General features: G+C 73.2%; 59 protein-coding genes. 30 read left to right on the plus strand and 29 right to left on the minus strand.

The window, feature by feature from the left end; all coding sequences use genetic code 11:
* Nucleotides 1–315: 315 nt before the first annotated feature.
* Nucleotides 316–2,307: an FUSC family protein gene (locus AC07A6_RS13105; RefSeq protein ID WP_478777140.1), complete on the minus strand. Its 1,992-nt coding sequence runs from the start codon at nucleotides 2,305–2,307 to the stop codon at nucleotides 316–318.
* Between the two features lie 71 nt (nucleotides 2,308–2,378).
* Nucleotides 2,379–3,206 (minus strand): hypothetical protein, encoded by an 828-nt coding sequence (locus tag AC07A6_RS13110; protein ID WP_478777141.1) that lies wholly within the window; start codon nucleotides 3,204–3,206, stop codon nucleotides 2,379–2,381.
* A gap of 164 nt (nucleotides 3,207–3,370) precedes the next feature.
* Here AC07A6_RS13110 and AC07A6_RS13115 point away from each other — a divergent pair, with 164 nt between their 5' ends.
* Nucleotides 3,371–3,784, plus strand: coding sequence for a hypothetical protein (locus tag AC07A6_RS13115; RefSeq protein ID WP_362467049.1), 414 nt, complete (start codon nucleotides 3,371–3,373; stop codon nucleotides 3,782–3,784).
* 80 nt (nucleotides 3,785–3,864) lie between these two features.
* On the opposite strand, the gene AC07A6_RS13120 is transcribed toward AC07A6_RS13115, so the two are convergent.
* From AC07A6_RS13120 to AC07A6_RS13150, 7 genes are all read right to left on the minus strand, one after another.
* On the minus strand, nucleotides 3,865–4,083 hold the full coding sequence (locus tag AC07A6_RS13120; protein ID WP_362467048.1) for a hypothetical protein: 219 nt from the start codon (nucleotides 4,081–4,083) through the stop codon (nucleotides 3,865–3,867).
* Nucleotides 4,084–4,140: 57 nt separating this feature from the next.
* Nucleotides 4,141–4,497 (minus strand): hypothetical protein, encoded by a 357-nt coding sequence (locus AC07A6_RS13125; RefSeq protein ID WP_362467047.1) that lies wholly within the window; start codon nucleotides 4,495–4,497, stop codon nucleotides 4,141–4,143.
* A 72-nt stretch (nucleotides 4,498–4,569) separates the two neighbouring features.
* Entirely contained in the window at nucleotides 4,570–5,172 is a 603-nt protein-coding gene (locus tag AC07A6_RS13130) for a class F sortase (RefSeq protein ID WP_478777142.1), read from the minus strand.
* A 209-nt stretch (nucleotides 5,173–5,381) separates the two neighbouring features.
* Nucleotides 5,382–6,392 (minus strand): PucR family transcriptional regulator, encoded by a 1,011-nt coding sequence (locus tag AC07A6_RS13135; protein WP_478777214.1) that lies wholly within the window; start codon nucleotides 6,390–6,392, stop codon nucleotides 5,382–5,384.
* Between the two features lie 164 nt (nucleotides 6,393–6,556).
* Nucleotides 6,557–6,802: a hypothetical protein gene (locus AC07A6_RS13140; RefSeq protein WP_362467045.1), complete on the minus strand. Its 246-nt coding sequence runs from the start codon at nucleotides 6,800–6,802 to the stop codon at nucleotides 6,557–6,559.
* Nucleotides 6,803–6,850: 48 nt separating this feature from the next.
* Nucleotides 6,851–7,612 (minus strand): CbtA family protein, encoded by a 762-nt coding sequence (locus tag AC07A6_RS13145; RefSeq protein ID WP_478777143.1) that lies wholly within the window; start codon nucleotides 7,610–7,612, stop codon nucleotides 6,851–6,853.
* 42 nt (nucleotides 7,613–7,654) lie between these two features.
* Nucleotides 7,655–7,870, minus strand: coding sequence for a CbtB domain-containing protein (locus tag AC07A6_RS13150; protein ID WP_125813272.1), 216 nt, complete (start codon nucleotides 7,868–7,870; stop codon nucleotides 7,655–7,657).
* 244 nt (nucleotides 7,871–8,114) lie between these two features.
* On the opposite strand from AC07A6_RS13150, the gene AC07A6_RS13155 reads away from it, so the two are divergent.
* Nucleotides 8,115–8,558, plus strand: a complete 444-nt coding sequence (locus AC07A6_RS13155; protein ID WP_478777144.1) for a histidine phosphatase family protein — start codon at nucleotides 8,115–8,117, stop codon at nucleotides 8,556–8,558.
* An 80-nt stretch (nucleotides 8,559–8,638) separates the two neighbouring features.
* Here AC07A6_RS13155 and pucL read toward each other — a convergent pair whose 3' ends face one another.
* Entirely contained in the window at nucleotides 8,639–9,556 is a 918-nt protein-coding gene (pucL, locus tag AC07A6_RS13160; protein ID WP_362467041.1) for a factor-independent urate hydroxylase, read from the minus strand.
* Nucleotides 9,557–9,826: 270 nt separating this feature from the next.
* Complete coding sequence (locus AC07A6_RS13165; protein WP_478777145.1) at nucleotides 9,827–11,188, minus strand: aminotransferase class III-fold pyridoxal phosphate-dependent enzyme; 1,362 nt, start codon at nucleotides 11,186–11,188, stop codon at nucleotides 9,827–9,829.
* Nucleotides 11,189–11,646: 458 nt separating this feature from the next.
* On the opposite strand from AC07A6_RS13165, the gene AC07A6_RS13170 reads away from it, so the two are divergent.
* On the plus strand, nucleotides 11,647–12,075 hold the full coding sequence (locus AC07A6_RS13170) for an ATP-binding protein (protein ID WP_362467039.1): 429 nt from the start codon (nucleotides 11,647–11,649) through the stop codon (nucleotides 12,073–12,075).
* Nucleotides 12,076–12,180: 105 nt separating this feature from the next.
* On the opposite strand, the gene AC07A6_RS13175 is transcribed toward AC07A6_RS13170, so the two are convergent.
* A complete protein-coding gene (locus AC07A6_RS13175) occupies nucleotides 12,181–12,978 on the minus strand; it encodes a SigB/SigF/SigG family RNA polymerase sigma factor (protein WP_478777146.1) in 798 nt (265 codons plus the stop codon).
* 234 nt (nucleotides 12,979–13,212) lie between these two features.
* Between AC07A6_RS13175 and AC07A6_RS13180 the strand changes: the two genes are divergently transcribed.
* Nucleotides 13,213–13,605: a TOBE domain-containing protein gene (locus AC07A6_RS13180; protein WP_007265105.1), complete on the plus strand. Its 393-nt coding sequence runs from the start codon at nucleotides 13,213–13,215 to the stop codon at nucleotides 13,603–13,605.
* A gap of 52 nt (nucleotides 13,606–13,657) precedes the next feature.
* Here AC07A6_RS13180 and AC07A6_RS13185 read toward each other — a convergent pair whose 3' ends face one another.
* Nucleotides 13,658–14,290, minus strand: coding sequence for a hypothetical protein (locus tag AC07A6_RS13185; protein ID WP_478777147.1), 633 nt, complete (start codon nucleotides 14,288–14,290; stop codon nucleotides 13,658–13,660).
* A 29-nt stretch (nucleotides 14,291–14,319) separates the two neighbouring features.
* A complete protein-coding gene (locus tag AC07A6_RS13190; RefSeq protein ID WP_362467035.1) occupies nucleotides 14,320–14,952 on the minus strand; it encodes a TetR/AcrR family transcriptional regulator in 633 nt (210 codons plus the stop codon).
* Nucleotides 14,953–15,048: 96 nt separating this feature from the next.
* Between AC07A6_RS13190 and AC07A6_RS13195 the strand changes: the two genes are divergently transcribed.
* Nucleotides 15,049–16,092, plus strand: coding sequence for an aldo/keto reductase (locus AC07A6_RS13195; RefSeq protein ID WP_478777148.1), 1,044 nt, complete (start codon nucleotides 15,049–15,051; stop codon nucleotides 16,090–16,092).
* Nucleotides 16,093–16,223: 131 nt separating this feature from the next.
* The gene (locus tag AC07A6_RS13200) at nucleotides 16,224–17,441 is read left to right on the plus strand and encodes an FAD-dependent monooxygenase (RefSeq protein ID WP_478777149.1); all 1,218 of its coding nucleotides are present in this window, start codon (nucleotides 16,224–16,226) and stop codon (nucleotides 17,439–17,441) included.
* A 68-nt stretch (nucleotides 17,442–17,509) separates the two neighbouring features.
* Here the strand turns inward: AC07A6_RS13200 and AC07A6_RS13205 are convergent, their stop codons facing one another.
* Nucleotides 17,510–18,490, minus strand: a complete 981-nt coding sequence (locus AC07A6_RS13205) for a LuxR C-terminal-related transcriptional regulator (protein WP_478777150.1) — start codon at nucleotides 18,488–18,490, stop codon at nucleotides 17,510–17,512.
* A gap of 213 nt (nucleotides 18,491–18,703) precedes the next feature.
* Between AC07A6_RS13205 and AC07A6_RS13210 the strand changes: the two genes are divergently transcribed.
* Complete coding sequence (locus AC07A6_RS13210) at nucleotides 18,704–19,330, plus strand: hypothetical protein (RefSeq protein ID WP_478777151.1); 627 nt, start codon at nucleotides 18,704–18,706, stop codon at nucleotides 19,328–19,330.
* Nucleotides 19,331–19,511: 181 nt separating this feature from the next.
* On the opposite strand, the gene AC07A6_RS13215 is transcribed toward AC07A6_RS13210, so the two are convergent.
* Nucleotides 19,512–20,150, minus strand: a complete 639-nt coding sequence (locus AC07A6_RS13215) for a TetR/AcrR family transcriptional regulator (RefSeq protein WP_478777152.1) — start codon at nucleotides 20,148–20,150, stop codon at nucleotides 19,512–19,514.
* A gap of 120 nt (nucleotides 20,151–20,270) precedes the next feature.
* On the opposite strand from AC07A6_RS13215, the gene AC07A6_RS13220 reads away from it, so the two are divergent.
* Nucleotides 20,271–21,218, plus strand: a complete 948-nt coding sequence (locus AC07A6_RS13220) for an alpha/beta fold hydrolase (RefSeq protein ID WP_478777153.1) — start codon at nucleotides 20,271–20,273, stop codon at nucleotides 21,216–21,218.
* Here the strand turns inward: AC07A6_RS13220 and AC07A6_RS13225 are convergent.
* Nucleotides 21,199–22,158 carry a GlxA family transcriptional regulator gene (locus tag AC07A6_RS13225; RefSeq protein ID WP_362467028.1) on the minus strand — a complete coding sequence of 320 codons (960 nt, stop codon included), beginning with the start codon at nucleotides 22,156–22,158 and terminating at the stop codon, nucleotides 21,199–21,201. The two genes, AC07A6_RS13220 and AC07A6_RS13225, sit on opposite strands and share 20 nt — an antisense overlap.
* 105 nt (nucleotides 22,159–22,263) lie before the next feature.
* On the opposite strand from AC07A6_RS13225, the gene AC07A6_RS13230 reads away from it, so the two are divergent.
* Nucleotides 22,264–22,857 (plus strand): MBL fold metallo-hydrolase, encoded by a 594-nt coding sequence (locus tag AC07A6_RS13230; protein WP_362467027.1) that lies wholly within the window; start codon nucleotides 22,264–22,266, stop codon nucleotides 22,855–22,857.
* A 21-nt stretch (nucleotides 22,858–22,878) separates the two neighbouring features.
* Here the strand turns inward: AC07A6_RS13230 and AC07A6_RS13235 are convergent, their stop codons facing one another.
* From AC07A6_RS13235 to AC07A6_RS13250, 4 genes are all read right to left on the minus strand, one after another.
* Nucleotides 22,879–23,136 carry a hypothetical protein gene (locus AC07A6_RS13235; RefSeq protein WP_478777154.1) on the minus strand — a complete coding sequence of 86 codons (258 nt, stop codon included), beginning with the start codon at nucleotides 23,134–23,136 and terminating at the stop codon, nucleotides 22,879–22,881.
* Nucleotides 23,136–23,546, minus strand: a complete 411-nt coding sequence (locus AC07A6_RS13240; protein WP_125813259.1) for a VOC family protein — start codon at nucleotides 23,544–23,546, stop codon at nucleotides 23,136–23,138. Before AC07A6_RS13240 ends, AC07A6_RS13235 begins: the two co-directional genes overlap by 1 nt.
* A gap of 78 nt (nucleotides 23,547–23,624) precedes the next feature.
* Complete coding sequence (locus tag AC07A6_RS13245) at nucleotides 23,625–24,104, minus strand: hypothetical protein (protein WP_478777155.1); 480 nt, start codon at nucleotides 24,102–24,104, stop codon at nucleotides 23,625–23,627.
* Nucleotides 24,092–24,613, minus strand: a complete 522-nt coding sequence (locus AC07A6_RS13250; RefSeq protein WP_478777156.1) for an RNA polymerase sigma factor — start codon at nucleotides 24,611–24,613, stop codon at nucleotides 24,092–24,094. The genes AC07A6_RS13245 and AC07A6_RS13250 overlap by 13 nt, the downstream gene beginning before the upstream one ends.
* Before the next feature lie 183 nt (nucleotides 24,614–24,796).
* Here AC07A6_RS13250 and AC07A6_RS13255 point away from each other — a divergent pair, with 183 nt between their 5' ends.
* The gene (locus tag AC07A6_RS13255) at nucleotides 24,797–25,660 is read left to right on the plus strand and encodes a hypothetical protein (protein WP_478777157.1); all 864 of its coding nucleotides are present in this window, start codon (nucleotides 24,797–24,799) and stop codon (nucleotides 25,658–25,660) included.
* On the opposite strand, the gene AC07A6_RS13260 is transcribed toward AC07A6_RS13255, so the two are convergent.
* Nucleotides 25,639–26,724: an alkene reductase gene (locus AC07A6_RS13260; protein ID WP_478777158.1), complete on the minus strand. Its 1,086-nt coding sequence runs from the start codon at nucleotides 26,722–26,724 to the stop codon at nucleotides 25,639–25,641. The two genes, AC07A6_RS13255 and AC07A6_RS13260, sit on opposite strands and share 22 nt — an antisense overlap.
* A gap of 87 nt (nucleotides 26,725–26,811) precedes the next feature.
* On the opposite strand from AC07A6_RS13260, the gene AC07A6_RS13265 reads away from it, so the two are divergent.
* Together AC07A6_RS13265 and AC07A6_RS13270 are read left to right on the plus strand one after the other, a co-directional pair.
* Nucleotides 26,812–27,711 carry a LysR family transcriptional regulator gene (locus AC07A6_RS13265; protein ID WP_386271907.1) on the plus strand — a complete coding sequence of 300 codons (900 nt, stop codon included), beginning with the start codon at nucleotides 26,812–26,814 and terminating at the stop codon, nucleotides 27,709–27,711.
* Nucleotides 27,712–27,802: 91 nt separating this feature from the next.
* Nucleotides 27,803–27,997, plus strand: a complete 195-nt coding sequence (locus AC07A6_RS13270) for an antitoxin (RefSeq protein WP_362467020.1) — start codon at nucleotides 27,803–27,805, stop codon at nucleotides 27,995–27,997.
* Here AC07A6_RS13270 and AC07A6_RS13275 read toward each other — a convergent pair.
* Nucleotides 27,988–28,812, minus strand: coding sequence for an alpha/beta fold hydrolase (locus tag AC07A6_RS13275; protein ID WP_478777159.1), 825 nt, complete (start codon nucleotides 28,810–28,812; stop codon nucleotides 27,988–27,990). The two genes, AC07A6_RS13270 and AC07A6_RS13275, sit on opposite strands and share 10 nt — an antisense overlap.
* A complete protein-coding gene (locus AC07A6_RS13280) occupies nucleotides 28,809–29,270 on the minus strand; it encodes a pyridoxamine 5'-phosphate oxidase family protein (protein ID WP_478777160.1) in 462 nt (153 codons plus the stop codon). The genes AC07A6_RS13275 and AC07A6_RS13280 overlap by 4 nt, the downstream gene beginning before the upstream one ends.
* Before the next feature lie 162 nt (nucleotides 29,271–29,432).
* Between AC07A6_RS13280 and AC07A6_RS13285 the strand changes: the two genes are divergently transcribed.
* The 6 genes from AC07A6_RS13285 to AC07A6_RS13310 all read left to right on the plus strand — a co-directional run bounded on the left by AC07A6_RS13285 (nucleotide 29,433) and on the right by AC07A6_RS13310 (nucleotide 35,886).
* Nucleotides 29,433–30,302, plus strand: coding sequence for an AraC family transcriptional regulator (locus AC07A6_RS13285; RefSeq protein ID WP_478777161.1), 870 nt, complete (start codon nucleotides 29,433–29,435; stop codon nucleotides 30,300–30,302).
* 157 nt (nucleotides 30,303–30,459) lie between these two features.
* Complete coding sequence (locus AC07A6_RS13290; RefSeq protein ID WP_478777162.1) at nucleotides 30,460–30,648, plus strand: hypothetical protein; 189 nt, start codon at nucleotides 30,460–30,462, stop codon at nucleotides 30,646–30,648.
* 264 nt (nucleotides 30,649–30,912) lie between these two features.
* A complete protein-coding gene (locus AC07A6_RS13295; protein WP_478777163.1) occupies nucleotides 30,913–33,342 on the plus strand; it encodes a hypothetical protein in 2,430 nt (809 codons plus the stop codon).
* Nucleotides 33,343–33,381: 39 nt separating this feature from the next.
* The gene (locus tag AC07A6_RS13300) at nucleotides 33,382–33,717 is read left to right on the plus strand and encodes a hypothetical protein (protein WP_478777164.1); all 336 of its coding nucleotides are present in this window, start codon (nucleotides 33,382–33,384) and stop codon (nucleotides 33,715–33,717) included.
* Nucleotides 33,704–34,597: a hypothetical protein gene (locus AC07A6_RS13305; RefSeq protein ID WP_478777165.1), complete on the plus strand. Its 894-nt coding sequence runs from the start codon at nucleotides 33,704–33,706 to the stop codon at nucleotides 34,595–34,597. The genes AC07A6_RS13300 and AC07A6_RS13305 overlap by 14 nt, the downstream gene beginning before the upstream one ends.
* Nucleotides 34,598–34,647: 50 nt before the next feature.
* Nucleotides 34,648–35,886 (plus strand): MFS transporter, encoded by a 1,239-nt coding sequence (locus tag AC07A6_RS13310; RefSeq protein WP_478777166.1) that lies wholly within the window; start codon nucleotides 34,648–34,650, stop codon nucleotides 35,884–35,886.
* 7 nt (nucleotides 35,887–35,893) lie between these two features.
* On the opposite strand, the gene AC07A6_RS13315 is transcribed toward AC07A6_RS13310, so the two are convergent.
* Nucleotides 35,894–36,727, minus strand: coding sequence for a GNAT family N-acetyltransferase (locus AC07A6_RS13315; RefSeq protein WP_478777167.1), 834 nt, complete (start codon nucleotides 36,725–36,727; stop codon nucleotides 35,894–35,896).
* Between the two features lie 5 nt (nucleotides 36,728–36,732).
* On the opposite strand from AC07A6_RS13315, the gene AC07A6_RS13320 reads away from it, so the two are divergent.
* On the plus strand, nucleotides 36,733–37,383 hold the full coding sequence (locus tag AC07A6_RS13320; RefSeq protein ID WP_478777168.1) for a flavin reductase family protein: 651 nt from the start codon (nucleotides 36,733–36,735) through the stop codon (nucleotides 37,381–37,383).
* 17 nt (nucleotides 37,384–37,400) lie between these two features.
* On the opposite strand, the gene AC07A6_RS13325 is transcribed toward AC07A6_RS13320, so the two are convergent.
* Entirely contained in the window at nucleotides 37,401–38,396 is a 996-nt protein-coding gene (locus tag AC07A6_RS13325) for a LuxR C-terminal-related transcriptional regulator (protein ID WP_478777169.1), read from the minus strand.
* Between the two features lie 126 nt (nucleotides 38,397–38,522).
* On the opposite strand from AC07A6_RS13325, the gene AC07A6_RS13330 reads away from it, so the two are divergent.
* From AC07A6_RS13330 to AC07A6_RS13350, 5 genes are all read left to right on the plus strand, one after another.
* Nucleotides 38,523–38,822 carry a hypothetical protein gene (locus AC07A6_RS13330; RefSeq protein WP_478777170.1) on the plus strand — a complete coding sequence of 100 codons (300 nt, stop codon included), beginning with the start codon at nucleotides 38,523–38,525 and terminating at the stop codon, nucleotides 38,820–38,822.
* An 89-nt stretch (nucleotides 38,823–38,911) separates the two neighbouring features.
* Nucleotides 38,912–39,964 carry a PucR family transcriptional regulator gene (locus tag AC07A6_RS13335; protein ID WP_478777171.1) on the plus strand — a complete coding sequence of 351 codons (1,053 nt, stop codon included), beginning with the start codon at nucleotides 38,912–38,914 and terminating at the stop codon, nucleotides 39,962–39,964.
* Nucleotides 39,965–40,093: 129 nt separating this feature from the next.
* Nucleotides 40,094–40,633: a hypothetical protein gene (locus AC07A6_RS13340; RefSeq protein WP_362467015.1), complete on the plus strand. Its 540-nt coding sequence runs from the start codon at nucleotides 40,094–40,096 to the stop codon at nucleotides 40,631–40,633.
* Between the two features lie 25 nt (nucleotides 40,634–40,658).
* Nucleotides 40,659–42,182 (plus strand): flotillin family protein, encoded by a 1,524-nt coding sequence (locus tag AC07A6_RS13345; RefSeq protein WP_478777172.1) that lies wholly within the window; start codon nucleotides 40,659–40,661, stop codon nucleotides 42,180–42,182.
* A gap of 573 nt (nucleotides 42,183–42,755) precedes the next feature.
* Nucleotides 42,756–43,751, plus strand: coding sequence for a helix-turn-helix transcriptional regulator (locus tag AC07A6_RS13350; protein WP_362467013.1), 996 nt, complete (start codon nucleotides 42,756–42,758; stop codon nucleotides 43,749–43,751).
* Between the two features lie 38 nt (nucleotides 43,752–43,789).
* On the opposite strand, the gene AC07A6_RS13355 is transcribed toward AC07A6_RS13350, so the two are convergent.
* From AC07A6_RS13355 to AC07A6_RS13365, 3 genes are all read right to left on the minus strand, one after another.
* Entirely contained in the window at nucleotides 43,790–43,942 is a 153-nt protein-coding gene (locus AC07A6_RS13355) for a hypothetical protein (RefSeq protein WP_362467012.1), read from the minus strand.
* A gap of 125 nt (nucleotides 43,943–44,067) precedes the next feature.
* A complete protein-coding gene (locus AC07A6_RS13360; protein ID WP_362467011.1) occupies nucleotides 44,068–44,430 on the minus strand; it encodes a hypothetical protein in 363 nt (120 codons plus the stop codon).
* A gap of 22 nt (nucleotides 44,431–44,452) precedes the next feature.
* Nucleotides 44,453–44,974: a YbhB/YbcL family Raf kinase inhibitor-like protein gene (locus tag AC07A6_RS13365; protein ID WP_478777173.1), complete on the minus strand. Its 522-nt coding sequence runs from the start codon at nucleotides 44,972–44,974 to the stop codon at nucleotides 44,453–44,455.
* 458 nt (nucleotides 44,975–45,432) lie between these two features.
* On the opposite strand from AC07A6_RS13365, the gene leuC reads away from it, so the two are divergent.
* The 6 genes from leuC (at nucleotide 45,433) to AC07A6_RS13395 (ending at nucleotide 50,963) form a co-directional block, all read left to right on the plus strand.
* Nucleotides 45,433–46,830 (plus strand): 3-isopropylmalate dehydratase large subunit, encoded by a 1,398-nt coding sequence (gene leuC / locus AC07A6_RS13370; protein WP_478777174.1) that lies wholly within the window; start codon nucleotides 45,433–45,435, stop codon nucleotides 46,828–46,830.
* A 59-nt stretch (nucleotides 46,831–46,889) separates the two neighbouring features.
* Nucleotides 46,890–47,531 (plus strand): 3-isopropylmalate dehydratase small subunit, encoded by a 642-nt coding sequence (gene leuD, locus AC07A6_RS13375; RefSeq protein WP_478777175.1) that lies wholly within the window; start codon nucleotides 46,890–46,892, stop codon nucleotides 47,529–47,531.
* Nucleotides 47,528–48,172, plus strand: a complete 645-nt coding sequence (locus AC07A6_RS13380) for an L-threonylcarbamoyladenylate synthase (protein ID WP_362467007.1) — start codon at nucleotides 47,528–47,530, stop codon at nucleotides 48,170–48,172. Before leuD ends, AC07A6_RS13380 begins: the two co-directional genes overlap by 4 nt.
* Nucleotides 48,169–49,422, plus strand: a complete 1,254-nt coding sequence (locus tag AC07A6_RS13385; RefSeq protein ID WP_362467006.1) for a hypothetical protein — start codon at nucleotides 48,169–48,171, stop codon at nucleotides 49,420–49,422. Before AC07A6_RS13380 ends, AC07A6_RS13385 begins: the two co-directional genes overlap by 4 nt.
* 154 nt (nucleotides 49,423–49,576) lie before the next feature.
* Nucleotides 49,577–50,095 carry a YbhB/YbcL family Raf kinase inhibitor-like protein gene (locus AC07A6_RS13390; RefSeq protein ID WP_362467053.1) on the plus strand — a complete coding sequence of 173 codons (519 nt, stop codon included), beginning with the start codon at nucleotides 49,577–49,579 and terminating at the stop codon, nucleotides 50,093–50,095.
* A gap of 85 nt (nucleotides 50,096–50,180) precedes the next feature.
* The gene (locus AC07A6_RS13395) at nucleotides 50,181–50,963 is read left to right on the plus strand and encodes an L-threonylcarbamoyladenylate synthase (protein WP_478777176.1); all 783 of its coding nucleotides are present in this window, start codon (nucleotides 50,181–50,183) and stop codon (nucleotides 50,961–50,963) included.
* Nucleotides 50,964–51,032 lie beyond the last annotated feature (69 nt).

Below are 51,032 nucleotides of genomic sequence, written 5' to 3' on the forward strand. Positions count from 1 at the left end.
GCGCCTCAAACGCCGGCGAGGCTGGAATGTGCTGCGCACATCCAGCCCGCGCGGCGTTTGAGCGCACCGGGCGCGCAGCGCCCGGTCCCTCACAGCCTCGCCGGCGTTTGAGGCGCGGGGTCAGGGGCAGCGCCCCTGGGAACGGTGGAAGGGCGGGTAGGGGACCCTCGCCCCGCGCAGCGGCCCACCCACCGGCACCCGACCCACCGGCACCAGCCACGCGAACCGGCCCCGCCCCACACCCGACGGCCGGAGGCTGTCGCAGCGGCGCGAAGCCGGAGAGGCGCCCCGGCGCCGAGCCGCGCGAGCGTCGCGTCAAAAACAGGAGATGGCTCGGGCCGCCGCCAGTTCGTGGTGGACCGGGGACAGGACGCCGGCCTCGTCGGACTCCGGCGGGGCCTCCACCCGCACCGGCATCCGGTCGCTGCGAACCCGCTCGGCGAGCTCGCGGAGCTGCCGCGCGATCCGGTCGACCTCGCCCGCCGCGGGCGGATCGGCGCCGTGGTTGACGCGGACCCGGGCGGCGGTGGTGGCGTCCACGATGCGTTCCACGGCCACCACCAGCGGCCACCACGCCGCCGCCCGGTCCCCCGTCGGCGGCGGCTCGGTCAGGGCCCGCTGGAACTCGCTGCGCACCCCCGACAGGTCGCGGTAGATCCGGCGCCTGGCCTGGAGCCGGGACTGCCGGGCGGCGCGCAGCTCGGCGTCGTCCGCGACGGGGGCGAAGGCCCGCTCCACGTAGCGGGCGGCGTCGTCGACGGCGTCGGCGAGCCGGTCCCCGATGCGGGTGTGCCAGCTCTCGGGCCACAGCAGGTAGCCGGCGACCAGGACGATCGCGCAGCCGATCAGGCTGTCGAGGAGCCGGGGCAGGATGAGGTCGAAGCCCTCGTGGTTGAGCTGGTCCGACAGCAGCAGGATCACGGGGGTGATGGCCGCGGTCTGGAAGGCGTACCCCTTGGCGGAGAACACCGGGATCAGCGCGCCGAGCACCACCATGACCGGTACGTCCCACCAGCCGCGCGGCACCTCGGCGAGGACGGCGGCGGCGAGGACCAGCCCGGCCGCCGTGCCGAGGGCGCGCAGGACCGCGCGGGAGAAGACCGAGCCGAAGTCCGGCTTGAGGACGAAGGTGACGGTCAGGGCCACCCAGTAGGAGCGCTCCACCTCGATCAGGGAGACGAGGGACTGGGCGAGGCCGATGCACAGGGCCAGCCGCAGCCCGTACCGCCAGGAGGCCTCGGACAGCATCATGTCGCGTACCCCGCGCCGGGCCCGGACGCGCAGTGCGGCCGGCCGGCCGAGGCGGTCGTCGACGTTGTACGGGTCCGGTTCGGCGAGGTGCACGATGGCCGCCGCGTGCCGCAGCGCGGAGTCGATGGCCCGTTCGGACGGGGTGTGCGGGGCGGGCAGGCTGAGGACGGGGGTCCCGGTGCGGCCCTCCTCGACGGCCGCGGCCAGCTCCCGTACGGCCGCGGGGATCCCGGCGGGCAGCGGGCGGCCCCGCAGGTGGGCGGCGGGCGCGGCCTCCGCGATCGGGATCAGCACGTTCAGCTGGGCGAGCATCCGCACCAGGGAGGGGCTGCGCCCGTGGACCCGGGCCCGGCGGCCGAGGACGAGGTCGTAGGCCTGGTTGAGGGCCTGGGTGACCTGCTGGCGGCGTTCGTCGTAGACGGCCTGGGGTCCGCCGCACGCTTCCAGGGCGTCGGCCAGTGCCCGGTAGGTGGCGGCGACGGCGGCCCGTTCGGGCTGCCGGCCGCGCAGGGGCCAGGCCAGCAGGGTCAGCACGAGCACGAACAGCCCGCCGGCGGTGAGCAGCAGCGGCGCGGTCCACCAGGGCCGGGGCATCGGCAGGCCGGCTCCGACGACGGCGTTGAGCAGGAGCAGCAGCCCGGACACGGAGGCGACCGTGCCGATCGAGGAGACCATCCCGGAGACGAGGGCGACGAGGGTGAGGACGGCGACGGCGAGCCAGCCCTGCCCGTAGACGAGGGTGCCCACGGCGACGCCGACGGCGCCGAAGGCCTGCGGGACGGCGATGTTCAGGACCCGCATCCGGTAGGCGTCGGCGGTGTCGCCGAACACTCCGGCGAGGGCGCCCATGGAGACGAGGGCGCCGTACTCGGGCTCGTCGAGGGCGAAGCCGACGGCGAGCGGGACGGCCATCGCGATCCCGGCGCGGGCGGCCGCCGCCCAGGGGATCGGCGCGCTGCTGGGCCGCAGTCCCGCGAGCAGCCAGGCGGGGGGAGCCAGGGGGTGGGTCCGGGATCGCCCGGACGGTATGTGCTCGGTGCGTCGTTCGGTGGTCATTCCGCTTCCGTGTCGCCGCTCGCGAATCGGTCGTTCTGGGGAGTTCTGCGGAGGATGGGTACCTTCCGAGCTTATGGGGTGCGGCGGAGCCGGCCCACCAGCCATGCGGCGAACGCGGTGGCCAGGCCGAGGGCGAGCACCACCCAGGCGGTGGTCCGAAGGAAGGCGGTGAGCGCGTCGTACACGGCCGCGGCGGCGGGCCGGTCGACGTCGGACGGCAGGTCGTCGAGCGTGATGCGGCGGCACACGCCCACCGCGGCCCACAGCAGGACGGCGCCGACCGCGAGCCCGGCTCCGGTGGCGAGGACGGCCCGCCGGCGCCGGACGGCGACGGCCACGGCCGCCACCGCGAGGAGCACGGTCAGTACGGGAAGCCAGACTCCGGCGATCTGGAGCACGTGGAACCCCTCCCGGAGGTCGCCGAGGTTGTCGTATTCCATGACCTTCACGGAGAGGTGGGTCTCCGGGATGCGGTCGGCGAAGGGCACGCCGTCCGCCATCAGTTCCTCCTTGACCTGCGCGATCACGGGCGCGAGGTCCACGGTGACGGCGTCCCCGTGGCCGGTGTTCAGGGCGTCGAGGAAGGCGGTGTGCGCGGCGCGGTTGGCCGTCTCCCAGGCCGTCCGGTAGGCGGGGGTGCCGGCGAAGGAGCGCAGGGCGTCGCCGAGGAGGGCGTCCACGGCGCCCTGGAAGGGGCCCGCGTCGATCTGCCCGGAGAGTGCCCGGGTGGCCTGGGTGACGACCACTTCCCGCACGGCCGGGTCCTCGGCGAGGGGGGCCATGGCCGCGGTGTAGTGGTCGGCGTCGCCGAGCCGGCGGTCGGCCCAGTACGCGACCGCGCTCGCGGGCACGAGCAGGGCCACGAGCACGATGAGGGCCGCCGACAGGTAGGTGCGCACGTCACCAGGGAAAGCCGGGTGCCGTGCGGGGCGCCACCCCTGCTGCTGCGTCCGGGGGCCCCGGTTCCCTCCGGGAGTGCGGTCCGGACCGCCCGGACGAGTGATCCACTTGCCGCTCCCGGGTGCCGGGTGTGCCCTTGAGGGTGGAAGAGAGGAGCCCCGCCATGGCACATGCGGCACCCACCGTCCCCCGGCGGCACCGCCCGATGACGTCGGCGGACGCGGACCGGCACACCGATCGGAACCGCCTGATCCGTGCGCTGCTCATGGGCCTCGTCTACGGGGTCTGGGCGGCCTTCATCAAGCGCCAGATGGGCCCGGTCGACGCGGGCAACGTGTTCTACGGGATCCTGTGCGGCGTGATCTTCGCGGCCTGCATGTTCGCCCTGGCGCGGGTGGGCCCGAAGCTGAAGCGGGAGCTGCACGCCGCCGCGTACGGGGTCTTCGCCGGCATCGCCGCCGGTTACCTCCACAGCCTGACCAACCAGTCCGTGCTCCGCGCCACCACCGTCGGCCTGTTCGTGGGCCTGGGCGTCGGGATCGGGGCCTTCTACCGCTACTACACGCGGGAGGACTGAGCGCCGCGCACGGGTCCGGCGCCGGTCCCCGCACCCACTGCGAGGGTGCGGGGACCGGCGCCGTCGTGTGCCGTCCGGCGTTACGCCGCCGAACCGGCGGGCTGGTCCTGCTGCGGCTGCTCGCCCGCGGCACCGGACTCGGGCTCGCGCCCGGCGCCGGCGGGCTGCGGGACGGTCCGGTCGGCGGGGGTCCGGTCCGCGCGCGGGCGGTCCTGGCCCTCCTTGCGGGCCGGCGGGGAGAAGCGGGCGGCCTCGGCGCGGAGCATGGCGTTCAGGGCGGCGTACGGGTCGATGGGCATGGCGGAACCTCACGGTGCTTCGGGGGTGTGGGGGGTTGCGTACGCTGCTCGGCCCGCTCAGCAGCGCAGGACCACACTCCGTACCGTCAGCCGGGGCAGGACCGGTGAGGCCGTTCCGTACGAGGCCGGGCGGGCGGGCTCGTACACGTGTTTCACGTGAAACATCCGCTGCGGCAGCCGCCGCGCGACCGGTGCGGCGCGCACGGCCGTCCGCAGGGCCGAGCGGCCGACGGGATCCCCGGCCGGCTCCGACTGTCCCTCGGCGGGGTCGGCCGGTGCCGAGGAGCCGGGACGCGGCTCCGCGCCGGCGGTGGCCGTCGCCGCCGGACCGGCGCCGAACAGGCACAGCAGAGCGACGCAGGCCACCGTCAGGGCCCGCGCCAGCGCCGTCCGCGCGTACCGCGCACCGTTCATGGGGCCTGCATGCCCCGACACGCCGGGCAACTTTCCGCCGGCCCCCGAGAAGCCCCCGACCGGGGGACGAAGTCACCCCCCAAGGCTGACTCGGCCGGTGCGCCGCGGCCCCGTCAGCCGGGCCAGGACGGAGGTCTCGCCGCTGACCAGCCGCAGCCGGGCGAGGCCGGTGTCCCCGGCCGGCGCGGTGACCGCGTGGGGGGAGACCCGCTCGACGGTGAACACGGCCGTACGGTGGTCGGCGCGGGGGATCTCGATGACCCGGCCCCGCCGCAGCCCGGCGAGCGGGAGCCCGTCGCCGGTGACCACGGCGGTGCCGGCGGAGCCCGGAGCCGGACCGTCGGTGTCCCAGCCGGCCGCGCCCCCGCCGTCCTGCGGTCCCCCGGCCAGCGGGAGGTCCACGCCCAGGCTGGGGATGCGCAGCCGCAGCGGCCGTGCGGCCCGCATCGGCGGGACGGCCACCGTCCGGCGGTCCGCGGCGGGGCCGTGCACCCCGGACTGCTCCAGCCCGCGGACGAGACGGCGGTGCCCGGAGAGGCCCAGGGCCCGGGAGGGCAGCGCGTCGGTGACGCTCGCGGCGGCGGGCTCCGCGCCCGAGCTGCCGCGCAACAGGCCGATACCGGTGCAGAGCAGAGTGGTCGTCAGCGCGACGGCGGCCCACTGGGCGCGGGACATGGCGTTCCTCCTGTCCGGCTCGGGCGGCCGGTTCCTGGGAGCAGTGGACCGCTCCCCGCCCGCCCGCACATCGCCGCCCGTACCGCAAATGACGGCGCGTCACGTCCCTTCCGTGCTCCGGCGTCCCTGTCGTCCCAGCTGGCGGCGGGTGCGCGGGCCGTACGCGCCCGTTCGGGCCGCTACCCCCGAACGGGTGAGGAGGCGACGGCCTAGAGCGGCCGGGCCGGCCAGTCCAGCAGGCGGGCGCCGATCACGGCCGTCTGGAGGGTGTAGCGCTGCACGGGGTCCCCCGGGTCGGTCCCGGTCAGCCGGTGGATCCGCTCCAGCCGGTAGGTCAGCGCCCGCACGCTCAGGTTCAGCCGCCGGGCCGCCTCCGCGGCCACGCACCCCGAGTCGAAGTACGCGGTCAGGGTGTCCAGCAGGGGAGCCGCCCCGCCGCGTCCGGCCCGCAGCGGCCCGAGCGCGGCCAGCACCAGCTCGGCCATCGCCGCCCGGTCGCGGGTCAGTACCGGGAAGACCAGCAGGTCGGCGGCGCGCAGCAGCGGGCCCGCGAGTCCGAGCCGGTCCGCGAGGCCGAGTGCGTCCAGGGCCTCCGCGTACGAGGCCGCGGCCCCGGCCGCGCCGGGGTGCGGGCGGCCGAGGGCGACGAGCCCCCGGCCTTCGGACTCCGCGTGCGCCAGGCGTGCGAAGCGGACCGGTATGTCCTCCCGCCCGCCCGGTGCCACGCAGACCAGCCGGCCCTCCTTGGTGGCGATCAGGAAGTCCCGGTCCCCGAAGCAGCCGGCCAGGGCCGACCGGAGCCGGTGCTGCTCCGGGCCCCCGTCCTCGTACGGCACGGGGCCGCGCGCGACGGCCACGGCGTGCGCCCGCACCGGGTCCAGTCCGTAGCGGGCGGCGCGTTCGCCGAGGCGGCCGGGGTCGCCCCCGCCGAGCAGCAGGTCGTCGACGAACTCCCGGCGGGCGGCGGCCTCCCGGTGCGCGGCCGGCCCGTGGGCCCGCTCGTACCCCTCGGCGAAGGCGTCCACGGCCTGCTCCACGACCGCCAGCAGGTGGTCGGGGGCTAGGTGGCCGCCGATGGCGGTGCGGGTGGCGGCGAGGTGCGCGCCGATCAGGCTCCGCAGCCCGTAACCGGCCCCGGCGGCCCGCTCGCCGAGCGTGCGGCGGGCGTCGAGTTCCTCGCGTGCGGGGGGCCGGCCGGTGGCCGCCGCGTCCGCGAGCATGCGTACGTACCCGTCCAGATACTCCTCGGGTATGTCCCGCCCTGAACCCACACCAGCTCCCCGGTCCGCTCCGCTCGAAAAAGGACCGCCATTCTCCCCCGGACCAAGATCAACTTGATCGGGAGGGCGTCGTTCCGGTCGGCGGGGCGGGAGTTGAGGAGGGATCAGACCACCACGAGCGCCACCGCCGCCGCCCCCATGAGGGCGGCGGCGAGGTGCATCGCGGGGTGGCCGTAGTCCCCGAACCAGAGCTGCCGGGCCAGCCCGCCGAGGGCGGCCAGGGCGCTGATGACGCCGATCTGGGCGAGGAGGGTGGCGGCGGTGAAGGGGGCCAGGACCAGCAGTACCGAGTTCAGCCAGAACGGCGCGGCACCGGTCCAGCCCCGCCATTCCCGGATCGCGTACTGCATCGCCGGATCCCACCTCCACACCCGTCACACGCGCAACAGGTGTCGCGCTCAACTCGTCGGCTGTACAGCCTCCTTGGGTGTGGCGGCCGGGGCAAGAGCGCGTTCGGCTAGAAAACCGAAGGCCAGGCCGAAAGTCGTCCACAGCGCTGTCTGGATGGCCAGCGACGCGAGACGGAACTGCCAGATCAGCGCGGCCGGGAAGTCGGCGGGCACCTCGTTGATCCCGGGCAGCAGCGCGTACGAGACGCCCACCGCGGCCGCGAAGGCCAGCGCGGCGACGACCGAGGCGTTCCAGTTGCCCAGGCGCGGCGCGAGCCGCCGCCCCAGGATCAGCGCGCCCGCCGCCAGCAGCGCGCTCAGGGCGATCATCAGCAGGTAGAGGGCGGTCCGCCGGGCGGCCGTGTCGGGGTCCCCGACGGCCGGCGGGTTGGCGGGGTACTTGAAGAACGGCACCAGGGTCACGGTGACGAACAGGGCGCCGGTGACCAGGGCCGCCGTGGACCGGGCGCCGAAGCGGCCGATCCGGCCCAGGGCGAAGCAGTAGACGAGCGCGGCGATGCCGCCGAGGGCGGCCCCGTACAGCAGGACGCCGGTGCCGAGGCCGGCCGTGGCCTGGAGGGCCCGGCTGACCGGGGCTTCCTCGGCGCCGTGGTCATGGCCGGCCGCGAGTCGGCCGGCCTCCTCGATGGCGATCGCCGCGTCCACCTTGGACTCGCCGAGGAGGTACGCGACGAGGAAGGCGGCGACACCCGCGAGCAGGCCGGCCAGCATGCCCCGCACCAGCAGGACACGGGGGGAGACGGTGTTCACGCATGAACCCCTTGGGTGATCGTGAGGGAGATCGGAAAGGGGTCAGTGGCAGGGGAAACCGAGCAGGTGGCGGCCGTCGTGCAGCCATTCGTGGACGGTCTCGCCCTGGAACACGGCGGTGGCGCCCTGCTCGATGCCGACGAAGTACAGCAGGACGAGGGCCAGGACCGCGGCGAAGGCGGCCCAGGGCGCCAGCGCGGAGAGGGAGATGGGGGCGACGGCGGCGGGCGCCGAAGCGGACACGGCGGTGTGGGCCATTGCAGAACCTCCAGGGGGAACACGCGTCCCGGTCAGTGGTGCTCTGTGTTCGAAGGCGGCGGGTCTGACTTCCCTCCCAGGGCGCTGCGGGAGGGTTCACAGTGGCGCGACCGTGCCGGATTCTCACCGGTGCTTCCGTCAGGCCTTCGTCATGTCGTCCGAGACCGTACCGCGCTCGTGGCTTGAACACCACGGCGCGTGGCCGACGTTCCGCGCCCCCGGGCGTGCGCTCTACGCTCCCCGCATGCCAACCGTACGCGTACACCTCGCCACGCTCCCGCTCGACGACGCCGCCCGCCAGGGACGGTTCGGGTACGGGGAACCGTGCCCCGGCCACCCGGGTCTCGCCGGGCCGGCCATGGGCGACTGGGCGGGCCGCACCCTCGAAGAGGTGGCCGCCGAGGACCCGGAGGGCATCCGGCGCTGGCTCACGGACCCGGGCTACGCGCCCCCGGGCGGCGGGGAGCCGGTGGCGGCGCTGATCACCCGTACGGGCGAGTACCTGGCGGGCCTGGGCCCGGGCCGGCACCACGCGGTGGTCGCGCAGGCCGTCGTACGGGCGGCGGTGGTGGCCGCGCTGGAGCTGCCGGCCGCGGTGTTCTGGCGGCTGGACGTCCGGCCGGACACCGTGACCTCCCTCAGCGGACGCGCGGGCCGCTGGAACCTCCTCGTCGGGCAGCCCCGGTAGCGCCCGGCGGGAGAACGCCAACGGCCCGGACCCCGCGACGCGGTCCGGGCCGTTGCCGGCGGAAGGCGGAAGGGGCCGTCCTAGGCGACGATCCAGTCGGAGGTCGCGATGACCGGCTGCACGCCGTCACGGTGGACGGTGCCCTCGATCAGGCCGTACATGCGGTCCGCGGCGAAGTACACCTCGTTGTCGTTCTTGAGGCCGAAGGGCTCCAGGTCGACGAGGAAGTGGTGCTTGTTGGGCAGGTTGAGGCGCACCTCGTTGACCTTGGGGCAGTTGTCCAGCACCCGCTCGGCCATCTGGTTCAGGGTCTGCTGGAGCGAGTAGGAGTACGTCTCCGCGAACGCCTCCAGCATGTGCTTGCGGACCTTCTTGTACGACTGGTCCCAGTCGTGGCCGGCGTCGTCGGCGGCCAGCGCCGAGTGCGCCCAGCGGGAGGTGACCTTGGTCGCCAGGATGCGGTCGTACGCCTCCTGGAGGGTCGTGTACTTGTCCTTGATGAAGCCGTGGAACTCGGAGTTGGTCGAGTTCATCACCGTCAGGTCCTTCAGGCCCGAGATGACCTGGAGACCGGTGGTCTCGCTGTAGGTGATCTGCGCGGTGCGCACCTCCTGGCCCTTGCGGACGAAGGAGTGCTGCTCCTTGCGGGTCGGGACGGGGATCCGCTCCCAGGCGAACTCCTCGATGCGGATCTGCGCTTCGCGGATCGGGGACTGCGAGGAGACGAAGTGCTTGGCGAGGAGGATGCCGAAGGCCTCGGGGGAGGCGATGCCGTGCTCCTTGCCGAAGGCGTACACCGTGTTCTTGGTGGTGTCGGTCGGCAGGCAGTTGGCGTTGTCGCCGGTGAGGTGGACGTCGCGGAACTCGCCGCGCAGGGCCACGGAGACGTTCAGGTCGCGGATCTCGGCCCAGGAGCCGTCGCTGCCCTTGCGGGTCACCACGACGATGCGGTTCTCGGCCTTGCCGTACTGGTTCTGGCCCAGGACGTGCTTGCTCATGCTGTCTTCCTTCGGGTACTCGGGAACACGGAGTCCGTTGTTCTGGATCCCGTACGCCCGGCGTCCAGCGCCCGCCCTCCTGGAGGACGTCCCGCTCCCCGCCGTTCGGCCCCGCAGGACCGCCCCGGGACTGACGTGCATCCCGGTCCGTAGGTGCTGATTCGTACTGAAGTACTGACGGGATTGCACCATGTGTACGGCGGGTTAACCACCGCACGGAACATCCGAACACCAGCACCCACGGATTGGGCGACCGCACAAGCTCGCAGGTCAGGACATGTGCGCATCCGTGACCGACAGGGCCTCGTCGAGGATCGCCAGTCCCTTGGCCACGTCGTCGGCCGAGATGTTGCAGGGCGGGGCGACGTGGATGCGGTTCCCGGCGAGGAGCGGCCACAGGCCGCCCTTTTTCAGGGCCGCGCCGAAGGCGCCCATCGGGGCGTTGTCGGCGCCCGAGGCGTTGTACGGGACCAGCGGCTCGCGGGTCTCCGCGTCCTTCACCAGCTCCAGGGCCCAGAAGGTGCCCATCCCGCGGACCTCGCCGACGGAGGGGTGGCGCTCCGCGATCTCGCGCAGGCCGGGGCCCAGCAGCTCGGCGCCGGTGCGCGCGGACTGCTCGACGATGCCCTCCTCCGCCATGGTGTTGACCGTGGCGACGGCGGCGGCGCAGGCCAGCACGTGTCCCGAGTACGTCAGACCGCCCGGGTAGGGCCGGCGGGCGAAGGTCTCGGCGATGGCGGCGGAGATGGCGACGCCGCCGAGCGGCACGTAACCGCTGGTGATGCCCTTGGCGAAGCAGAGGAGGTCGGGGGTGACGTCCCAGTGGTCGGCGGCGAACCACCTGCCGGTGCGCCCGAAGCCGACCATGACCTCGTCCAGGATGAAGACGATGCCGTAGCGGTCGCAGAGCTCGCGCACGCCCTTGAGGTAGCCGGCCGGGGGCACGAGCACGCCGGGGGCGCCGCCGACGGTCTCCAGGATGATCGCGGCGATGGACTGCGGGCCCTCGAAGACGATCGTGTCCTCCAGGTGGCGCAGCGCCCGCTCGCACTCCTCCTGCTCGGTGGTCGCGTGGAAGGGCGAGCGGTAGAGGAACGGGCCCCAGAAGTGGACGACGCCGGCCGTCGCGCCGTCGTTGCCGAAGCGGCGGGCGTCACCGGTGAGGTTGATCGCGGTGGTGGTCGCCCCGTGGTACGAGCGGTACGCGGACATCACCTTGGGCCGGCCGGTGTGCAGCCGGGCCATGCGTACGGCGTTCTCCACGGCCTCGGCGCCGGCGTTGGTGAAGAAGATCTTGTCGAGGTCGCCGGGGGTGCGCTCCGCGATCAGGCGCGCCGCCTCGGAGCGGACGTCGACGGCGAAGCCGGGCGCGAGGGTGCAGAGCCTGGTCGCCTGCTCGGCGATGGCTGCGGCCACCTTGGGGTGCTGGTAGCCGATGTTGGTGTAGACGAGCGCGCTGGAGAAGTCGAGGTAGCGGTTGCCGTCGTAGTCCCAGAAGTAGGAGCCCTCGGCACCGGCCACGGCGAGCGGGTCGATGAGCTCCTGGGCCGACCACGAATGGAAAACGTGGTTTCGGTCTGCTTCTTTGACTGCGTCTTTCACGGCCGCGAGGGCGTCGGCTTCTGCGTTCATATATCGAGGGTAGTTGTCCAGGATGTGGACGCCGGGGTGCCTCGGTCACGACACCCCGCGCGGGCGACTTGACGGATCCCGGGGCGGGTCCTCGACTGGTCCGGACCACGCGCATAGCGTCCGTCGGACCGGCCGCTCCACGGGGGAGAACGGCGGAAAACCCGAGGTGGGAGCCCTTTGCGGCCCCACGCGGCGCGTCGGGGGCGGCCCCGGGCCGCCCCGGCGCGCCCCCCGGTCGCAGTCCGTCCGCCGTCGAGGCCCCTTCGAGCCCGACCGGGCCCGGGGCGGCGGAGGGGACCCTCCGCGACCCCCGTACGGTCCCGCCGCGACCCCTCGCCGCCGCGCGTCACGCTCCGGACACCGGCTCGGCAGTAGCGTGGGGTCCGCGCGGGATTTGTCCGTCCCGGCCGGGGGTAGGTGCGGCGCCGGGGGGAGCGGTGTCGGAGACGGGAGAGCCTGTGGCGGAGCAGACGCGGCGGCTGGTCCTGGGCGGCGCCACGGCAGGGGTCGTGGCCCGGTGCCGGGACTTCACCCGGAGGGCCCTCACCGACTGGCTCTGGCCCGAGGGATCGGAGGCCGAGGAGGACCTGCTCCTGCTGGTCTCCGAAGTGGTCACCAACGCCTGCCTGCACGCGGGCGGCCCCCGCGAGCTGGTGCTGCGCAACGGCCTCGGCCTGCTGCGGGTCGAGGTGAGCGACGACAGCCCCGAGGTGCCGGTGCGCCGGGCGGCCCGGGACCGCTCCCGGCCGGGCGGCCACGGGCTGGTGCTGCTGGAGCGCCTCGCGAAGAACTGGGGTGCCGTGCCGGCGGCGGACGGCCGCCCCGGCAAGACGGTCTGGCTTGAGGTGACGGCCCCTGAACTCCCCACCGACCTCCCGCGCCCCTGACCCCGCCCCCGCTGCCGCGTATCCCTCCCCGCCCGGGCCCCCGAGCCGCCCGGGCCACCCCCGGTCCGCCCCCGGTCCGGTCCCGGTCCGCCGCGCGGCCTACGCCTAGGCCTCGGTGAGCAGGCCGCAGCGCAGCCGGGTCAGGGTGCGGTTCAGCAGCCGTGAGACGTGCATCTGGGACAGGCCCAGCCGGGCCCCGATCTCGGACTGGGTCAGCTCCTGGCCGAACCGCAGCGACAGCAGCTCCCGCTCCCGCTCGGGCAGCACGGCGAGCATGGGCTTGAGGGCCTCCAGGCACTCGATGCGGTCGTACGCGGGCTCCTCCTCGCCGAGCGAGGCCCGCTCGGCGGCCGGGTCGCGCTCCGAGTCCTCCTGCACGGGTGCGTCCAGGGAGCGCGCGGAGTACGCGCTGGCCGCCTTGCGGCCCTCGCTGAACTCCTCCGGCGTGACGTCCAGCTCCCGCGCCATCTCGGCGTCGGTGGGCTCGCGGCCGAGGTCCTGCTCCAGCGCGTCGTGGGCCTTCGCGCTGTCGATCCGCAGCTCCTGGAGCCGGCGGGGCACCTTCACGGCCCAGCTGGTGTCGCGGAAGAACCGCTTGATCTCCCCGCTGATCGTCGGCATCGCGAAGGTGGTGAACTCGACCCCGCGCTCGGGGTCGAACCGGTTGATGGCCTTGATCAGTCCGACCGTGCCGACCTGGACGATGTCCTCCATCGGCTCGCTGCGCCCGCGGAACCGCCGGGCGGCGTACTTCACGAGACTGAGGTTCAGCTCGACCAGGGTGTTGCGGACGTACGAGTAGTCGGCCGTCCCCTCGTCCAGTTCGGCGAGCCGGTGGAACAGGGTCGTGGAGAGGGCCCTGGCCTCCAGGGTGGCCGCGTCGATGCGCTCGGTACGGTCCATCGCTCTGCGCTCCTCCGACGGAGGGCCCCCGGTAGCGGGCCGAGGTCATGCGCTGGTGGGGCCGTCACCGTCCAGGTGGATATACCCCCCGATACAGGTCGATACCCGCACTTTCTCCTGCCCGATGTTTCACGTGAAACCACCCCTGCGCCAAATCCCCTGGTCACAGGGGTGGTCGCGGCCCGCCGCCGCCCTGATCGCCGCCCGAGCCCGGCACCGCCTACGCTGCGGTGCATGGAGTCCTACACGATCGGCCAGGCAGCGCGGCTGCTCGGCGTCAGCAGTGACACCGCCCGCCGCTGGGCGGACGCCGAGCGCTTCCCGACCCGGCGGGAGGGCAACCGGAGGATCGTCGACGGGCCGGATCTGGCGGCGTTCTGCGTCGAGGTGGCCCAGGAGGCGGGGGAGGACGAGGAGGCCCCGTACACCTCCGCCCGCAATGCCTTCCCCGGCATCGTGACGGGCATCCGGCTGGGCTCGGTCAGCGCGCAGGTGGAGATCCAGGCGGGTCCGCACCGGGTGGTGTCGCTGCTGACCCGTGAGGCGGTGGAGGAGCTGGGCCTGGAGGTCGGCATGCGTGCCACCGCCCGGGTGAAGTCCACCAGCGTCTTCGTCGACCGCACCTGAGACCGGCCCCGGCGAGGCCCCGGCGCGGCCCCGCCCCCACGCGGCCCCGGCCTCAGAGCGGCAGGCCGACCAGCCCCCAGCCCCGGGCGGCGGCGCCCGTGACGACCTCGCCCCACTCGCGCATCAGCGCGGTGGCCCCGTCGAAGGTGTCGGGCCACACCGACCAGTCGAAGTCCGCGGCGGCGACGGGTCCGCGCAGCTCCGCCAGCCGGGGCGCGACGTCCTGCCAGGCGCGGGCGAGCGCCGGCACCTCGTCCGGCGTCCGGCCCAGCAGCAGCTGCGGGCGCCACGGCTCGGGGTCGTGCGGGAAGCCGCGCAGGGCCGGCGGGTCCTCGTCGTCCGGGTCCTCGTCGTAGTACGGCCCGTCCCACACCAGGCCGCCGAGGAAGGCGTCGAGGCCGTCCCGCAGTCCGGGTTCGGCGGAGCCCCTGGCGACCTGCCAGAGCTCGGCCAGCCAGAAGTGCCAGGCGTAGGTGCCGGTCGTCCCGGCGAACCGGTACTCGGCGCACCACGGGACCCCGAGCGGCTGGGCCCAGCCGCTCCGGACCGCGCGGTCGGCCTCTTCGCAGGCGTCGCAGCAGAAGTACGGGTGCACGGCGTCGGTCAGGGCGTCCAGGCGTTCTTCCGCCGGTATCCGGGCGAGGTGTTCCCAGTCGGCCGCGACCACGGTGATGTCCAGTCCCATCGCCGCAGGCTAACAACCGCCGCCGACGGCTACGGGGTTCGTACGAAGGCCCCCGCGCGGGCCGCCGCCACCGCCGCCGCGGCCGCCCGCCGGGCCGCGTCCTCGTCCAGCGGGGCGTCCGTGGTCAGCAGCCGGTAGTACAGCGGGGCGGAGACGGCGCGGACCACCTCGGCGGCGTCGGTGCCCGCGGGCAGCTCGCCCCGCTCGACGGCCTCCCGGACGCAGGGCGCCCACTCCGCGACCCGGACCTCGTAGAACCGGTGCAGGGCCTCGGCGGTCCGGGCGTCGCCCGTGGCCGCGGCGATGACGGCCCTGAACAGGGGGCCCTGGCGCGGGTCGGACAGGGTGCGCCGGACGAGCCGGGCGTTGGCCAGCAGGTCCTCCTCCAGCGAGCCCGTCTCGGTGCGCGGCAGCGACTGCTCGGCCATGTCCGTCAGCAGGTCGGCGACCAGGCCGGCCACGGTGCCCCAGCGCCGGTAGACGGTGGTCTTGCCGACCTCGGCCCGCCGGGCGACCTCGGCGAGGTCCAGCCCGTGGAAGCCCTGTTCGGCCAGCATGTCCCCGGCCGCTTCCAGCACGGCGGCACGCACCCGGGCGGTCCTGCCCCCGGGGCGCACGGTCCCCGGCTCGGTGGCGTCCGGGGCCTCACTCGGCGAAGTCATAACGGGTCTCCGGTTCCATTAGCGGCGGGCGGCTGTTACGTTGGGATCACCTTAAAGGGTCTGCGGTTCCATTACCGCTCACGGGAGGAGTCCGTCATGGAGTACAGGCAGCTCGGCGCGTCCGGTCTGAAGGTCCCCGCCCTCGGCTTCGGAGCCGGCACCTTCGGCGGCCGGGGCCCCCTCTTCGGCGCCTGGGGCAGCACGGACGCCCAGCAGGCACGCCGGCTGGTGGACATCTGCCTGGACGCCGGCATCACCCTGTTCGACACCGCCGACGTCTACTCGGCGGGAGCCTCGGAGGAGGTCCTCGGGCAGGCGGTCAAGGGCCGCCGGGACGAGGTGCTCATCTCCACCAAGGCGGGCCTGCCCACCGGCGACGGCCCCGGCGAGTACGGCACCTCCCGCTCCCGGCTGATCCGGGCGGTCGAGGACGCCCTGCGCCGGCTCGGCACCGACCGCATCGACCTGTTCCAGCTGCACGGCTTCGACGCCGCGACCCCCGTCGAGGAGGTGCTGTCCACCCTCGACCAGCTCGTGCGGTCCGGCAAGGTCCGCTACACCGGTGTCTCCAACTTCGCGGGCTGGCAGCTGATGAAGTCCCTCTCGGCCGCCGAGAAGCACGGCTTCCCCCGCTACGCCGCCCACCAGGTGTACTACTCCCTCGTCGGCCGGGACTACGAGTGGGAGCTGATGCCGCTCGGCCACGACCAGGGCGTCGGCGCCATCGTGTGGAGCCCCCTGGGCTGGGGGCGGCTCACCGGCAAGGTCCGCCGGGGCCACCCGCTGCCGGCCGGCAGCCGGCTGCACGAGACCGCCGACTACGGCCCGCCGGTGGAGGAGGAGCGCCTCTACGACGTGGTCGACGCCCTCGACGAGGTCGCGCGGGAGACGGGCCGGACCGTCCCGCAGGTCGCCATCAACTGGCTGCTGCGCCGTCCCACCGTCTCCACCGTCCTCGTCGGCGCCCGCGACGAGGAGCAGCTGCGGCAGAACATCGGGGCCGTCGGGTGGGAGCTGACCCCCGGGCAGGTGGCCCGGCTGGACGCCGCCGGCCACCGTCCCGCCCCCTACCCGTACTTCCCGTACGAGCGGCAGGAGGGCTTCGCGCGCCTCAACCCGTCGCTGCTGGCGCGGAATTGACCGTCTGGACTTGGCCGGAACCATGGCCGGAACGTGCCCCTGGCGCGTAGGGTCCAGGCGCCCTGCCGCACACGGGGCGTGCCGCCGGTCGCCGACGACCGGCGGTCTGCGGTCGGACGATCGGGGGATCCATGGAACAGGCGAAGAACCGGCGCGTGCTGGTGTCCGGTGCGGGCGTCGCGGGCACCACGCTCGCCTACTGGCTGTTGCGGCACGGCTTCGAGCCCACGGTGGTCGAGAGGGCCCCCGTCCTCCGCGAGGGCGGGTACAAGATCGATGTCCGGGGCGCGGCCCTGGAGGTCGTCAAGCGGATGGGCGTCATGGCGGACGTCCGCCGCGAACGCACCGACGTACAGGGCGGATCCGTCGTCACCGCCACGGGCAAGCGGGTGGCGAGCATGGACGGGGACACCTTCGGCGGGCGCGAGGGGGAGGACGCCGAGATCCTGCGCGGCGATCTGAACCGCATCCTGTACGACCTCACCAAGGGCGAGGCCGAGTACCTCTTCGGCGATTCCGTGGTCTCGCTGGAGGAGGGGCCGGACGGGGTCGAGGCCGTCTTCGAGAGCGGCGGACGGCGGGTGTTCGACCTGGTGGTCGGCGCGGACGGCCTGCACTCCACGACGCGGGCCCTGGCCTTCGGGCCGGAGGAACCCTTCGTCCACGACCTCGGCTACTACGTCTCCATCTACAGCGTCCCCAACCACCTCGGCCTCGACCGGTGGGAGCTGACCTACGTCTCCCCGAACCGGACGGCGCTGACCTACAGCACCGCCAAGGACACCGGGGCCAAGGCCATGTTCCTCTTCGCCTCCGGGCCGCTGGAGTACGACCGCCGTGACCCCGTCGCGCAGAAGCGGCTCCTGGCCGAGGCGTACGAGGGCGAGGGCTGGGAGGTGCCCCGGCTGCTGGCGGCGGTCGGGGACGCGCCCGACTTCTACTTCGACTCCCTCAGCCAGGTCCGGATGGACCGCTGGTCCAAGGGGCGCACCGTACTGGCCGGGGACGCCGCCCACTGCGCCTCTCCCGCCTCGGGACAGGGCACCAGCATGGCCCTGGTCGGCGGCTACGTCCTCGCCGGGGAGCTCGCCGCCGCGGCGGGCGACCACGAGGCCGCCTTCGCCGCGTACGAGAGCGTGATGCGGCCCTTCGTGGACGCCAACCAGAAGCTCGGCCCCGCCAACATCAAGCACATGGTGCTGCGGAGCAAGGGCCAGGTCTGGATGCAGCTGAAGCTGCTCGCGCTGATGAACCGGCTGCCGGGCAAGGAGAAGATGGCGGCGAAGGTCCTGGAGCCGATCCACCGTGCGGCCAACGCCATCACGCTCAAGGAGTACGAGCGCCCCTGACCCCGGGCGTACCCGCTCCCCGCTCCCGGGCCCGCCCCGCCCCGGAGCGCCTCGGCCGCCGGACGCCGTCAGATCCACTCCCGCTGCGCGGCCCGCAGGCCCGCCTCGAAGCGGCTGCCGGCGCCGAGGCGCTTCATCAGTTCGGCCATCATCCGGCGCACCGTGCGCAGGGACAGGCCCAGTTGGCGGCCGGCGGCCTCGTCGGTGAGGCCGCGGCCGAGCAGCTTCAGCAGCTCCCGCTCCTGGCGCGTCAGACCCTGGTCGTCGCGGTCCGGGCTCGCGCCCAGGGGGGTGGCCGACTCCCAGACGCGGTCGAAGAGCCCGGCGAAGCCCGCGACCACGCCCGGTTCGGACAGCTCCACCGCGCCCTTGCGGGTGTTGTCCGGGTCGGCGGGCACGATGACGGTCTTCCGGTCGAAGAGCAGCATCCGCACGGGCAGCGTGGGGACGGTGCGGACCTCGCCGCCGAGGCCTGTCAGCCACTCCGCGTACTCGCGGGTCACGGCGTCGTTGCGGACGCTGTCGAGGTAGACCGTCCGCATCCGGACGCCCCGGCCGAGGGTGTCGCGGTCCAGCTCCCTGCTCGCCTCCAGGCTGGCCCGGGACTGGGCGCCGCCCGGGTTGAAGGTGAGGCACTCGGAGCCGGCTTCGGCGGACAGCTCCCGGATCCGGCTCTGTACGGAGGCCACGCCGAGGAACTGGCGGGCCACGCGCCGGGTCTGGCCGGCGTACAGGTCGGAGTAGGTGGCGAGGGCCGCTGCCATGTCGGCCTCGCAGCGGGCGACGGCCTCCTGCCGCCGCTCCAGTTCGCGCTTGTGGTGGCCGAAGAGTTCGCGCAGGCCCACGGCCGGGTCGCTGGGCCTGAGTTCGTCGTCGAGCGGGGAGCGGTGCAGGAGCCGCAGTTCGGTGAGCTTGGCCAGGGAGGCGCGGACGGCGGCCGCCGGCAGTGCCAGGCGGGAGGCGAGTTCGGCCTCGCCCCAGGTGCGGTCGGCCAGCACGAGTTCGTAGACCGCGGCCGTCCCGGCATCGAGCCCCAGTAGTTCCAGCATGGGCGTTCCCCGTCCGGTCCCCCGCGCACTCTTCCTGCCCGAGCCGCGCCGAAGCGTCCAACTTATGAGACGCCGTGGTGCGATCGCCAGTTCGAGCCGCTCGGGGAGGGGGGTGGCACCGACCTGCCAGGCGGTTCTTCCTGCCTGCGGATCCGCTTCCGTCCGGCGCCGCGCGTGGGTGAGGCTGGACGCGGAGACAAGGAGAACAAAACTGTGGAAAAGACCATCGCCGGCCCCGGCGTCCGCCCTGCCGTCCGCACCCGGCGGGAGCAGCTCCGCAACGGCGGCAGAGGAGCGCTGATCGGTACGGCGTTCGGGCTGATGTGGTTCGTGCTGGGCCGGCCGGCCGTCCACGGCGCGGCCCGTTGGGCCGTACTCGGGGGCGGGCTGGTCCTGCTGGCGGCGAGCGCGGCCGCCGTCGTACGCCTCTTCGTGCTGGCGCGGCGCACCCCCGCCGACGAGCCGGGACTTCCGATGGCGCCCGCCCCGGCCGGCGGGCCGAGGTTCCTCACGGTGGTGCTGGTCCAGGCCGTCGCGCTCGGGGTGGGCAACGGCTTCGTGCGCAACGCCCTGCACCGGCCGGAGCTCATGCTGAGCTGGTCGGCGCTGGTCGTCGGGGCGCACTTCTTCCCGATGGCCCGGAGCCTGAGCGCGCCGGTGCTGCGGGTGGTCGGCGTGGTGATGATCGCCACCGTCGGCCTGGCGGCCCTGGCCGCGCTGCTGCCGGGGGCGACCGCGAACGTCTGGCAGGCGGTGCCGGGCCTCGGCTGCGCGGCGGTGCTGTGGGCGGCGGGGGCGGTGACGGGCCTGCGGGCGGGCCGTCGCAACGCCCCGGCCTGAGACGGCCGGGGAGCCGCCGGGCTCGGGGCCGCCGGACCCAGGGCGGCCGGACCCGGGGCGGCCGGACCCGGGCCCGAAGGCCGGGCGAGGGCTCAGGCCCGGGCGGGCAGGGAGTCCAGCCAGTCGGCGAGCCGCCGGCGCTTGTCGGCCGCCCGTGCCGTGCGGGATCCGGGTGAGTCAGTCACCCGACCGACTGTAGGGGCCCCGCCGCCGGCGGCGGCGGGGTGAAGATCCGGTCCAGGTGGTGGCGCAGCACCGCAATGGCAGAGTCGGGTCCGCGCTGGCCCACCAGGATGCTGGTGCCGAGGGTGCCTGCCATGGCGAGCAGGCCGATGGCCTCCGTGCGCGCGTCGATGTCCGGGCCGGTCAGGCCGGCCTCCCGGGCCTGTGCGAGCAGTCCGGCCAGGGCGTCCTCGGCGGCGTCGGGGTTGTCGATGAACGGCTGCGCGGCCAGCGCCTCGTCGGTGACGGACAGGATCGCGTACGAGCTGTAGAGCAGGTGGAAGGTGCGGCTCTCCTCGTCGGTGGGCAGGGAGGCCAGCAGCAGGGCCTCGGCCGTGGCGCGCGGGCCCGGGGAGGGGCCGGCGGCGGCGAGGCGGGCGCCGACGCGCGCGGTGAAGCCGTCGGTGAGGTGCTGGAGCCCGTAGAGGAGCAGCTTCTCCTTGGTCTCGAAGTAGTACTGCACGAGGCGGAGCGAGACCCCGGCCTCGGCGGCGACGTCGCGCATGCCGACGGCGTGCAGTCCGCGCCGTCCGGCGACCCGGACGAGCGCCTCGGCGATCTGGCCGCGCCGTTCCTCGTGGTCAACGCGTTTCGGCATGTCCTCGTGTCTCCGTCCGTCGCCCTGTCCGTCGCCTTGCCCCCGCCTTGATGATACCGCCGTACCAACAACATGGTACGTTCGTATCACGAAGAACGGATCTTCCCAGGAGGTGCCGCCGTGCCCGAGACCGCCGCGACCCAGAGCACGACCCGCGTACGCCGCGACGTCGGCCGCTACGTCAACGACACCCTGCGCGACCGCTACTTCGCCGCCGCCGAGGTCCTCTTCGCGATGGGTGCGCCGGCCCGCTCCGAGACGGACGTGGAGACCAGCTTCGGCACCACCCACGTCTACCGGTACGGTCCTACCGACCCCGCCGCGGAGTCCCGGACCCCGATCGTCCTGATCCACGGCGCCGGCTACGGATCGGCGATGTGGTACCCCAACACCCCGGGCCTGAGCCTCGACCGCCCCGTCTACGCCCTCGACACCCCCGGCGACGCCAACCGCAGCGTCCACCGCGAGCCCATGTGGCAGCCCGAGCGCGCCGCGCAGTGGATGGACGAGGCCCTCGACGCGCTCGGCCTCGACCGGGTCCACCTCGTCGGCTCCTCCTACGGCGGCTGGCTCGTGCTCAACCAGGCCCACCTGCGCCCCGGACGGCTCGCCTCCGTCACCGCACTCGACCCCGGCGGCCTGGAGAAGGTCGGCCTGCGCTTCTTCGGCTGGGTCTTCCTGAGTCTGTTCGCCACCTTCGCCCCCAAGGCGCTGCGCCCCCGGCTCGCCAAGTGGCTGGACCAGCCCGTCCTCGCCGTGCCCGAGATGCGCCCGTGGATCCAGCTCGGCGCCCGCGCGTACCGGATCCGCCGCCCCGCGCCCCTGCCGCTGACCGAGGACGAGCTGCGGACCATCCGGACCCCGCTCTACGTGATCATGGGCAAGCACAGCCTGCTCGTGCACCCGAAGCGGCAGCTGGAGCGCGTCCCCCGGCTGATACCCGGAGCCCGCGCCGAGATCATCAGCGCGACCGGCCACGGCCCGCAGATCGACCACCCCGACGTGGTCAACGCCCGGATGCTCTCCTTCATGGAGGACGCCGACTCCCTCACCGCGCAGCGCGGCTGAAGGCCCTCCGGTACGAGCGCGGCGGCACCCCGCGCCGCCGTACGAACTGCTCGCGCAGCACCGCCGCGCTCCCGAAGCCGACCAGCCGGGCGATCTCCTCGACCGGCAGCTCGGTGGTCTCCAGCAGCTCCTCGGCACGGCTGATCCGCAGCCCCAGCAGCCAGGCGTGCGGGGTGGTGCCGGTCGAGGCCGCGAAACGCCGGGCGAAGGAGCGCCGGCTCATCAGGGCCCGGCGGGCCAGCTCCGCCACCGGCAGCGGCTCGGCCAGGTGCTCCCGCGCCCACGCCAGCACCTCGGCCAGCTTCTCGTCCCGGCAGTCCTCCGGCACCGGCGTCGCCAGGTACTGGGCCTGCCCGCCGTCGCGGTGGGAGGGCAGCACCAGGTCCCGGGCTATCGCGTTGGCCGTGGCGGCCCCGTACTCCCGCCGCAGCAGGTGCAGGCACAGGTCGAAGCCGGCGGCGGCGCCCGCGCCCGTGACGACCGCCCCCTCGTCCACGTACAGGGAGTCCGGTTCGACGCGGACCTGCGGATGGCGTTCGGCCAGCAGCCCGGCGAACCGCCAGTGGGTGGTGGCCCGGCGCCCGTCCAGCAGCCCGGCCGCCGCGAGCGCGAACGCCCCCACGCAGTGCGCCGCCACCAGCGCCCCCCGCTCCCGCGCGGCGGCCAGGGCCTCCAGCACGGCGGGGGACGGCGGCGTACGGAAGTCCGCCCAGGGCAGGGCGATCACCAGGTCGGCCGAGGCCAGCCGGTCCAGGCCGTGCTCCACCGTCAGCGGCAGCCCGACATCGCTGCGCACCGCACCGGGCCGGTCCGTGCAGAGGGCGAAGTCGAAGCGGGGCAGCCCCTGTCCGCGGTCGTCGAACACCTCGGAGACGATCCCCGCCCCCAGCATCCCGACACCGGGAGGGGCGTACGCGGCGACGGACACGAAGGGCGGCATGCGCGCAGTCTGGCACGCGGACGGCCGGCGCGGTGGCCCGATTCCCGCGATCAGTGGCAGTACGGCCACTCGTGAAGGGGCCCGCCACGCCGAAGACTTGGGGGCATGACGAACGCACCGCTCGGCGCCACCGCCCGCTTCCGCATCCTGACCACCGGCTACACCCTCTCCACCGGCCCCGGCGTCGCCGCCACCGTCTCCTACGTCGGCGACGGCGACCGCCACGTGATCGTGGACCCCGGCATGGTCGCCGGCCGCGACCGGATCCTGGGCCCGCTCGCGGAGATGGGGCTCGGCCCCGACGACATCACCGACGTGGTCCTCAGCCACCACCACCCCGACAACACCATGAACGTCGGTCTCTTCGGACACGCACGCGTCCACGACCACAAGGCGATCTACGAGAACGACCAGTGGACCGACCGCGACGCCGAGGGCCACGAACTGGCCCCCTCGCTCCGGCTGATCCGCACCCCCGGCCACAGCCGCGAGGACATCACGCTGCTCGCCGGCACGGACGAGGGCGTCGTCGCCTTCGTCGGCGACCTGTGGTGGCGCCCCAACGGCCCGGTCGACGACCCGGTCGCCCCGGACCACGACGTCCTGCGGGCCTCCCGGGAGCGGGTGCTCGCGGCCGCGGACGTGATCGTCCCCGGCCACGGCCCCGCCTTCCCGGCGGACGACACCGCGCCGCTCTAGAACGCCCTCGGCCCGCCGCGCTCAGCCCGCCACGGCCGCCGCCGCCCGCCGCACGGCCGCCCGCCGCTCGGTCACGTAGGCGTACGGGGAGCTGCCGTAGGCCAGCTCGAACTCGCGGACCAGCTGCCCCGCCGCCATGCCCGCGGCCCGCGCGAGGGCCAGGACGTCCAGCGGCCGCGCGTGCTCCCGGTCGATCCGGTCACGCACCCGGCGCAGCCGTACGAGCGTCCTCAGGTGCTGCGCCTCGGTGAGCGCGCGCGCCCACCCGGGGCGGCACATCAGCGCCGTTCCTGGATCCGGACCAGGTTCCCCGCCGGGTCGCGGAACGCGCAGTCCCGCACGCCGTACGGCTGGTCGGTCGGCTCCTGGACCACCTCTGCGTCGGTGGCCTGCACCTTCTCGAACGTGCCGTCCAGGTCCGGCGTGGCCAGCAGGATCCACCCGTAGGTGCCCTTGGCCATCATCTCCAGGATGGTCCGGCGCTCGGCCTCGGTGATGCCCGGGTCGACGGCCGGCGGCGCCAGCAGGATCGACGTACCGGGCTGGCCGACGGGGCCGACGGTGATCCAGCGCATCTTGCCCTGCCCGACGTCGCTGCGGACCTCGAAGCCGAGGACGTCGCGGTAGAAGGCCACCGAGGCGTCCGGGTCGTCGTGCGGGAGGGCCGTGGTGTGAATGGTGATGTCCATGCCCGCCACGTTAGTTGCGGGCCCAGCGGGGCGCTTCTCGAATCCTGACCGCTTCACCTGCCGCCGCCCACCCCCCCCTCAGGGGATGTCCAGCTGGTCGGTCAGCCGTTTGAGGGCCTTGGCGCCCAGTGGGTCCACCAGGGGGTGCAGGGCCCGGTCCAGCCACCGGACGCCCGGGATCCGCAGGGCGCCGAAGAAGGCGAAGCGGGTGCCGTCCCCCTCGGGAACGGCGGCCATCCCGCCCAGCACGAACCGGCTCTGCATCAGGCACCAGCCGGGCCGCAGCACCACGTCGAAGCGCGCCCGCAGGCCCAGCGGGCTGCGCGCCCTGGCCTCCAGGCGGTCGCCGCGCACCGAGGTCACGGTGAAGGCGCTGATGTCGGTGATCAGCCGGGGCAGCTGCTCCTCCAGGTCGGAGGCCAGCCCCCAGACCCGGTCGAAGGGCGCCGGAACCAGGTGTTCCGCGTAACCGGCGGCCGGAGTGGTGCGGGCGACGACCCGCAGCCTGCGGACCGCGTCGAGTTCGGCGACGGGCCAGTCCTCGTTCAACGTCCCCACGCCTTCCTGAAGTTGCGGCGGGCCCGGAAGAGCCGGGTCCGCACGGTGGGCCCGGGTACGCCGAGCAGTGCGCTGACGGAGTGCTCGTCCATGCCCTCCAGGTCGCGCAGGACCAGGACGGCGCGGTGGGCCGGGGTGAGCCGCTCCAGCACGTCCCGTACGTCGGCGGCGAGCTGGGGATCGCCGGCGGCGGGGACGTCGTCGAGCGGGTCCGGGACGGCGCGCGCCGCCGCACGGGCGACCCGGACCGCCTCCCGTACGGCGATCACCCGCACCCACCCGAACAGGGCGGCGGGCTCGCGCAGTTGGCCCAGCTTGCGGAAGACCGTGATCAGCGCCTCCTGCGTGGCGTCCGGACCGTCCTGGAGGGCGATGGGCCCGCACAGCCGGCCCACGTAGGGGGTCAGCAGGTCGAGCAGGTTCTGGACGGCCATCCGGTCGCCGCGCTGTGCGGCGCGCACGAGCGCGGCGGTGTCGGTGTCCGGTGCGGTGCCGGTGCCGGTGCTCACCGCTCGCCGGGCTCCGTCGGGAACCGGGATCCCCATTGCTTCCTCCTTGGCGAGGTCTCGGCAGGAAGAGCGGGCGGAGCGCCGGAACGTTCCCCGTGACCCGCGTCACATCCGGATGGCCGGTGACGTGTCCGGGGCCCCCTCGTTGCCGTTCGTAAAGGATCACGTTGCGGAGGGCCGGCAGTGAACGGACAGCGGACGAGGACGAGCGGGCGGCATCCGGTCCTGGACGACGCAGAGGACGTACGGGCCGCGGCCGCCGCACTCGCGGAAGGCTTCGCCGTGGCCCACGGGTTCGGGAACTTCTACGCCGTCACCGCGCGCGCCGACCGGGGTGCCGTAGACCGGGTCAACCGGATGAAGGGCAGGCCCGACGGGCAGGTCGCCAGCGTCACCACGGTCCCCGAGCGGGTCGCTTCGCTCTTCGACTGGACCCTGCTCCCCGCGGCCCTGCCGCGCCGGCAGCTCCGCCAGCTCGTCGAAGAGCTGTTCCTGCTCGGCCCGTTCGGCTTCCGGGGACCGGCGGCCGGACATGTGCCGCGCCATCTGACGGCCGTCCAGGACGGGGTCACGACCGTGCAGCTCATCGGCCCGGGATACCGCTGCCCGTCCAACGGCTTCCTCGCCGAGGCGCTGGACCGCACGGGGGACGCCCTGCTGTCCGTCACCTCGGTGAACCGCTCCCGGCACCTGACCGGCGCCGAGCACGAACCGGCCCACTGGCGGGCCGAGGGCGTGATCGCAGACTTCGGCGAGGAGGAGGGCGTCCGGATCCTCGTGCACGACGACGAGCCCGCCGCACGCCTGCGCCACCCGCACCACGCCCCGATGCCGGCCACGGTGCTGGCCTTCCACCACGCGCCCGGCCGCAGCCGCTCGGGCCTCCCCGTCCTCACCCTCGAACGGCACGGCTCCCTCTCGGCGGACCACACCCGGGCCGTCGCGGCCAACCACGGCTTCGCCGTCGTCCCCTCGCCCCGGGCGGCCCGCCGCCTGCACTCCCGTACGTACGCGGACCGGCGGGCTCAGGCCGGCAGCGCGGGGTAGTCGGTGTACCCGTCCGCGCCGCCCACGTACATCAGGCCCTCCTCCCGCAGGGGGTTCAGGGCGGCGCCGGTACGCAGCCGCTCCACCAGGTCCGGGTTGGCGAGGAAGGCCCGGCCGAGGGAGACCAGGTCGGCGCCGGCCGCGAGCAGCCGCTCGGCCTCGTGCCGGCCGCCGTCGGCGGGCAGCGGGCCCGGCCACGGCAGCGCCGGGTTCGCGATCAGCGTGCCCGCCCACTGCTTGCGGATGCGCTGGAAGAGGGGCTGGTCCGGGTCGGCGAAGACCACGTGCAGATAGGCCAGGCCGGTGTCGGAGAGGGCGTCGACGAGCGCCGGGTACACCTCCTGCGGGTCGTCCTCGTGCATGCCGTTCGCGGTGACCCCGGGGGCGACGCGCAGGCCCACCCGCTCCGGTCCGACCGCGGCCGCGACGGCCTCGACCACCTCCCGCACGAAGCGGGTGCGGCCCTCGACCGAGCCGCCGTAGCCGTCGGTGCGGTGGTTGGTCCCGGAGGCCAGGAACTGGTGCAGCAGGTAGCCGTTGCCGCCGTGCACCTCCACCCCGGCGAACCCGGCGTCGACCGCCCGGCGCGCGGCAGCGGCGAAGTCGGCCACGGTGGAGCGGATCTCCGCGGCGGTCATCTCGCGCGGCACCACGGCGGGCACGTGCCCGCCCGGGGTGAAGATCGTGCCGGGCAGCGCGACCGGAGAGGGCGCCACGGGCGGCAGGCCGCCGCTGTTGTCGGGGTGGCCGATCCGGCCGCCGTGCTGGATCTGGAGGAACATCCGCCCGCCGGCGGCGCCCACCGCCTCCGTGACGCGCCGCCAGCCCGCGACGTGCGCGTCGTTGTGGATCGCGGAGATGTCCGGGTACGTCTGGCCCACCGCGTTCGGCGTCGACGCCTCGGCGATGATCAGGCCCGCCGACGCGCGCTGCGCGTAGTACGTGGCCATCAGCGGCGTCGGAACGCCGTCGGCGGTGGCGCGATTACGGGTCATCGGCGCCATCACCAGGCGGTTGGGCAGGTTCAGGGCACCGAGACGGAAGGTGTCGAAGACGCTGGTCATGGGCCCACTTTCGAACGGTCCAGGGGGCCGAACAAGACCGATCTGATCTACGATCGGTGACCGGAACTCACCGATGGAGGCCGGGCGGTGGAACGACACGAGATCGAGGCATTCCTCACGCTGGCCGAGGAGTTGCACTTCAGGCGCACCTCCGAGCGGCTCGGCCTGGCCCAGGGCCGGGTCAGCCAGACCATCAAGAAGCTGGAACGACGCATCGGCACCGCCCTGTTCGAACGGACCAGCCGGCGCGTCGCCCTGACCCCGGTGGGCCGCCGGCTGCGCGACGACCTGCTGCCCGTCCAGGAGCAGCTGCGGCGGGCCGTCGACCGCGCCACGGCCGCGGGCCGGGGCTTCACGGGCGTGCTCCGCGTCGGGTACTCCAGCCCCATGGTCGCCGAGATGCTCCTCAGGGGCGGCGACGCGTTCCGCTCCCGCTACCCCGACTGCGAGGTCGAGATCCACGAGGTGCAGCTCTCCGACCCGTTCGGGCCGATGCGCGCCGGCCGGGTCCACCTCCAGGTCAGCGAACTCCCCGTGGAAGAGCCCGATTTCACGGTCGGCCCGCTGCTGCGGCGCGAACCCCGCGTACTGATGGTCCCGGCCGGCCACCCCTTCGCGCGGCGTGCGTCCGTGTCCGTGGAGGATCTCGCCGAGGCGCAGCTCCTCGCCGTCTCCGGGGAGGCCGTACCGCGGCACTGGCTGGACCACCACTACCCCCGGCACACCCCGCAGGGCCGGACGGTCCCGCACGCGCCCGCCGTCACGTACTGGACGGAGCTGCTGAGCCTGATCGGCCGGGGCAAGGGGGTCTCGCCCGCCTCCGCGGCCGCGGAGGGCTACTACGCGCGGCCCGACGTGGCGTGGATCCCCTTCAGCGACGCCCCGACCGTCGACTACGGCTTCTTCTGGCCGACGGCCGGCGAGAGCGCCCGCGTACGCGCCTTCGTCGGGACGGTGTGCGAGCTCGCCGGCCCCGACCTGCCCTGACGCCCCTCCGGGGTGCGGCTCCCGGCGAAGGCGCGGATGCTGGTGGTGCCGGTCGTGCTCAGGGCCGGCCGGCATCCGCGAGGAGGAACCCATGTCGATGCTCGACAAGCTCAAGGGCCTGCTGAAGGGCCACGAGGACACGGTCCGGCAGGGGGTCGAGAAGGCGGGCGACGCCTTCGACGCGAAGACCGGCAACAAGTACCAGAGCCAGGTCGACATGGCCCAGCAGAAGATCAACGAGCAGCTGGGGACCGACCAGCCCCGGGAGAACCCGCCTCAGGGCTGAACGTCCCCCAGGAATTCCCGGAGCGCGTCCAGCAGGACCTCCGGCCGTTCCAGGTGGACGTCGTGCCCCGTCCCCGGGACGCTCAGCGCCACCGTCTGCGGCCGCAGCCGCAGCATCCCGTCGATCTCTTCGGGCGCGATGAAGCCGGACTGGGCGACCACGGCCAGGGTCGGGCAGGACACCTGCGCCCATTCGTCCCAGAAGGCCCGCCGGGCGTTCTCCGCGAGCGACCCGACCATCACGTCGCGCTCGAAGCGCGGCCACCAGCCGCCGTCGCGTTCCTCCAGGCCGGCCGCCCAGCCCTCGCCGACCGGGCCGCCGCCGAGGAACCCGACGGCGGCTTGCCGCGACGGGAACGGCGTGGGCCAGGAGTCGAGCCACCCCCCGATCTCCGCCGGCACGTCCGGGCTGGGCCCGCCCGGCCCGGCCTCCACCAGGACGAGCGCGCGGAAGAGCCCGGGGTGCGCGGCGGCGGCGAGCATGGCGGTGTGGCCGCCCAGCGACTGGCCGACCAGGACGGGCCGCCGCAGGCCGAGCCGCTCGCACACGGCGACGGTGTCCGCGACGTACGCGGCCCGGGACACGTCCCCAGGGCGCCGCTCGGCGGCGCCGTGGCCGCGCTGGTCCACGGCCACGACCCGGTGACGGAGGCTCAGCTCCCGTGCCACGGCGTCCCATTCGCCCGCGTGCCCGGCCAGCCCGTGCAACAGCACGACGGCCGGCCCCGGGCCGTCCGGTCCGTCGGGGTCGCCCCAGTCGCGGCAGGAGATCCGGACGCCCTCGCGGACGACGACGTGCTCCGTCCAGGAGGTCACGCGGTCTCCTCCAGCCAGCGGCCGTCGCGCATGAGGTCGCGCCCGCGCAGCTCGTTGGCCTCGCGCCAGGCCTGGATGCGGTGCGGCCGGACGAGGAAGTACTGGTAGGCGTCGAGGTCGCGAGGGTCGAAGCCGGTCTTGGCCGAGAACAGCTCCCCGGTCCCCGGGGGCAGCCCGGCGAGGTCCACCGCCTCGGCGGTGCCCTCGACCATGACGACGTCCCGGGTCGGCCCGAGGCTGAGCCGCACCCGGCCGTCGGCCAGCAGGTTGCGGCCGGTCACCGAGGCGCGGGGGGTCGACACGAGGAACGCCGTGCCGTCCCACAGGAACGACAGCGGCACCAGGTGCGCGCCGCCCGGCGCACCCGAGGACGCGAGCCACAGGTCGACGTCCTCCTCGAACCGCTTGCGCGTGTCCCGGAGCCTCTCGTCGCGTTCACGCGGCGGCGCGGTCGTCATGGTGTCCTCCGTCAAGTCGGCCTGCATGCTGGCCGGTTCAGCGTACGGGTACGGCCGGCGCGGCCGTCCGGCCGGCGTACCCGACCGGAGCGGGCACGGAATGTCGGGTGAGGCAGGCTTGGCCCTGCCTAGCGTGGTGGGCGAAAGGGAAGGAGCCCGGGAATGCTGGATCGGCTGAACCAGGCCATGGAGTACGTCGAGGACCACCTCGACCGGCACCTCGACGTGTCCGAGCTGGCCCGGATCACGGTCACGTCGGAGTACCACTTCCGGCGGATGTTCTCGTCGCTGGCGGGGATGCCGCTGTCGGAGTACGTCCGGCGCCGGCGGCTCACCGTCGCCGGGGCCGAAGTGCTCGCCGGCGGACCGGCCCTGCTGGAGATCGCGGTCCGCTACGGCTACGCCTCGGGCGAGGCGTTCGCCCGGGCGTTCCGGGCGGTGCACGGTGTCGGTCCCGGCGAGGCCAGGCGCACCGGCGCCGCTCTGAGATCGCAGCCCCGGCTCTCCTTCCGCCTCACCGTCGAAGGGAACAGCACCATGCGCTACCGCATCGTGGAGAAGGAAGCATTCAGGGTCGTCGGCCGGAAGGCCCGCGTCCCGCTGATCCACCAGGGGGTCAACCCGCACATCGCCGAGCACGTCCAGGGCATCCCGCCCGAGACGGCCCGGCGGATCGCGAGCCTCTCGGACCAGGAACCGCAGGGGGTGGTGTCGGCGACCGTACGCCTCTCGGACGGCTTCGAGGAGGGCGCCGAGCTCGACTTCTACCTGGCCGCGGTGACCACGGCCGCCGAGCTGCCCGAGGACCTCGACGTACTGGACTGCCCGGCGGGCACCTGGGCCGTGTTCGAGAACACCGGGCCGTTCCCGGAGGCGCTGCAGCAGCTGTGGGCCGACGTGGCCGCCCAGTGGATGCCGTCGAACCCGTACGAGTACCGCCCGGGGCCGGAGATCCTCCGCGCCCGCCCCCAGGAGCCCGGGACGCTGTCCGAAGCGCAGCTGTGGATCCCGGTGACCCGCACGGCGCCGTGACCCGCACGACGCCCTGAGCCGGCGGGCGGCCACCCCTGCCGGTCCCTGCGTGTCCGCTGTAGGACATGGCCACGTTGCCCTCCCCTTCCCCTCTTCATCCGGTCTTCCGGCCCGGCAAGAATTTGGGCATCGCGAAGCCTTACGGAGGGGAAGCACGATGACGCGACGCATGAAGGCCCTGTCGATGGCCGCCGTTTTCACAGCCGCTCTGGCGGTCGGCTCGGCAGCCATTGCGCAGGCCACCGGGAATTCGGCGTCGGAGACCATCGTGCAGATCGCGGATTCCGGCTGGCAGAGCCCGGCTCCCGTGGTCGGCCAGCACTACGAAGACTCGGGCTGGCAGTAAAGGCGGACCGCGCCACATCCTCTCCGGGGGCATGCGAGACCGACCCGTTCCCGTTCGGGAACGGGATTCACCACCGCTATTTCAATGGAGGCCAAGATGGCTGACGTACAGAACGACGTACAGAACAACGAGGATGTCTACTCGGACCTCGAGGGCTCGGGCGTGGTCGCCACGGTCTTCCTCGACTGATCCTTGCTCGACATGGCGGCGCCTCCTTTTCCCCACGGGAAAGGAGGCGCCGCCGTAAGGCGGAGAGTTCTTGAAATGATTTCCTCGACAGATCCTGCCGAGATCGCCCTGCGGGCAGTCATCCACGGTCCTCAGGGCGAACAGCCCGAGGCACCCCTCATCGCGCGCGCGGTCTCCCACTGGGCAAGCAGCGGTGACCCGTACGGCTGGTCCAGGATGTACCCGCCGGCGCAGTACCGGCAGGCTCTGCGCCGGGCCGGCTTCGCCGACCCGGACCTGGAGGCGATCGCCGGCACTTGGAGCGCCCCGGCCGCGGCGCGCTTCGCGGCCGTGGCCGACGACCCGGGCGAGCAGGTCTGGGCGGTGCGCCTGCTGCTGCTGATGGGGCTGTACGAGGCGGCCGCCGACCGGTGCGACCGGATCGGCCGGGACGACCCGGAGGCATCGCGGTGGGCCGACTACCTCCGCCACCTGATCGGCGTCCGCACCTCCCGGCCTGCTTCCGGCCCGAGCGGCCGGCAGGCCGGCAGGGCGGGCTCGCCGCTGCTGAGGCTGAACGGGGCACTGCTCTCACTGTCGGCGGCCGTGACGCGCGTCGGCGACGCTGAGCACGTCACCACGTACCGGGACGCCGCGCGGGAACTGGCCGACGGCATCCGGCAGGGCTCCCGGGCCCTGGGCGCCGCCGCCGACGCGCGCATCCTGCGCACCCTGATCCCCTGGCACCGCGGCCGCGGAGAGTTCGCGGCGGTCCACGCACTGGTCCGGGACCAGCTCGACCGGCTCGCCCAGGCGCGGCGCCTCGCGGACCCTGGGACGCAGTTCGTCCTGGACGAGGCCGCGCGCCGGGTACTCGACGCGGTGACCGTGGAATCGCTGCGCGAGCGGGAGTACCGGGCGGCCGGCGACTGGTCGAAGGAGACGGAGCTGCTGGATCCGCACTGCGCCCGGGGACGCCTGCTGCATGGCATAGCCCTGGAACGTCTGGGCCACACCGCCGAGGCCATCGGGGAGTACCGCAAGGCCGCCCGCTACGGGCTGGCCGAGCGGTCGTTCTCCCGCATGGCGGTCTCGCGCCTGGCCGGGCCGGAGACGGCCACCGGCTGCGACGAGGACCTGGCCGGGTGGCACGACCGCAACGACACCGGCAACCGCCGGCGCTACCTCCTGGACGGCAGCCGCACCCGGGTGCTGTCACGGGTCCCCGTCGACGCCGTCGCACTCGACGCGCAGGCCGAGGAGCTCGAGGCGGGCCCCTCCTCCTTCGAGCAGCGCTTCGCCCCGTACCTGACCATGCGGTCGGCGCCGGTGCCCGCCCCCCTGTTCACCGACGGCCCCCGGCTGGCGTGGGACGCCCACCTCGACAAGGCCGAGCCCTGGTTCTCCAGCCTGTACCTGCAGCGGTCCATGGTGAACAACTTCCGCGTCGAGCTGACGCGCGCCGCCATCCGTGACGGTGTCACCGCTGCCCGGGACCAGGCCGGCTTCGAGTCCTGGCTCCGGCTGCCGGGGGATCCGGCCAAGCAGCAGCTCGCCCGGGCACTGGCCGACCTGCCCGACGACCCGCTCGTCCTGGCACGCCTCGCCCGGGTGGTGTCCTGCCTCGGCTTCCAGGAGAAGGCCCACGACATCCTCACCGCCGTACCCGAGTTGACCGGCCCCGAGTACGCGTACGCACACAGCATGCGCCTCTTCCTCAGCCACGTCATCCACCTCGGCCGCGGCCACGACCACCAAGGCGAGATCGAGCAGGTCTTCGCCGGACTCGGCGACGATCCCCGCTACGCCCGGACCCGGTTGTCGCTGTGCATCGTCGCCATCGTCACCAGCGCCCAGTCCAAGCAGTTGCCCGCCCTGGCCATGTGGCACGGAAGGGGACTGGAGGCACTGGAGCGGTACACGCGTCTGCCCGAGGTGGACGGCTTCGAGCAGACGCTGATGACCAGCCGGTTCTACCGCGCGGCGGCCTTCGAGCCGTTCCTCAACAACCGCCGGGACCAGCTGCGCGCCGACCTCGACCGCTGGCTGGGCCTGGCCCGCGACCTGACCGGCCACGACGCCCGCACCCGCACCCTGGCCCGGGAGAACCTGTTCCCGGCCCTGGAATCGGCCGCGCGCACCGAGGCCGCGCTGGGCAACACCTCCCTCGGCCGGCAGCTGATGGAGGAGATCACCTCCGTCGTCGACCCGCTCGACAGCAAGGCCTGGCTCCAGGTCGCCGACGGCCGCAAGCAGGCCGGCGACCTGCGCGGGGCACTGACGGCCTATCTGAACGCCGCGCGGCAGCAGGTGCCGCTCGGCCGGGTCGCCTGGTTCGGCGCGGGCCGCTGCTGGGAGAAGCTCGGGGACCGGGAGGAGGCCTTCGAGTGCTACCGCAGGTCGCTGGAGTACTGGCCCACCGGACTCGCCCCCGCCCAGCGCATCGCCGCCCTCTTCGCCGACCATCCGCTCGAAGCGGCCTACGCACGGGCCCTGCCCGCCCTGCGGGCAGCCGACGGCGCCTGACCCCGGTTCCCGCACACGAAGGTATTGGATCTCCGGACCATGGCGAACACAGCCCTGGCGGCCCTCGCGGCCTACTTCCTGTTCCTGCTCTGGCGTTCCGTACGCAAGAAGCCGGGATTCGCCACCTGGCACATGTTCGCCGGGTCCAAGATCTCGAAGTTCTCGGTGCGGCGCGACGGCCACGGCGGCGCGCCCCTGAACGTCTGGGACTTCCTGCCGCACACGCAGATCTCGATGAGCCATCAGGAGTCCCGCTTCTTCCTGCTCTACCTGGCCCGGGTGCACAAGATGACCGACCTGCGCGGAACCATCGACGTCCGCGACGAGACGAGCACCTTCACCCTGACCGTCGAGGACTCCCATGTGGTCGACTGACAGCATCACGGCCCACCTCGTGGGCAGCGGGCCCACCGGCGGCATCTGGCTGGCCCGCACCGGATTCGCTCTGGCCTGCCTGATCAAGGTGCTCGTCGAATCGGGGCGCGAGTACCGCGGCTACTACCAGCCCACCACCTACCTCTACTTCCGGCTGCGCGTCCGCTTCCTCAAGCACCGCGACCGGTTGCCCACCGCGGCGCACTACCGCCTCTTCCTGTACGTCCGGGCGGTGTGCGCGGTACTCCTGCTCCTCGGCGTCGCCCCCGGAGCCGCGGCGGCCGGGCTCGCGGTGTGCTTCGCGTTCGAGGGCTTCGTCTACTTCAAGTTCCACGTGAACTTCTTCGCGCTGCTGTCCGCCTGCTTCGTCTTCGCCCCCGCCCTACCCCCGCTCTGGGACGCCGCTGCTGCGGTCGCCGACGGCGGGACGCGGGCCGGCTGGGACGTCATCGACGGGTCGTCCGGCTCCCGGTTCTGCCAGAGCGCCGTACTGCTGACGGTGAGCGCCCTCTACATCGGCAGCGCCTATCGGAAACTGAACCCGACGTTCCTTTCGGGGACCGCCGTCTGGGCGGTCCTAGAGCACACCTTCTCGGAACTGCCCCGGCGCCACCACTTCGACGGCTGGTATCCCGCGCCGGTCCGCCGGTGGGTCGGTGCGGTCCGGCCCGGCGACGCGGTCCTGCGCGTCCCGATGGCGGCCGTCGTCGTGATCGAGGCCGCGTTGCCCTTCGCGCTGCTGTACCCGCCGGCCTGGCCCTACGCCGTCGCCGTCGGCGTGGCCATGCACCTGGCCTTCACCTACCTCTTCCCCGTGACGCTCACCGCGTTCTCCATAGCCACCGTCTCGACCTACTTCGCCTTCCTCTCGCTGAACTGACGGCCTGACCCGGCCCCTCACCCGGCCCGGCAGCGGAACACGGACCCACCATGCGCAAGCCCGCCATCCTCAACACGTCCCCGACCGTCCGGGCACTCCTGATCACCGCTCTGGTCAACGCCACCGGAACCGGGGCGTTCATGTCCGGGTCCGTCCTGTACTTCAGCAACCACCTGGACATCCCCACCGACACCGTGGGCGTCACCCTGTCCGCCTGCGCCCTGCTCACCCTGTTCACCACCGTCCCGGCCAGCCTCCTGCTGGAGCGCTTCGGGGTGAAGCGGACACTGGTCTTCCTGCACGTCTTCCGAGCGGTCGGCTACTCCGCCTACCTCCTGGTCGACTCGGCCGCCCCCTACATCGCGCTGACGCTGGTCCTGACCATCGCGGACCGGCTGGCCAACCCCGCCTCGCAGGCCCTGCTCGCCGCGGTGCTGCCCACGGAACAACGCGTCGAGATCATGGCCTGGCGACATTCGGCCGGCAACGTGGGCATCGGGCTGGGATCCCTGATCGTCGCCGTCGCGATCTCGCTGAGCCCGTCCCTCGGCTATCCGCTGGTGATGCTCCTGGACGGGGTGTCGTTCCTGGTGGCCGCGGCACTCCTCGTCAGGATCCCCTCGCCGGAGCGGCCCGAGGCCCCCAGAAAGGGCGTGGAGCTCTTCACTCGCCGCTGGCCCGGTCCGGCCTACCTGGCCTTCACCGGGATTTCGGCGTTCTTCCTGTTGTCCGACGCGCTGATGACCGTCGCCCTGCCCCTGTGGGTGTCCGAGCGGGCCGATGTCGCGGTCGGCATGGTCGGCGTGCTCTTCCTGATCAACACGGTCGTGACCGTGATCCTGCAGCCCCGGCTCTCCCGCGGCCTCACCGATGCGGCCACCGCCGGCCGGGCCCTGGTCCAGTCGGGCTGCATCCTGGCCGCCGGCGCCACGGCCTTCCTGATCGGCGGCCTCACCACCGCCTGGGCGACCTCCGCGGCCCTGGTCGTCGGCGTCATCCTGCTGTCCGTGGGCGAAGCCCGGTTCACCGCAGCGGGCTGGTGGTTCTCGGTCGAGCTCGCCCCGGCCGCCACACGCCCCCGCTTCCTCGCCGTCTACAGCCTCAGCGCCACGGCCGAGCGCGTCATCGGCCCGCTGTTCGCGTCCTTCGTCGTCGTCCGGCTGGGCACGGTCGGCTGGCTGGCCGCCGCCGCGGTCTTCGTGGTCTGCGCGGTCACCGGCCGGGTCTTCCGCCACGCCGCGCCCCAGGAGCACCGGGAAGCCGAAGTCCCGGCGCCGGTGTGGTCCTGAGATGACGTCAGCCTTCCAGGGCGCCGGCCGTGAATCCGGAGCGCGGGCGGAAACCCAGCCGCTGGTACAGCGCGTTGCTGGTGGGATTGTCCGCGTCGGTGAACAGGATGACCTGCCCGGCGCCCGCCGCCCGGGCGTCCTCCGTGACGGCGAAGGTCACGGCCGCCGCATACCCGTGCCCGCGCAGCCCGGCCGGCGTGTACACGGGCGCCACCCGGGCCTGTCCCGCCACCACGGCGGAACGTCCGGCCAGCGAGACCACCTCTCCGTCGGTCTCCCAGACGGTGATCTGTCCCTCCTCGATGCGCCGCCGGGCCATCTCGAACAGGTCCCCGCCCGCCGGTTCACCCACCTCGCGGGTGTACTCACCGAACCAGCGGGCCACCAGGGGCGCATCCGGCTCTCCGGCGAGCCGGGCCCGCCCCGGTGGCCGCGGTGCCACCGCGGTCAGGGCCGCCAGCTCGAACAGCCGCTCCCGCCGTGCCGGCCGCCAGCCACCCCCCAGCTCCCGCCAGGCATGCACCAGCGGCCCGACCGCCTCGTCGGGGCCGACGACCAGGGGCGCCGGGGGGCCGTTCTCCCGCCACAGCAGGGCCAGTTCCCGCGCGGCGGCCTCCGGCATCGGGCCGACCGCCAGCCGTCGGCCGGGTACCCAGGTGAAGGCACCCTCGACGGCGGCGCCGGTCCCGGCGCGCCACCAGCCGAACCCTGCTGCCCGCCCCGGCCGCCGTGATGACGCCACCATGCCCGTCAGGTACGTGCACTCGGCCGGATCCGCCGCCGGATATTCGCCGACAGCTGTCTCGAATTCGTCCGGATCATTCGACGTCGCCCAGGTCATGGCTCATGATCGCACGGTCTTCCGCTGAAGATCCGGGCTCCCCGGCCGTCGAATTCGAATCCGCCGCCCGGCGGAAAACCCTCATGAAACCCGTCCGGAAATTTGCAGAAGGCTGGTTCAAGATGACCGAACTGCTCACCGTCGCGCCGCCGGGAGCGGCCGGCCCCGCGGCCGCCGCGCCCCAGGACTTCACGGAGTTCATGAGCGGCTTCCCTTCCGGCGTCGCCGTCGTCACGACCCGCTCGCCGGAACACGGTCCACGGGGACTCACCTGCTCCTCGCTCATCAGCGTCACCCTGACCCCGCCGACCCTGCTCGTCTCAATCAAGAGCCACAGTCCCGTCCTGGCGGCGATCCGCGAGCGCGGACACTTCGCCGTCAACCTGCTCCGTGACGGGAGGGAGCGGTCCGCCCGGGTCTTCTCGTCGCCCGGGGCAGACCGCTTCGGGGAGGTCGCATGGCGTGACTCACCCGCGCTCGGGCTTCCGTGGCTTGACGACGACGCGTTCGCGATGGCCGAGTGCACGCTCGCCGGCACCCATGAGGTGGGCGATCACGTCCTGGTGATCGGCCGGGTGGCGAACGTCGAGCAGTCGGGCCGCACGTCACCGCTGCTGTACGGGCTGCGTACCTTCGCGTCCTGGGTGCCCCGGTGAGGCGGACGCCCGCCGGGTCAGTCGGGGAGGCGCGGCAGGTAGCCGCGCTGCACGGCATGGACGCCGGCCTGCAGGCGGCTGCGCGCCTCCAGCCGGGCCAGCAGACTCGTCACGGTGCGCCGCACCGTGCGGGTGGAGACTCCGAGGCTTTTGGCTATGGACTCGTCGGTACGGCCCTGGGCCATCAGCCGCAGCGTCTCCATCTCCTGCTTGGACAGTTCCTGCGGACTCCGCGGCAGGGAGGCGCTCAGCGGCTCGGCCGACTGCCACAGCGTGTCGAACAGCGCGCACAGCAGGGCGATCATTCCGGGGCTGTGCACGACGACCGCGCCCGCGGCCGTGTCGTGGCTGTCCGCGGCGATCAGCGCGATTTCCCGGTCGTAGATGATCACACGGTTGGGCAGGGTCGGCACCGTCCGGACCTGGGCGCCCAACTCCTCCAGCCACATGGCGTGTTCCAGCGTCGGCCCGTCCCGGCGGATGCTGTCCAGGTAGATCGTGCGCATCCGCACCCCGCGGCCCAGCAGCCTTTCGTTCAGGGGGCGGGAGGCCCGCATGTTCTCGGGGGTCTGGGGCCCGCCCGGCGCGAAGGTCAGGAATTCCCTGCGGACCTGGCCGTTGAGCAGTTCGAGGTGCTCGCGGATGGATTCGATGCCCCGGAGATACTCGATTCCCGCCCCGGAATGGGCCCCGCCCTGGCTGTATTCCGCGATCAGTTCGGCGGCCGCGGCGCGGGCGGCTTCGACGCGCTGCTGCTGGGCGACCAGGTCTGCCTGTTGACGGGCCAGCAGGACTTCCATGCCGAGGCGGGGGCTGACGGCGCGTAGCTGACCGGAGTCATCGGCCGAGGAACGCACCAGCGCCAGTTCGCTGAGTTGGTCCAACGCCGAGCGGGCCTCCGCCTCGGCCAGGCCCAACCGGTCGGCCAGGTCCAGTACGCCGTCCTGCGGGTGCTGCAGCAGGCCGCGGTACACGGCCTCGGTCGTGGCGCTCAGTCCCAGTCGCGTCAACATCGGGTTCTTCTCTCCTTGCACACGCCATTACGCCGACGCGGGCGGAATGGTCTCAGCAGGGTAACCCGATTATCTAAAGAATCAGTCAAAAAATCGGTCAAAATGGGTCAATGGAATCGGGTGGCCATGTATCTCGTGCACGTGCATCTCGGGCGCCACGCCCATGGCGATCGGCTCCCCGGTCACGCCGCGGCGGTGATAGTCGCTTCGGTGGCGGGAATCCCGGGAATTGAGCACATCGCCGTGCATGCCGACGCCCGGCCGCACCCGGTCGTCGGTATCTATCTGCACGCGAAAAGCCCGCGGGACGCCGAATCCGCGGCGGCGGACGCGTGGACGCGCGCCACCGCCGCCGAACCGTGGCTGCGACAGTGGGAGTTCCTGCGTGCCACGGCCCCGTTGGTGATGTCCGGCCTTTCCTGGTGATCCGGCCCCCGGCGCGCTCCGCCCGGACGTGTCACCCTGTTCTCTCGTAAAGAGCGCGTATGGGCTGATTTGGGTATCGGGGGAGTGGCATGGCGGACCGGGAAGCTGCGGAGAGCCGTCTGGCGGGGTACACCGACGTCCTGCGGGACGCGAGTGCCACCGGGCGCCGGCTCACCCGGGCCGAGGTGGAAGCCCGCCGGGCGGAGGGGGAGCGGGCCGCGGACGCGGGGCTGCCGCTGCGGGGCCTGATACGGGACCACCTGGCCACGGCCCGGGGCGCCGCGCCGGCGTTGCGGGCCGGCCCGCTGCTGGCCGCCGTGGAGCAGGCGGTGGACGCGTTCGTCGAGGGCTACGAGCGGGCCCAGCGCCAGGCCGTACGGCAGGAGGAGGCCGCGCGCCGCGAGTTCATCGATGACCTGCTGTACGGGCGGGGCGGACTGGGCCGGCTGGCCGAGCGGGCGGAGCGGTACGGACTGCGGCTGTCCCAGGCGCACGCGGTGGGGGTGGCCGTCGGCCCGGAGCCCTACGGTGACGGCTACGCCGTGGCCCGCCGCATTGAGGAGGCGGTGCTCGGCCGGTTCGGGAACCGGCTGATCCTGCTCGCCACCAAGGACGGCCGGCTCGTCTGCGTGGCCCCGGGCGACCAGCCCGATGTCCTCGCCTTCTTCGCCGAGCAGGCGCACGCCGCCACCGACGGCGGCCGAGCCGCGATCGGCCGCTCCCATCCGGGCCCCGGCGGGGTCGTGCACTCGTACGAGGAGGCGCTCAACGCCCTCGACCTCGCCGAGCGGATGGGCCTGGAAGGGCCGGTGCTGCACGCGGCCGACCTGCTCGTCTACCCCGTCCTCACCCGCGACCGGCAGGCCATGGCCGATCTGGTGGAGAGCGCCCTGGGGCCGCTGCGCAAGGCCCGCGGCGGACCCCGGACGCTGCTGGACACGCTGATCGCGTACTTCGACAGCGGGTGCGTGGCCACCGAGACGGCCCGCCGGCTCTCGCTGAGCGTACGGGCCCTGACCTACCGGCTGGAGCGCGTCCACGCGCTCTGCGGTGCGGACCCGATGGACCCGCGGCACCGGTACACGCTCCAGACCGCGGCGATCGGCGCACGGCTGCTGGGCTGGCCCGACGCCGAGGTGTGAGCGGGCGCGCGCGTCCCCCGTGCGTCAAAGGCGCGTAAAGACTGCCGACGGCTGGCAGTGTGCGCCACCCGCTCCCCTTGGCACGATCCCGTTGTCCAGCGGAAACGCGCGTTCGGCGGGGAGGTGCGCATGAGCCTTTTTCTGGGTCTCGGCAGCGGGGGGATCGTCCTGCTGGTGTGCGCGCTGGTGTTCGACGGGGTGCTCGAAGGTGTCTTCGGCGGCGCCCTGGACGGACCGTTCGACGGCTGGCTGTCGCTCCCGGTGATCGCGGGCTTCGTCTCGATGCTCGGTTTCACGGGGGCGATCGTGCTCGGGACCACGGGTCTCGGACCGGGAGCGGCAGCAGTCTGCGGGGGCGTCACCGGAACCGGCGCGGGCTGGCTGACGTACCGGTTCGGCCGGTCCCTCGCCCGGGACGCGAGCGCCGCCGCGCCGCGCCGGGCCGAGCTCGTCGGCTCGGCCGGGTACGTGGTCACCCCCATCCCGGCCGCCGGCTACGGCGAAGTCCTGCTGCGGCTGGGCGGCCAGCCGGTCAAGTGCGCGGCCACGGCCGACGGCCCGGTGCCCCTGGGCGCGGAGGTGTGGGTGACGGCGGTGCCGTCGTCCACCTCGGTCAGCGTCCGCTCCGTGGACCCTTCATCCGTCATCGATCACCGAACTGCCCCCTGAGCGCGGGCAGGGAGGGGGATACCTCATGAGTCCAGTCGTCATCGCGGTCGTCGGAGTGGTCGTACTCCTCGTCCTGCTCGCCCTGGCCGTCGTCACCCGTTACAAGGTCGCCGGCCCCAGCGAGGCGTTCATCATCACGGGCCGGCGCGGCAAGAAGTCCACCGATCCGGCGACCGGGCAGGTCTTCACCGACAACAGCGGCCAGAAGGTCGTGGTCGGCGGCGGGGTGTTCGTCGTCCCGTTCGTCCAGCAGCGCTACACCCTCGACCTGTCCAGCCGGCACATCCCGATCGCGGTCCGCGGGGCGGTGACCCTGCGCGGCATCAAGGCCAACCTCGAAGGAGTCGCGATCGTCAAGGTCGGCGGCAACGAGGACGCCATCCGCGCCGCCGCGCAGCGCTTCCTCCAGCAGCAGGACGGCATCGTCGGCTTCACGCAGGAGGTGCTCTCCGGCGCGCTGCGCGCCATCGTCGGCCGGATGTCGGTGGAGGACATCATCCGCGACCGGGCCGCGTTCGCCGGGCAGGTCGCGGAGGAGGCCGAGGCCAGTCTGTCCGGCCAGGGCCTGGTCCTGGACGCCTTCCAGATCCAGGACATCACCACCGAGGGCTCCTACCTGGAGGACCTCGGCCGCCCGGAAGCCGCCAGCGCCAAGCGGGAGGCGGACATCGCCGAGGCCAATGCCCGCCAGGCCGCCGAGCAGGCCCGGCTGAAGGCCGAGGAGGAGATCGCGGTCGCGCAGCGCACCCTCTACCTGCGGCAGGCCGAGATCAAGGCCGAGACCGACGCCGCCACGGCCCAGGCGAACGCCGCCGGCCCGCTGGCCGAGGCCGACCGGCAGCAGCAGATCCTCGCCGAGCAGGAGAAGGTCGCGCAGCGGCAGGCCGCGCTGACCGACCGCCAGCTGGACACGGAGATCCGCAAGCCCGCCGACGCCCGCCGCTACCAGGCCGAGCAGGAGGCCGAGGCCCAGAGGGTCGCCCGGGTGAAGCAGGCCGAGGCCGAACGCCTGGCCGCCATCGCCGCCGCCCAGGCGGAGGCCGAGCGGGCCCGGCTGACCGGTGAGGGCGAGAAGCAGCGCCGCTCCGCCCTCGCGGAGGCCGAGGCGATCGAGGGCGCCAGGCGCGGTGAGGCCGAGCGCGCCCGCCGCTCGGCGATCGCCGACGCCGTCCGGATGGAGGGCGACGCCGAAGCGGCCGCCATCGCGGCCAAGGGCGCGGCGGAGGCCGAGGCGATGCAGAAGAAGGCGGACGCCTTTGAGGGCTACGGCGAGGCCGCGGTGATCCAGATGCTCGTGGAGGCGCTCCCGCAGGTGGTCGCCAAGGCCGCCGAACCGCTGGGCGCCATCGACAAGATGACCGTCATCTCCACCGACGGCGCGGGCAGGCTGCCCCGCACGGTCGCCGACAACGTCGCCCAGGGCATGGAACTCCTCGGCGCCACGACCGGCGTCGACCTCGCACAGCTCCTCAAGACCCTCACCGCCCCCAAGCCGGCAGCCGCCACCGGGCCCACGGCCCCGGACGGAAAGATCCCCATCACCGGCTGACCACGCGGGATTCCGGCCGGTCGTATCGAATCGCGGCCGTGCCAGCGGTGTTGAGCAGGCTCGTGTAGATTGACAATCTGTTGAATCGGCGGGGGCTGAGGTGCGGCCGGGGCCGGCGTGCGTGGTGCGCGCTGCCCTGTGCCGGGTACGTTCAGCAGGATCGGTACGGGGAGATGGACGTGTGAGTGCCTTCGACGGGGATCACCACACGGCGGACGCCATCTTCTGACGCCGCTCTCGGGGCAGTGCCCCACACGGGTGGCCCGGCCGGCCAATCGTCGGCCCGCCTCCCGTCTTCCACGCGCCGGTCCCGCGATCACCTCGCTCGGGGCCGCGCGTTCGCCGCCGTCCGCCTTCCCGAGAGCCGCCGGTATCCCGCGGCCCACCCGCAGCGGTCGCTCCGACCCGCGATGCCGTAGAACCCCACGGCCCTGTGCTCCCGCCTGGCGGCCATCCCGCCGCGCACCGCGCAGAACAGGAACAGGACCCGACGGCAGGAACGGCCCCCGACCGGATCGCGATCACGCCGGCTGCCCCGGCAGAGGGCGGGGGCGTCAGGAGATGGGGGAGTCGATGCTGGAGTCTCTTGGCCTGGACATGGACGCACTTGCCGTGTATCGGGCGATGTTCGAGTACCCGCAGGCCGAGGTGAAGCAGCTCACCGAGCGGCTGGGCTGGCCGGAGGAGCGGGTCCGCACCGCCATGGACGCATTGGCCCGGCTCTCGCTGCTGAGACCGTCCTCCGACGTGCGGGGAGCGGCCCGCGCGGTCAATCCGGAGGTGGCCTTCGCGGCGATGATCGAAGCCCGCGAGGCGGAGATCTTCGAACGTCAGCGGGAGCTGCAGGCCAGCCGCAACGCCGTGGCGCGCATGGTCCAGGACTACGGGGAACTGCGCTCCTCGCAGCGAAGCGGCGGAACGGAGCAGCTGATCGGGCTCGACGAGGTCCGGGCCAAGATCGAGTCCCTCACCCGGTCCGCCCGGCACGAGCTCGTCAGTCTCGTCCCCAGCGGTTCCATCAGCCCGGAAGGGATCAAGGCCAGCCGGCCGGTCAACAAGGAACTCCTGGGGCGGGGAGTCCGGATGCGGACCGTCTACCTGGCCAGCATGCAGAACAACACCGCCACCTCCGCCCACATCCGGTGGCTCGCGGACCTCGGCTGCGAAGTCCGTACCCGCCCGGCGCTGCCGATCCGCATGATGATCGTCGACCGCGAGCTGGCTCTCGTGCCGCTGGATCCCGAAGAGGTCAACAGCGGCGCGATGCTCCTGCGGGGCAGCGGAGCGACCGCCGCCCTGTACGCACTCTTCGAATACATCTGGGACATCGCCACCCCGTGGGGGGAACGGCCGGAGAAATCGGACGACGGTCTGACCGGCCAGGAGCGCGAGGTCCTGCGTCTGCTGGGAGAAGGGCACACGGACGAAGTGGTGGCCCGCAAACTGGGCGTCTCGGTTCGCACCTGCCGGCGGATCACCGCCGAACTCTCCACCCGCCTCGGCGCCGTCAGCCGTTTTCAGGCCGGACTCCGTGCGGCTCAGGAAGGCTGGCTCACGAGCCGCTCCTGAATTGTCCGTGTGGTTCGGAAGAGGGGAGGGGCGGAGAATCAGCCCCAGGTCGCGTCATCGACGGTCGCGACGGTCGGCGCGGCCACCGTGGAATTCGCGGACGTGGAACCGCTGCCGGCCCAGGCGGCGGAGCCGAGAGTGAGGCCGAGGGCGACGAAGAGGAGACCGGCCGTACGGCGAATGGTGTTCATGAGAGCAATTCCCCCTGTGTGATGACGTGAGTTCTTCGACGTTCTCGCATATGAATTCTGGAAGTTCCGGCGCTCTGCCGGTCTTCCCCCGTGACACCAAGCATCCGTCACAGGGAGTTCCCGTGTCAGCGCTCTGAGCTGTCAGGGTCCTGCCCTGGCAAGGCCTTGCCATCCGGGCCGGCGTCGCCCAGCAGGGCGGGCCCCGCGAGCGGGGCGACCAGGTCGGCGCCGCAGCGGGTCAGCAGCCAGCCGCGCAGTTCCGGGCGGCTGGTCAGCAGCGAGGTGTGGATGCGCAGGGCGGACCCCTCCGCCGCGGCGAGGCTCGTGGCGAGCAGGAAGAGCGTGACGTCCGCCCCCGCCGGGTCCGTCTGTACGTACACGTGCTCCAGGCCGTCGGCCGCGTCGGCCGCCTCCAGCACCAGCTCCCGCAGCCTGGTGCGGGAGAGCGGGTCCACCCCGGCGGCGAGCCGGGCGTTCACCAGGTACATCCGCTGCCCTGTCCGGCCGGCTTCAGGCGAGCGACGGGTCGAGGGAGTAGTGCCCGGTGAACGACGCCTCGTCCAGGACGTGGCCGTCGATCGCCTCCAGGACGTCGGCGGCGGTGAAGGTGCCGCCCAGGGGGACGCGGTCCAGGTCCGTCGCGTAGAGGAGGAACACGCGGCGGTGCGCCAGCCCGTCGTTCCGCGGCGGGTACGGGCCGCCGGGGCCGGAGCGGGTGCCGGCCCTCGCCGGGTCCCCGGCGAAGAAGCCGCGGTGGCCGTCGGCGCCCAGCGCACCCTCGGCGATCTCGCCGAGTCCGGGATCGATGTCGACGAGCACCCAGTGGTCGAACTCCTGGCGGGGCATGTCGGCCGGCGCGGCCGGTCCTGTCCGGTCCAGGCCGTCGAACCCGGCCGGGATGCCCACGTCGACGGCGGCCAGTACGAGCGAGCGGGTCCCCTCGGGCACGTCCGACCAGGCCACGTGCGGGTTGCGGTCCGCCGTCGGAGCGTCGTGGCCGGCCGCGGCGAACGTGTTGCTGAATACCTTCATGCGTAAATCCTCCTGTTTCCATCCGGGCGTAAAACCGACGGCTGGAGAAGACATTTCGGCGCAGCGCCTCCGGCATTCGCCGTGATGTCGTCCTGGCCGCCGTCGAGTCTGCTGCGGAGAACCGGTGGAAACCAGAGCTGCGGGCGGCAGCGTCCTGCCCCGGCAGCATTCGGACGTTCCGCGGTGGCATGGGGTTGCCAACGCAGCCTGATGCCATTGGTTTTGGTTGCCGGCGGCCGTCCGCCCGGACCAGAGTTGTCGTCAGCGGGCCTCACGGCCGAACTCGACGGTGTCGTCCTCACGGGGTGGACGGCGGGGAGTTTCAACGGCTATCTACAGCTTGGGAATTCGCTCGTCATTACATGTCTCAGCCTTTGAAAGGCAGCCGAGTTGCGCATGTGTCACTTGCTACTGTCTCAAAATGTAATCACGCAGTCCACAATATGAAATGAGGTGCCGTGGCCAGGAACACCCTGCTGGAGCGGATCTGGGCGGAGCACACCATCGACGGGACCGGCGGTGAGCTCGTCTACGTCGACATGCACCTGCTGCACGAACTGACCTCCCCCCAGGCCTTCGAAGGGCTCCGGGAGGCGGGCCGGAAGGTGCGCCGCCCGGACCTGACCGTCGCCACCGCGGACCACGACGTCCCGACGCGGAGCCGGCGGGTACCGCTCAGCGACTCCATCGGCCGCCGCCAGCTGGCGCTCCAGATCCGCAACAGCAGGGAGTTCGGGGTGGAGCTCCACCCCATGAACAGCCTCGGCCAGGGCATCGTGCACGTCATCGGCCCGCAGATGGGCCTCACCCTGCCCGGCATGCTGATCGTCTGCGGAGACAGCCACACCGCCACCCACGGCGCGTTCGGCGCGGTGGCCTTCGGCATCGGCACCAGCCAGGTCGAGCACGTGCTGGCCACCCAGACGCTGCGCATCGCCAAGCCGAAGAGCATGCGCGTCCTCATCGAGGGGACGCCCGCGGCCGAAGCCACCGCCAAGGACATCGCCCTGGCGGTGATCCGGGCCATCGGCACCGACGGCGGCACCGGTCACCTCATCGAGTTCCAGGGCGACGTCATCGACCGCATGAGCATGGAAGGCCGGATGACGCTGTGCAACATGGCCATCGAGGCCGGCGCCCGCAGCGGAATGATCGCCCCGGACGAGACGACCTTCGCCTACCTGGAGGGGCGTGACCGGGCCCCCCGGGGCGAGGACTGGGAGAGGGCCAAGGAGGCCTGGGCCGCGTACCGCAGTGCCCCGGACGCCGAGTTCGACCGGGAGGTCGTGGTCGACGTGGACGGGCTGCGCGCGATGGTCACCTGGGGGATCAACCCCGGTCAGGCGGTCGCGGTCGACGGACGGGTCCCGGACCCCGAGGCCATGGCCGACCCGGTCTCCCGCGAGGCCGGCCGGCGCGCCCTCGACTACATGGGGCTCACGGCGGGACAGCGCCTGGCCGACATCCCCATCGGCACCGTCTTCATCGGCTCCTGCACCAACGGGCGCATGGAGGACCTGCGGGCGGCCGCCGCGGTGGTCGAGGGGCGCAAGGTGGCCGCCGAGGTGACCGCCCTCGTCGTGCCCGGCTCGGAACAGATCAAGCGCCAGGCCGAGGCCGAGGGCCTGGACCGCGTCTTCACGGAAGCCGGCTTCGAGTGGCGCAATCCGGGCTGCTCGATGTGCATCGCCGTCAACGGTGACCGGGTGCCGACCGGCACCCACTCCGCCTCCACCTCGAACCGGAACTTCGAGGGGCGGCAGGGGCCCGGAGCCCGTACCCACCTGGTGTCCCCCGAGACGGCTGCGGCGACCGCCCTGCTCGGGCGCCTGGCCGGCAGCGCGGAGATCTCCTGAAGGTCCCGGACCGCCACCGCCCGCCCTGCCGGGGATATTTTTCTGACTAAGGATCAAAAATGGAAAAAGTAGAGGTAATACGTGGGCGGGGCGTCCCGCTGGACGCCTCCGACGTAGATACGGACCAGATCATTCCGGCCGTGTGGATGAAGCGGGTCGAACGGACCGGCTTTGAGGACGGCCTGTTCCAGAAGTGGCGCCGCGACCCGGAGTTCGTCCTGAACCGCCCCGAGCGCGCGGGGGCCACCGTCCTGGTCTCCGGCCCCAACTTCGGCTGCGGCTCCTCGCGGGAGCACGCGCCCTGGGCCCTGCGGGACTACGGCTTCAAGGCGGTGATCGCGCCGAGCTTCGCCGACATCTTCCGCAACAACCTGCCCAACGTGGGCCTGGTGCCCGTCACCCTCGACGCGTCCGCCACCGGGAAGATCCTGGCCGCGGTCACGGCGGACGCCACGGCCGAGGTGACGGTCGACCTGCTGCGGGCCACGGTCACCTGCGAGGCCGCGGGCGTGGTGGCGGAGCCGTTCTTCCTCGACGAGGGGGCCCGCTACCGGCTCACGCGCGGACTGGACCTCATCGACCTCGCCGCCGAGGCCGAGGAGGCCATCGGCCTCCACGAGGCGTCCCGGCCCTTCTGGATGCCGCGCACCAACGGACAGGTCGAGGACGTCTTCGAGGACTCGGGGGTGGAGGTCGCATGAGCGCCGAGATCATCGACGAGACCGACGGCGACGGAATCCGCCGGGCCGCCGACGCCCTGCGGGCCGGGGCGGTGGTGGCCGCCCAGACCGACACCAACTACGGGATCTTCTGCAACCCGTTCCTGGAGCGGTCCTGCGAGCGCCTGTACGACATGAAGCGCCGCGACGGCAGCAAACCGCTGACCCTGTTCGTCTCCAGCCCCTCGGACTGGGTGCGCTGGGCCCGCCGGCCGGCGGGCGTGGACGTCGAGGCGCTGGTGGAGCGGTTCTGGCCGGGGCCGCTGAACCTCATCATGCGCAAGCGGGAACTCGTACCGGACTGGGTCACCTCCGGCAAGGACACCGTGTCCGTGGTCCACAACGTCAGCCGCACGCTGAACCAGCTGTCGCTCTACAGCGGGCTGGCGATCGCCGCCACCTCGGCGAACATCAGCGGCACCATGGACGAGGGCCTCGTCACCTTCGACATCGCCTACGAGCACATCGGCGAACACTGCGACCTCATCGTCCGCGCGGCCGCCCCCTCGAAGTTCACCCGCAGCAGCACCATCCTCAGCCTGCTGGACACGCCCGCCATCGTGCGCCAGGGCGACCTGGCGGCCGCGGAGATCGCCCCGTACCTGCCGGGCCTGGAGCGGTGAACGACGTGAAGGAGCAGGCCCGGTACGCCGCACGGGTACAGGCCTACCGCATCGTCTCCCGCGCCTACTTCCACCTGCCGGTCGTCGTCGTCTTCCTCACCCAGCAGGGCTTCGGCCCGCTGGCCACGGCGGCCCTGCTCGCCCTCTACGGAGTCACCGCGGCCCTGGGGGACCACGTGGTGGCCCCCCTCCGGCGGCGGCTGTCGCTGGCGGGCTGCCTGGTGGCGGGAGAGGCCGTCAAACTCGCGGGCCTGCTGGTCCTGCTGGCGCCGGTCTCCACCGGGGTCGCGGTCGTCTCCCAGCTGCTCGCCGGCCTGGGGTTCTGTCTGACGGCCGGGACGGACGCGGCCCTCGCCTCGACCCTGCTCTCCGGCGAGCGCTTCCGCACCCGGGAGGCACGGACCCAGGCGGGCATGTTCCTCATCTCCTTCGCCGCGGGCGTCCTCGGAGCGGTGGCCTACGCCCAGTACGACCGGGCCCCCTTCCTGCTGTCGGCGCTGGGCTGCGCCGTCGCCGCGCTCTTCGTCCTGCCGGGCGGCCGGAGCGGGCTGCGCCCGCAGACGGCGCAGCCGGGCACCGGCGGTGCGGCGGCGACCGGTCAGGGCCGGGTGCTGCCCTGGCAGGTACGGCTCTGGGCCTCGTACTACTCCGTGTCCCGTGCCGTGCTGCTGACCGCCTACACCTTCCTGCTGCCGCTGCTGCTGTTCTTCGGGGAGCGGCTCTCCGTGACCATGTTCGGCGCGGTGCTGGGCCTCTACACCCTGTGCGGGCTGATGTCCGTACGCCTGTCCCTGGCCTGGCAGCGCCGGTACTCGGCGACCACCCTCTTCTGGCTCAGCAGCGGGGCCATGGTGCTCGGCCTGCTCCTCCTCGTCCCCGGCGGCCTCCTCGCCACGGCCGGCGGCACCGCGCTGCTGGGCCTGGCCGGCGGCACCGTCCGGCCCACCACGATGGGCTTCCTCGGACCGGCCATGGCCGGCCTGTCCGACGCGGAGCGCCAGCGGGTGACCCGCGGCCTGGAGCGGCGCCAGGGCATCGTCCAGGCGGCCCTGCTGATCGGCGCGGGCCTGTGGCTCGGCTCCGGCGGCAGCGCCGCGGAGGCCGTGGCGGGGTGCGCCGTGCTGGTGCTGGCCGGCCAGGCGGTCGCGGCCCGGCTGGTGGCCCGCAGGCCGGCCGCGACGAATCCGGACGGCGGGCCGGAAGACCGTACGCCCGCCCGGGCGGACGCCCCGCCCGTCCCCGTGAAGTGACAGTGCGTCAATTCCGCCTCCGGCTGCGGCACCGCCCGGTTCCGCGCCCGACGGCATCTCGACGAGTCCTGCTTCCCACCCTGTCATCCATCTCCGCCGGCCCCCCGCCCGCTCGGTGCGGCCGGCGCACCGACGACGAAGGAGCACACCCGTGCTGACCCGTGCGACCCCGCCCCACCCCTACGACTTCCTCCCGGAGCTGCCCGAGCTGAAGGTCGTCTCCGACGACGTCCGGCACGGCGGCCGGCTGTCCGAGGCCCAGCTGGCCTCGGGCGGGAACGTCAGCCCGGCCCTCACCTGGGAGCCGGGCCCGGAGGGAACCGCCTCCTACGCGGTGACCTGCTTCGACCCGGACGCCCCCACACCGGGCGGCGTCTGGCACTGGGTCCTGGCCGACATCCCGGCGCACGTGCACGGCCTGCCGGCAGGCGGGGAGCCCGGAGCCGGACGGGAGCTGCTCAACGACCTCGGCTCCCTCGGCTTCGCGGGCGCCGCCCCGCCGCCGGGAGACCGCGAGCACCGGTACATCTTCGCGGTCCACGCCCTCGGCGTGGCCGAGCTGCCGGTCGACGAACGGACCCCGGCCGCCCTCGTCGGCTTCCACCTGACGGTGAACTCCCTGGCCCGCGGCACGATCACCGGCCTCGCCCGGACCGCCGAGCAGTCCGCGTAGCCCCCCGGCCGCCTCCCGGCGGCACCTGCGACACCCACATCCCCGTGCATCCGTACGGGTTCCACAAGAGCGGAGCGACATTCCGATGCCGAGCAACACCCCGCGGGGCCCCTGGCAGGGAGAACCCGTACCCGAGGCCCTGGAGGCCCTGTCCGCGCCGGGCGGCCTGGTCGTCTGTGCGACCAAGGTCGGATACATCCTGATGACCGCGGACGGCCGCGGTCTGGAGCGGAAGTTCGACGCCAAGCGGCGCAACCGGAACAAGCCCGGTGTCGTGCTGTGCGCCGATCTGGAACAGCTCAAGGAGCTGGCCGAGCTGAACGAGGAGGTCCTGGCCTTCTACGAGAAGCACTGGGAGCAGGACGTGCTGCTCGGCTGCATCCTGCCGTGGCGCCAGGAGGCCCTCGCGCTGCTCCCCGACGAGACCACCCGCGAGCTGGCCACGGACACCCGCGGCACCAGCTGCTTCGTGATCCGCTTCGGCCGGCCCGCCGAGCAGCTGGTCGAGCGGATGTGGTCCGAGCGCCGGCTCGTCTTCGCCAGCTCCGCCAACCCCTCCGGGGTGGGCAACAGGGGGCGGGTCGAGAACATCGGCACGCGCATCGAGGAGGAAGCGGACTTCATCGTCAGCGCCGACGACTACGTGGCCTCCATCCAGCCCGACAAGGACGAGGACACCCGCCACGAACAGGGCGTCATGGTGTCCATGGTCGACGCCGAGGGGGCGCTCGTGCCCGTGCAGAAGGGGGAGCGCTCCGTATCCCCGGCACCGGTGCTCATCCGTCGTGGCCTCGACTACCCGGCGATCATGGAGAACCTGTCGGAGATCTACCCCTCCTGGGACTACCGCCACGGCGAGTACTACTGAGGGAACCCGTCCCCGGGGGGGGGGGGGGGGGGGGGGGGGGGGGGGGGGGGGGGGGGAGGGGGGGGAGGG

This window comes from Streptomyces sp. NPDC044002 (assembly GCF_056434525.1).

Bases quoted from the DNA above. Each gene is read 5' to 3' on its own strand.
- AC07A6_RS13165 (WP_478777145.1), bottom strand. From the start codon at position 11,188: ATGAACGCAGAAGCCGACGCCCTCGCGGCCGTGAAAGACGCAGTCAAA.
- AC07A6_RS13140 (WP_362467045.1), bottom strand. From the start codon at position 6,802: ATGCAGTACGCGATCCGGGAATGGCGGGGCTGGACCGGTGCCGCGCCG.
- AC07A6_RS13295 (WP_478777163.1), top strand. From the start codon at position 30,913: ATGATTTCCTCGACAGATCCTGCCGAGATCGCCCTGCGGGCAGTCATC.
- AC07A6_RS13280 (WP_478777160.1), bottom strand. From the start codon at position 29,270: ATGACGACCGCGCCGCCGCGTGAACGCGACGAGAGGCTCCGGGACACG.
- AC07A6_RS13205 (WP_478777150.1), bottom strand. From the start codon at position 18,490: ATGCTGGAACTACTGGGGCTCGATGCCGGGACGGCCGCGGTCTACGAA.
- AC07A6_RS13355 (WP_362467012.1), bottom strand. From the start codon at position 43,942: ATGAACACCATTCGCCGTACGGCCGGTCTCCTCTTCGTCGCCCTCGGC.
- AC07A6_RS13195 (WP_478777148.1), top strand. From the start codon at position 15,049: ATGGAGTACAGGCAGCTCGGCGCGTCCGGTCTGAAGGTCCCCGCCCTC.
- AC07A6_RS13240 (WP_125813259.1), bottom strand. From the start codon at position 23,546: ATGGACATCACCATTCACACCACGGCCCTCCCGCACGACGACCCGGAC.
- AC07A6_RS13330 (WP_478777170.1), top strand. From the start codon at position 38,523: ATGTATCTCGTGCACGTGCATCTCGGGCGCCACGCCCATGGCGATCGG.
- AC07A6_RS13270 (WP_362467020.1), top strand. From the start codon at position 27,803: ATGTCGATGCTCGACAAGCTCAAGGGCCTGCTGAAGGGCCACGAGGAC.
- AC07A6_RS13135 (WP_478777214.1), bottom strand. From the start codon at position 6,392: ATGCTCGCGGACGCGGCGGCCACCGGCCGGCCCCCCGCACGCGAGGAA.
- AC07A6_RS13325 (WP_478777169.1), bottom strand. From the start codon at position 38,396: ATGTTGACGCGACTGGGACTGAGCGCCACGACCGAGGCCGTGTACCGC.
- AC07A6_RS13190 (WP_362467035.1), bottom strand. From the start codon at position 14,952: ATGACTTCGCCGAGTGAGGCCCCGGACGCCACCGAGCCGGGGACCGTG.
- AC07A6_RS13335 (WP_478777171.1), top strand. From the start codon at position 38,912: ATGGCGGACCGGGAAGCTGCGGAGAGCCGTCTGGCGGGGTACACCGAC.
- leuD (WP_478777175.1), top strand. From the start codon at position 46,890: ATGGAAAAAGTAGAGGTAATACGTGGGCGGGGCGTCCCGCTGGACGCC.
- AC07A6_RS13215 (WP_478777152.1), bottom strand. From the start codon at position 20,150: ATGCCGAAACGCGTTGACCACGAGGAACGGCGCGGCCAGATCGCCGAG.
- AC07A6_RS13320 (WP_478777168.1), top strand. From the start codon at position 36,733: ATGATCGCACGGTCTTCCGCTGAAGATCCGGGCTCCCCGGCCGTCGAA.
- AC07A6_RS13300 (WP_478777164.1), top strand. From the start codon at position 33,382: ATGGCGAACACAGCCCTGGCGGCCCTCGCGGCCTACTTCCTGTTCCTG.
- AC07A6_RS13290 (WP_478777162.1), top strand. From the start codon at position 30,460: ATGACGCGACGCATGAAGGCCCTGTCGATGGCCGCCGTTTTCACAGCC.
- AC07A6_RS13185 (WP_478777147.1), bottom strand. From the start codon at position 14,290: ATGGGACTGGACATCACCGTGGTCGCGGCCGACTGGGAACACCTCGCC.
- AC07A6_RS13380 (WP_362467007.1), top strand. From the start codon at position 47,528: ATGAGCGCCGAGATCATCGACGAGACCGACGGCGACGGAATCCGCCGG.
- AC07A6_RS13115 (WP_362467049.1), top strand. From the start codon at position 3,371: ATGGCACATGCGGCACCCACCGTCCCCCGGCGGCACCGCCCGATGACG.
- AC07A6_RS13225 (WP_362467028.1), bottom strand. From the start codon at position 22,158: ATGCCGCCCTTCGTGTCCGTCGCCGCGTACGCCCCTCCCGGTGTCGGG.
- AC07A6_RS13310 (WP_478777166.1), top strand. From the start codon at position 34,648: ATGCGCAAGCCCGCCATCCTCAACACGTCCCCGACCGTCCGGGCACTC.
- AC07A6_RS13230 (WP_362467027.1), top strand. From the start codon at position 22,264: ATGACGAACGCACCGCTCGGCGCCACCGCCCGCTTCCGCATCCTGACC.
- AC07A6_RS13130 (WP_478777142.1), bottom strand. From the start codon at position 5,172: ATGTCCCGCGCCCAGTGGGCCGCCGTCGCGCTGACGACCACTCTGCTC.
- AC07A6_RS13155 (WP_478777144.1), top strand. From the start codon at position 8,115: ATGCCAACCGTACGCGTACACCTCGCCACGCTCCCGCTCGACGACGCC.
- AC07A6_RS13150 (WP_125813272.1), bottom strand. From the start codon at position 7,870: ATGGCCCACACCGCCGTGTCCGCTTCGGCGCCCGCCGCCGTCGCCCCC.
- AC07A6_RS13175 (WP_478777146.1), bottom strand. From the start codon at position 12,978: ATGGACCGTACCGAGCGCATCGACGCGGCCACCCTGGAGGCCAGGGCC.
- AC07A6_RS13340 (WP_362467015.1), top strand. From the start codon at position 40,094: ATGAGCCTTTTTCTGGGTCTCGGCAGCGGGGGGATCGTCCTGCTGGTG.
- pucL (WP_362467041.1), bottom strand. From the start codon at position 9,556: ATGAGCAAGCACGTCCTGGGCCAGAACCAGTACGGCAAGGCCGAGAAC.
- AC07A6_RS13200 (WP_478777149.1), top strand. From the start codon at position 16,224: ATGGAACAGGCGAAGAACCGGCGCGTGCTGGTGTCCGGTGCGGGCGTC.
- AC07A6_RS13235 (WP_478777154.1), bottom strand. From the start codon at position 23,136: ATGTGCCGCCCCGGGTGGGCGCGCGCGCTCACCGAGGCGCAGCACCTG.
- AC07A6_RS13395 (WP_478777176.1), top strand. From the start codon at position 50,181: ATGCCGAGCAACACCCCGCGGGGCCCCTGGCAGGGAGAACCCGTACCC.
- AC07A6_RS13360 (WP_362467011.1), bottom strand. From the start codon at position 44,430: ATGTACCTGGTGAACGCCCGGCTCGCCGCCGGGGTGGACCCGCTCTCC.
- AC07A6_RS13315 (WP_478777167.1), bottom strand. From the start codon at position 36,727: ATGACCTGGGCGACGTCGAATGATCCGGACGAATTCGAGACAGCTGTC.
- AC07A6_RS13365 (WP_478777173.1), bottom strand. From the start codon at position 44,974: ATGAAGGTATTCAGCAACACGTTCGCCGCGGCCGGCCACGACGCTCCG.
- AC07A6_RS13350 (WP_362467013.1), top strand. From the start codon at position 42,756: ATGCTGGAGTCTCTTGGCCTGGACATGGACGCACTTGCCGTGTATCGG.
- AC07A6_RS13105 (WP_478777140.1), bottom strand. From the start codon at position 2,307: ATGACCACCGAACGACGCACCGAGCACATACCGTCCGGGCGATCCCGG.
- AC07A6_RS13125 (WP_362467047.1), bottom strand. From the start codon at position 4,497: ATGAACGGTGCGCGGTACGCGCGGACGGCGCTGGCGCGGGCCCTGACG.
- AC07A6_RS13285 (WP_478777161.1), top strand. From the start codon at position 29,433: ATGCTGGATCGGCTGAACCAGGCCATGGAGTACGTCGAGGACCACCTC.
- AC07A6_RS13120 (WP_362467048.1), bottom strand. From the start codon at position 4,083: ATGCCCATCGACCCGTACGCCGCCCTGAACGCCATGCTCCGCGCCGAG.
- AC07A6_RS13305 (WP_478777165.1), top strand. From the start codon at position 33,704: ATGTGGTCGACTGACAGCATCACGGCCCACCTCGTGGGCAGCGGGCCC.
- AC07A6_RS13260 (WP_478777158.1), bottom strand. From the start codon at position 26,724: ATGACCAGCGTCTTCGACACCTTCCGTCTCGGTGCCCTGAACCTGCCC.
- AC07A6_RS13345 (WP_478777172.1), top strand. From the start codon at position 40,659: ATGAGTCCAGTCGTCATCGCGGTCGTCGGAGTGGTCGTACTCCTCGTC.
- AC07A6_RS13180 (WP_007265105.1), top strand. From the start codon at position 13,213: ATGGAGTCCTACACGATCGGCCAGGCAGCGCGGCTGCTCGGCGTCAGC.